Source organism: Actinomadura latina NBRC 106108, assembly GCF_001552195.1.
GTDB lineage: Bacteria > Actinomycetota > Actinomycetes > Streptosporangiales > Streptosporangiaceae > Spirillospora > Spirillospora latina.
On record NZ_BCQS01000026.1, the window covers coordinates 112983 to 168379 of the forward strand.

At 72.0% G+C, this 55397-nt stretch carries 52 protein-coding genes and 4 pseudogenes (2 of these 56 cut by a window edge); 25 read left to right on the plus strand and 31 right to left on the minus strand.

Features of this window, described 5'->3' with window-relative positions; translation table 11 throughout:
• The 5 genes from AL2_RS27570 to AL2_RS27590 form a co-directional block, all read left to right on the plus strand.
• Positions 1-287, plus strand: partial view of an SDR family oxidoreductase gene (locus AL2_RS27570; protein ID WP_067638566.1) — the 3' portion only. 487 nt of this gene lie to the left of the window's left edge; 287 of the gene's 774 nt are visible here — the last part of the coding sequence; its start codon lies off the left edge, out of view; the stop codon is at positions 285-287.
• Positions 284-1192, plus strand: a complete 909-nt coding sequence (locus tag AL2_RS27575; RefSeq protein WP_067638568.1) for an SDR family oxidoreductase — start codon at positions 284-286, stop codon at positions 1190-1192. Before AL2_RS27570 ends, AL2_RS27575 begins: the two co-directional genes overlap by 4 nt.
• Positions 1193-1408: 216 nt before the next feature.
• Positions 1409-5353, plus strand: coding sequence for an ATP-dependent RNA helicase HrpA (gene hrpA, locus AL2_RS27580; RefSeq protein WP_067638570.1), 3945 nt, complete (start codon positions 1409-1411; stop codon positions 5351-5353).
• Between the two features lie 26 nt (positions 5354-5379).
• The gene (gene pip, locus AL2_RS27585; protein ID WP_210747787.1) at positions 5380-6333 is read left to right on the plus strand and encodes a prolyl aminopeptidase; all 954 of its coding nucleotides are present in this window, start codon (positions 5380-5382) and stop codon (positions 6331-6333) included.
• A 75-nt stretch (positions 6334-6408) separates the two neighbouring features.
• Positions 6409-7941 carry a coiled-coil domain-containing protein gene (locus AL2_RS27590; RefSeq protein WP_245666983.1) on the plus strand — a complete coding sequence of 511 codons (1533 nt, stop codon included), beginning with the start codon at positions 6409-6411 and terminating at the stop codon, positions 7939-7941.
• A 39-nt stretch (positions 7942-7980) separates the two neighbouring features.
• Here the strand turns inward: AL2_RS27590 and AL2_RS27595 are convergent, their stop codons facing one another.
• The 3 genes from AL2_RS27595 to AL2_RS27605 form a co-directional block, all read right to left on the minus strand.
• Positions 7981-8196: a hypothetical protein gene (locus tag AL2_RS27595; protein WP_067638575.1), complete on the minus strand. Its 216-nt coding sequence runs from the start codon at positions 8194-8196 to the stop codon at positions 7981-7983.
• Between the two features lie 129 nt (positions 8197-8325).
• On the minus strand, positions 8326-9015 hold the full coding sequence (locus AL2_RS27600; protein WP_067638576.1) for a hypothetical protein: 690 nt from the start codon (positions 9013-9015) through the stop codon (positions 8326-8328).
• Between the two features lie 89 nt (positions 9016-9104).
• Entirely contained in the window at positions 9105-9620 is a 516-nt protein-coding gene (locus AL2_RS27605; protein ID WP_067638578.1) for a hypothetical protein, read from the minus strand.
• A 198-nt stretch (positions 9621-9818) separates the two neighbouring features.
• Here AL2_RS27605 and AL2_RS27610 point away from each other — a divergent pair.
• Positions 9819-10067, plus strand: a pseudogene (locus AL2_RS27610) (ATP-binding cassette domain-containing protein); the annotation flags it as partial.
• Between the two features lie 71 nt (positions 10068-10138).
• On the opposite strand, the gene AL2_RS27615 reads toward AL2_RS27610, so the two are convergent.
• The 7 genes from AL2_RS27615 to AL2_RS27645 form a co-directional block, all read right to left on the minus strand.
• Positions 10139-11488 (minus strand): AAA family ATPase, encoded by a 1350-nt coding sequence (locus AL2_RS27615; RefSeq protein WP_245666985.1) that lies wholly within the window; start codon positions 11486-11488, stop codon positions 10139-10141.
• Positions 11485-12957, minus strand: coding sequence for a hypothetical protein (locus tag AL2_RS27620; RefSeq protein WP_067638582.1), 1473 nt, complete (start codon positions 12955-12957; stop codon positions 11485-11487). The genes AL2_RS27615 and AL2_RS27620 overlap by 4 nt, the downstream gene beginning before the upstream one ends.
• A gap of 7 nt (positions 12958-12964) precedes the next feature.
• Positions 12965-14059, minus strand: coding sequence for a hypothetical protein (locus AL2_RS27625; RefSeq protein ID WP_067638584.1), 1095 nt, complete (start codon positions 14057-14059; stop codon positions 12965-12967).
• Entirely contained in the window at positions 14056-14883 is an 828-nt protein-coding gene (locus tag AL2_RS27630; RefSeq protein WP_067638586.1) for a hypothetical protein, read from the minus strand. The genes AL2_RS27625 and AL2_RS27630 overlap by 4 nt, the downstream gene beginning before the upstream one ends.
• Before the next feature lie 71 nt (positions 14884-14954).
• Positions 14955-15821 carry an NAD(P)-dependent oxidoreductase gene (locus tag AL2_RS27635; protein WP_067638588.1) on the minus strand — a complete coding sequence of 289 codons (867 nt, stop codon included), beginning with the start codon at positions 15819-15821 and terminating at the stop codon, positions 14955-14957.
• Between the two features lie 109 nt (positions 15822-15930).
• Complete coding sequence (locus AL2_RS27640; RefSeq protein ID WP_067638590.1) at positions 15931-16989, minus strand: phosphotransferase enzyme family protein; 1059 nt, start codon at positions 16987-16989, stop codon at positions 15931-15933.
• A gap of 105 nt (positions 16990-17094) precedes the next feature.
• Complete coding sequence (locus tag AL2_RS27645) at positions 17095-17496, minus strand: nitroreductase family deazaflavin-dependent oxidoreductase (RefSeq protein WP_067638592.1); 402 nt, start codon at positions 17494-17496, stop codon at positions 17095-17097.
• A gap of 132 nt (positions 17497-17628) precedes the next feature.
• On the opposite strand from AL2_RS27645, the gene paaI reads away from it, so the two are divergent.
• Complete coding sequence (gene paaI, locus AL2_RS27650) at positions 17629-18069, plus strand: hydroxyphenylacetyl-CoA thioesterase PaaI (protein ID WP_245666987.1); 441 nt, start codon at positions 17629-17631, stop codon at positions 18067-18069.
• A gap of 5 nt (positions 18070-18074) precedes the next feature.
• On the opposite strand, the gene AL2_RS27655 is transcribed toward paaI, so the two are convergent.
• Positions 18075-18941, minus strand: coding sequence for a Sco1979 family transcriptional regulator (locus tag AL2_RS27655; protein ID WP_067638594.1), 867 nt, complete (start codon positions 18939-18941; stop codon positions 18075-18077).
• Between the two features lie 563 nt (positions 18942-19504).
• On the opposite strand from AL2_RS27655, the gene AL2_RS27660 reads away from it, so the two are divergent.
• Positions 19505-19813: a hypothetical protein gene (locus tag AL2_RS27660; RefSeq protein ID WP_067638596.1), complete on the plus strand. Its 309-nt coding sequence runs from the start codon at positions 19505-19507 to the stop codon at positions 19811-19813.
• Between the two features lie 171 nt (positions 19814-19984).
• On the opposite strand, the gene AL2_RS27665 is transcribed toward AL2_RS27660, so the two are convergent.
• From AL2_RS27665 to AL2_RS27675, 3 genes are read right to left on the minus strand one after another with little or no spacing between them, the layout of a single operon-like run.
• Positions 19985-20764, minus strand: a complete 780-nt coding sequence (locus AL2_RS27665; RefSeq protein WP_067638598.1) for an ABC transporter permease — start codon at positions 20762-20764, stop codon at positions 19985-19987.
• Positions 20764-21393: a hypothetical protein gene (locus tag AL2_RS27670; protein ID WP_157438408.1), complete on the minus strand. Its 630-nt coding sequence runs from the start codon at positions 21391-21393 to the stop codon at positions 20764-20766. The genes AL2_RS27665 and AL2_RS27670 overlap by 1 nt, the downstream gene beginning before the upstream one ends.
• A gap of 32 nt (positions 21394-21425) precedes the next feature.
• A complete protein-coding gene (locus tag AL2_RS27675; RefSeq protein WP_210747775.1) occupies positions 21426-21794 on the minus strand; it encodes a DUF8746 domain-containing protein in 369 nt (122 codons plus the stop codon).
• On the opposite strand from AL2_RS27675, the gene AL2_RS38165 reads away from it, so the two are divergent.
• From AL2_RS38165 to AL2_RS27685, 3 genes and pseudogenes are all read left to right on the plus strand, one after another.
• A complete protein-coding gene (locus AL2_RS38165) occupies positions 21777-21935 on the plus strand; it encodes a hypothetical protein (protein WP_168444552.1) in 159 nt (52 codons plus the stop codon). The two genes, AL2_RS27675 and AL2_RS38165, sit on opposite strands and share 18 nt — an antisense overlap.
• 189 nt (positions 21936-22124) lie before the next feature.
• Positions 22125-22805 (plus strand): sensor histidine kinase, encoded by a 681-nt coding sequence (locus AL2_RS27680; RefSeq protein WP_067638603.1) that lies wholly within the window; start codon positions 22125-22127, stop codon positions 22803-22805.
• An 8-nt stretch (positions 22806-22813) separates the two neighbouring features.
• A pseudogene (locus AL2_RS27685) lies at positions 22814-23406 on the plus strand (LuxR C-terminal-related transcriptional regulator).
• Between the two features lie 135 nt (positions 23407-23541).
• Here the strand turns inward: AL2_RS27685 and AL2_RS27690 are convergent.
• The gene (locus AL2_RS27690; RefSeq protein WP_067638604.1) at positions 23542-24444 is read right to left on the minus strand and encodes a TIGR03620 family F420-dependent LLM class oxidoreductase; all 903 of its coding nucleotides are present in this window, start codon (positions 24442-24444) and stop codon (positions 23542-23544) included.
• A gap of 87 nt (positions 24445-24531) precedes the next feature.
• On the opposite strand from AL2_RS27690, the gene AL2_RS27695 reads away from it, so the two are divergent.
• Positions 24532-25242, plus strand: a complete 711-nt coding sequence (locus AL2_RS27695) for a TetR/AcrR family transcriptional regulator (RefSeq protein WP_218003716.1) — start codon at positions 24532-24534, stop codon at positions 25240-25242.
• A 125-nt stretch (positions 25243-25367) separates the two neighbouring features.
• Here AL2_RS27695 and AL2_RS39470 read toward each other — a convergent pair whose 3' ends face one another.
• The 3 genes from AL2_RS39470 to AL2_RS27710 all read right to left on the minus strand — a co-directional run bounded on the left by AL2_RS39470 (position 25368) and on the right by AL2_RS27710 (position 28547).
• Positions 25368-26021: a nucleoside triphosphate pyrophosphohydrolase gene (locus tag AL2_RS39470; RefSeq protein WP_245666989.1), complete on the minus strand. Its 654-nt coding sequence runs from the start codon at positions 26019-26021 to the stop codon at positions 25368-25370.
• Positions 26022-26233: 212 nt separating this feature from the next.
• Entirely contained in the window at positions 26234-27139 is a 906-nt protein-coding gene (locus tag AL2_RS27705; RefSeq protein ID WP_067638607.1) for a hypothetical protein, read from the minus strand.
• Between the two features lie 124 nt (positions 27140-27263).
• A complete protein-coding gene (locus AL2_RS27710; protein WP_067638609.1) occupies positions 27264-28547 on the minus strand; it encodes a citrate synthase in 1284 nt (427 codons plus the stop codon).
• 128 nt (positions 28548-28675) lie between these two features.
• Here AL2_RS27710 and AL2_RS27715 point away from each other — a divergent pair, with 128 nt between their 5' ends.
• On the plus strand, positions 28676-29338 hold the full coding sequence (locus AL2_RS27715) for a thiaminase II/PqqC family protein (protein WP_067638611.1): 663 nt from the start codon (positions 28676-28678) through the stop codon (positions 29336-29338).
• 9 nt (positions 29339-29347) lie between these two features.
• Here the strand turns inward: AL2_RS27715 and AL2_RS27720 are convergent, their stop codons facing one another.
• Together AL2_RS27720 and AL2_RS27725 are read right to left on the minus strand one after the other, a co-directional pair.
• Entirely contained in the window at positions 29348-30244 is an 897-nt protein-coding gene (locus tag AL2_RS27720) for a serine/threonine-protein kinase (protein ID WP_067638613.1), read from the minus strand.
• A 75-nt stretch (positions 30245-30319) separates the two neighbouring features.
• Positions 30320-31258 (minus strand): aldo/keto reductase, encoded by a 939-nt coding sequence (locus AL2_RS27725; protein WP_067638615.1) that lies wholly within the window; start codon positions 31256-31258, stop codon positions 30320-30322.
• A gap of 168 nt (positions 31259-31426) precedes the next feature.
• On the opposite strand from AL2_RS27725, the gene AL2_RS27730 reads away from it, so the two are divergent.
• Entirely contained in the window at positions 31427-32212 is a 786-nt protein-coding gene (locus tag AL2_RS27730) for a hypothetical protein (RefSeq protein ID WP_157438410.1), read from the plus strand.
• Between the two features lie 118 nt (positions 32213-32330).
• On the opposite strand, the gene AL2_RS27735 is transcribed toward AL2_RS27730, so the two are convergent.
• Together AL2_RS27735 and AL2_RS27745 are read right to left on the minus strand one after the other, a co-directional pair.
• Complete coding sequence (locus tag AL2_RS27735; protein WP_067638619.1) at positions 32331-33062, minus strand: hypothetical protein; 732 nt, start codon at positions 33060-33062, stop codon at positions 32331-32333.
• Between the two features lie 1701 nt (positions 33063-34763).
• Positions 34764-35720, minus strand: coding sequence for a hypothetical protein (locus AL2_RS27745; RefSeq protein WP_067638623.1), 957 nt, complete (start codon positions 35718-35720; stop codon positions 34764-34766).
• 805 nt (positions 35721-36525) lie between these two features.
• On the opposite strand from AL2_RS27745, the gene AL2_RS27750 reads away from it, so the two are divergent.
• Together AL2_RS27750 and AL2_RS27755 are read left to right on the plus strand one after the other, a co-directional pair.
• On the plus strand, positions 36526-37524 hold the full coding sequence (locus AL2_RS27750) for a class II glutamine amidotransferase (protein WP_083946966.1): 999 nt from the start codon (positions 36526-36528) through the stop codon (positions 37522-37524).
• Positions 37525-38036: 512 nt separating this feature from the next.
• Complete coding sequence (locus AL2_RS27755; protein ID WP_067638627.1) at positions 38037-38249, plus strand: helix-turn-helix domain-containing protein; 213 nt, start codon at positions 38037-38039, stop codon at positions 38247-38249.
• Positions 38250-38332: 83 nt separating this feature from the next.
• Here the strand turns inward: AL2_RS27755 and AL2_RS27760 are convergent, their stop codons facing one another.
• The gene (locus tag AL2_RS27760) at positions 38333-39736 is read right to left on the minus strand and encodes a DUF2786 domain-containing protein (RefSeq protein ID WP_067638629.1); all 1404 of its coding nucleotides are present in this window, start codon (positions 39734-39736) and stop codon (positions 38333-38335) included.
• Positions 39737-39858: 122 nt separating this feature from the next.
• Positions 39859-40125: a hypothetical protein gene (locus tag AL2_RS27765; RefSeq protein ID WP_067638631.1), complete on the minus strand. Its 267-nt coding sequence runs from the start codon at positions 40123-40125 to the stop codon at positions 39859-39861.
• Positions 40126-40498: 373 nt separating this feature from the next.
• Here AL2_RS27765 and AL2_RS27770 point away from each other — a divergent pair.
• Positions 40499-41890, plus strand: a pseudogene (locus tag AL2_RS27770) (long-chain-fatty-acid--CoA ligase); the annotation flags it as partial.
• On the opposite strand, the gene AL2_RS27775 reads toward AL2_RS27770, so the two are convergent.
• Complete coding sequence (locus tag AL2_RS27775; RefSeq protein ID WP_067638633.1) at positions 41887-42984, minus strand: winged helix DNA-binding domain-containing protein; 1098 nt, start codon at positions 42982-42984, stop codon at positions 41887-41889. The pseudogene AL2_RS27770 and the gene AL2_RS27775 sit on opposite strands and share 4 nt — an antisense overlap.
• A 537-nt stretch (positions 42985-43521) precedes the next feature.
• On the opposite strand from AL2_RS27775, the gene AL2_RS27780 reads away from it, so the two are divergent.
• Positions 43522-44034: a hypothetical protein gene (locus AL2_RS27780; RefSeq protein ID WP_157438411.1), complete on the plus strand. Its 513-nt coding sequence runs from the start codon at positions 43522-43524 to the stop codon at positions 44032-44034.
• 614 nt (positions 44035-44648) lie between these two features.
• Positions 44649-45305 (plus strand): hypothetical protein, encoded by a 657-nt coding sequence (locus AL2_RS27785; protein ID WP_067638637.1) that lies wholly within the window; start codon positions 44649-44651, stop codon positions 45303-45305.
• 95 nt (positions 45306-45400) lie between these two features.
• Here AL2_RS27785 and AL2_RS27790 read toward each other — a convergent pair.
• The 4 genes and pseudogenes from AL2_RS27790 to AL2_RS27805 form a co-directional block, all read right to left on the minus strand.
• Positions 45401-45793: pseudogene (locus AL2_RS27790) on the minus strand (thiamine pyrophosphate-dependent enzyme); the annotation flags it as partial.
• Between the two features lie 45 nt (positions 45794-45838).
• Positions 45839-46777, minus strand: a complete 939-nt coding sequence (locus tag AL2_RS27795; protein ID WP_067638641.1) for a TIGR03621 family F420-dependent LLM class oxidoreductase — start codon at positions 46775-46777, stop codon at positions 45839-45841.
• A gap of 136 nt (positions 46778-46913) precedes the next feature.
• A complete protein-coding gene (locus tag AL2_RS27800; RefSeq protein WP_067638643.1) occupies positions 46914-47462 on the minus strand; it encodes a GNAT family N-acetyltransferase in 549 nt (182 codons plus the stop codon).
• On the minus strand, positions 47462-48526 hold the full coding sequence (locus AL2_RS27805) for a phosphotransferase family protein (RefSeq protein WP_312032855.1): 1065 nt from the start codon (positions 48524-48526) through the stop codon (positions 47462-47464). The genes AL2_RS27800 and AL2_RS27805 overlap by 1 nt, the downstream gene beginning before the upstream one ends.
• 106 nt (positions 48527-48632) lie before the next feature.
• Between AL2_RS27805 and AL2_RS27810 the strand changes: the two genes are divergently transcribed.
• The 3 genes from AL2_RS27810 to AL2_RS27820 all read left to right on the plus strand — a co-directional run bounded on the left by AL2_RS27810 (position 48633) and on the right by AL2_RS27820 (position 51023).
• A complete protein-coding gene (locus tag AL2_RS27810) occupies positions 48633-49925 on the plus strand; it encodes an acyl-CoA dehydrogenase family protein (RefSeq protein ID WP_067638645.1) in 1293 nt (430 codons plus the stop codon).
• On the plus strand, positions 49918-50589 hold the full coding sequence (locus AL2_RS27815) for a TetR/AcrR family transcriptional regulator (RefSeq protein ID WP_067638647.1): 672 nt from the start codon (positions 49918-49920) through the stop codon (positions 50587-50589). The genes AL2_RS27810 and AL2_RS27815 overlap by 8 nt, the downstream gene beginning before the upstream one ends.
• A gap of 71 nt (positions 50590-50660) precedes the next feature.
• The gene (locus tag AL2_RS27820; protein ID WP_067638649.1) at positions 50661-51023 is read left to right on the plus strand and encodes a VOC family protein; all 363 of its coding nucleotides are present in this window, start codon (positions 50661-50663) and stop codon (positions 51021-51023) included.
• A 140-nt stretch (positions 51024-51163) separates the two neighbouring features.
• On the opposite strand, the gene AL2_RS27825 is transcribed toward AL2_RS27820, so the two are convergent.
• Together AL2_RS27825 and AL2_RS27830 are read right to left on the minus strand one after the other, a co-directional pair.
• A complete protein-coding gene (locus AL2_RS27825; RefSeq protein WP_067638651.1) occupies positions 51164-51976 on the minus strand; it encodes a PIG-L family deacetylase in 813 nt (270 codons plus the stop codon).
• 55 nt (positions 51977-52031) lie between these two features.
• Positions 52032-52886 carry a class II glutamine amidotransferase gene (locus AL2_RS27830; protein ID WP_067638653.1) on the minus strand — a complete coding sequence of 285 codons (855 nt, stop codon included), beginning with the start codon at positions 52884-52886 and terminating at the stop codon, positions 52032-52034.
• A 93-nt stretch (positions 52887-52979) separates the two neighbouring features.
• On the opposite strand from AL2_RS27830, the gene AL2_RS27835 reads away from it, so the two are divergent.
• The 3 genes from AL2_RS27835 to AL2_RS27845 all read left to right on the plus strand — a co-directional run.
• Positions 52980-53480 (plus strand): HAD domain-containing protein, encoded by a 501-nt coding sequence (locus tag AL2_RS27835; RefSeq protein WP_067638655.1) that lies wholly within the window; start codon positions 52980-52982, stop codon positions 53478-53480.
• 100 nt (positions 53481-53580) lie between these two features.
• Complete coding sequence (locus tag AL2_RS27840) at positions 53581-54588, plus strand: methyltransferase (protein ID WP_067638660.1); 1008 nt, start codon at positions 53581-53583, stop codon at positions 54586-54588.
• A gap of 85 nt (positions 54589-54673) precedes the next feature.
• Positions 54674-55397 carry the 5' portion of an SDR family NAD(P)-dependent oxidoreductase gene (locus AL2_RS27845; protein WP_067638662.1) on the plus strand. 38 nt of this gene lie beyond the right edge of the window, so the window shows 724 of its 762 coding nt (coding positions 1-724); its start codon is at positions 54674-54676; its stop codon lies beyond the right edge, outside the window.

Here is a 55397-nt window from a genome sequence, read left to right on the forward strand (position 1 = left end):
TGGCCGTCGAGTGGGCGCCGCACATCCGGGTCAACACGCTCATCCTCGGGATGGTCCGCACCGAACTGTCCCACCTGCACTACGGGGACGAGGACGGCATCGCGGCGGTCGCGGAGACCGTACCGATGGGCCGCCTCGCCGACCCCTACGACATCGGCGCCGCCTGCGCGTTCCTGGCGTCCGACCTGGCGTCCTACGTCACCGGCGCGTCGATGCAGGTCCACGGCGGGGGAGAACGCCCCGCCTTCCTGGACGCCGCCACCGTGAACAAGGAGGAATCGCGATGATCTGCAAGGACCGGGTGGTCGCCGTCACCGGCGCCGGGCGCGGCCTCGGCCGCGCGCACGCGCTGGAGTTCGCCCGCCAGGGCGCCCTCGTCGTCGTGAACGACCTCGGCGTCGCGCGGGACGGCACCGGCGACGCCTCCGGGGGTCCCGCGCACGACGTCGTCCAGGAGATCGAGGCGCTCGGCGGGAAGGCCGTCGCCAACACCGACGACATCGCCGCCGACGAGGGCGCCGCCGCCCTGATCGCCACCGCGATCGACACGTTCGGGCGGCTGGACGTCCTCGTCAACAACGCCGGGTTCCTGCGCGACCGCATGCTGATCAATCTGGGCGAGGACGAGTGGGACGCCGTCATGCGCGTCCACCTCAAGGGCCACTTCCTGCCGCTCAAGCACGCCGGCCGGTACTGGCGCGCGGAGAGCAAGGCGGGCCGCCCGGTGGACGCCCGTGTGATCAACACCTCGTCCGGCGCCGGGCTGCTCGGCAGCGTCGGCCAGGGCAACTACTCCGCGGCCAAGGCCGGGATCGTCGGGCTGACCCTCGTCGCGTCCGCCGAGATGGGCCGCTACGGCGTGACGGTCAACGCGATCGCGCCCGCAGCCCGCACCCGGATGACCGAGGAGGTCTTCGCGCAGACGATGGCCGCCCCCGCCGAGGGCGAGTTCGACGCCATGGCCCCCGAGAACGTCTCGCCCCTGGTCGTCTGGCTCGGCTCCGCCGGGTCCCGCGACGTGACGGGCCGGGTCTTCGAGGCCGAGGGCGGCAGGATCTGCGTGATGGACGCCTTCCGGCACGGTCCCGCAGCCGACAAGGGCGCCAAGTGGGACCCGGCCGAGGTCGGCGATGTCGTCAAGGACCTCCTGGCCAAGGCCCCCGCCCCCGAGCCCGTCTACGGGGCGGGCTGACCCCGGCGGACGGCGGACGCGGCGCGCCGTCGCCGGGTGCCCCGGCCCGGCGCTCCGCCCTGTCCGGGGTCCGGGCATGGAATGCGGCCCCGCGGCGGGGCGTTGTACGTCCGCCACCGAAAATGGATCGCCCCGGACGGGGCGTTCCGGCTACGGTGCGAAGGTTTGCGGGGTGAGCAGGGCCGCGTGCCCGGAACCCTATCCTTGGTGACGGATATGAGGACGAGTGTGGAATCGCCGCTCGCCGGCCTGCGCGCGCGCCTGCCGGAGCTGATGCTCCGTGATCAGCATCGGCTGCGCCGCCGGATCGACGGCGCCCAGAAGATGCGGGACGCCGCGCGCCGCGCGAAGGTCGCCGAGGAGATCACCGCCGATGTCGAGGCCGCCGGGCGGCGGGTCGAGCGGCGGCGCCTCGCGGTGCCCGCGATCGGGTACCCGGCCGAGCTGCCGGTGGCGCAGAAGAAGGACGACATCCTCGCCGCGGTCCGCGACCACCAGGTCGTGATCGTCGCGGGCGAGACGGGGTCCGGCAAGACCACCCAGATCCCCAAGATCTGCCTGGAGCTGGGCCGCGGTGTCCTCGGCTCGATCGGGCACACCCAGCCCCGGCGGCTGGCGGCCCGCACGGTCGCCGACCGCATCGCCGAGGAACTCGGCACCGAGCTGGGCGACACCGTCGGCTACAAGGTGCGCTTCACCGACCGGTCCAGCGACGGCACGCTCGTCAAGCTGATGACGGACGGCATCCTGCTCGCCGAGATCCAGACCGACCGGCTGCTCCGCCAGTACGACACACTGATCATCGACGAGGCGCACGAGCGCAGCCTCAACATCGACTTCCTGCTCGGCTACGTCAAGGAGATCCTGCCCCGGCGTCCCGACCTCAAGGTGATCATCACCTCGGCGACGATCGACCCGGAGCGCTTCTCCGAGCACTTCGGGAACGCGCCGATCGTGGAGGTGTCGGGGCGCACCTATCCGGTGGAGGTCCGGTACCGGCCCGTCACCGACCCGGACGACCCGTCCGCCGACCCCGACCGCGACCAGATCCAGGCGATCACCGAGGCGGTGGACGAGCTGGGCCGCGAGGGCCCCGGCGACGTGCTGGTCTTCCTCAGCGGCGAGCGCGAGATCCGCGACACCGCCGACGCGCTGACCAAGCACTTCACCCGGAGGAAGGCGGCCACCGAGGTCCTGCCGCTGTACGCGCGGCTGTCGGCCGCCGAGCAGCACCGGGTGTTCCAGGCGCATCGCGGCCGGCGGGTCGTGCTCGCGACCAACGTCGCCGAGACGTCCCTGACCGTGCCGGGCATCAAGTACGTCGTCGACCCCGGCACCGCCCGCATCTCCCGGTACAGCCACCGGCTGAAGGTGCAGCGGCTCCCGATCGAGCCGGTGTCGCAGGCGTCGGCGAACCAGCGCAAGGGGCGCTGCGGGCGCGTCTCCGAGGGCGTCTGCATCCGGCTGTACTCCGAGGAGGACTTCGAGTCCCGCCCCGAGTTCACCGACCCGGAGATCCTGCGCACCAACCTCGCGTCCGTCATCCTGCAGATGACCTCGCTCGGCCTCGGCGACATCGCCGCGTTCCCGTTCCTGGAGCCGCCGGACCGCCGCAACGTCAAGGCCGGCGTCGACCTGCTGCACGAGCTGGGCGCCATCGACCCGGCCGAGAAGGACCCGCGCAAGCGGCTCACCCCGCTCGGCCGCAGCCTCGCCCAGCTCCCCGTCGACCCGCGCCTCGCCCGCATGGTGCTGGAGGCGGACAAGAACGGCTGCGTGCGCGAGGTGCTGGTCATCGCGTCGGCGCTGTCCATCCAGGACCCGCGCGAGCGTCCCGCCGAGCACCAGCAGGCCGCCGACGAGATGCACCGCCGGTTCGCCGACCCGGCGTCGGACTTCCTGGCCTACCTGAACCTGTGGAACTACCTGCGCGAGCAGCAGCAGGAGCTGTCGGGCAGCGCCTTCCGCCGCATGTGCAAGAACGAGTTCCTGCACTTCCTGCGCGTCCGCGAGTGGCAGGACCTCCACGGTCAGCTCAAGCAGGTCGCGAAGGCGCTGGGCGTCACGCTCAACACGGCCGACGCGCCGCCCGACCGCATCCACGTCTCGCTGCTCGCCGGCCTCCTCTCCCACATCGGGCTCATCGACGCCGAGAAGAAGGAGAAGCAGCGCCGGGGCCAGGAGTACCTCGGTGCGCGGGGCGCGAAGTTCGCCGTGTTCCCGGGGTCGTCGCTGTTCAAGAAGCCGCCGCGCTGGGTGATGTCGGCGGAGCTGGTCGAGACGTCCCGGCTGTGGGGGCGGATCAACGCCAGGATCGAGCCCGACTGGATCGAGCCGCTGGCGCAGCACCTGGTCAAGCGCAACTACAGCGAGCCGCACTGGTCGAAGAAGCAGGCGGCCGTCATGGCGCGCGAGAAGGTCACCCTCTACGGGGTGCCGATCGTCGCCGACCGCCAGGTCAACTACGGCCGCATCGACCCCGCGCTGTCGCGCGAGCTGTTCATCCGGCACGCGCTCGTCGAGGGCGACTGGGAGACCCACCACCGGTTCTTCCACGACAACCGCGCCCTGCTGGACGAGGTCGAGGAGCTGGAGCACCGCGCCCGGCGCCGCGACATCCTCGTCGACGACGAGACCCTCTTCGACTTCTACGACGAGCGGATCCCCGAGGACGTCGTCTCCGGGCGGCACTTCGACTCCTGGTGGAAGAAGGCGCGGCACTCCGACCCCGACCTGCTCGGGTTCGAGAAGTCGATGCTCATCAACGAGACCGCGGGCGGGGTCAGCGAGTCCGACTACCCGGACGTGTGGAAGCAGGGGCCGCTGCGCCTGCGCCTCACCTACCAGTTCGAGCCCGGCGCCGACGCCGACGGCGTCACCGTGCACATCCCCGTCCAGGTCCTCAACCAGGTCCGGCCGGACGGGTTCGAGTGGCAGGTCCCGGGGCTGCGCGCCGAGCTGGTCACCGAGCTGATCCGGTCGCTGCCGAAGCCGCTGCGGGTCAACTTCGTCCCGGCGCCCGACTACGCCCGCAAGATCCTCGACCGGGTCGCGCCGCGCACCGAGCCGCTGCTGGACGCCCTGGAGCGAGAGCTGACCGCGATGACGAGCGTGCCCGTCGCGCGGGAGGCGTGGGACCCGTCCCGGCTGCCCGCCCACCTGCGCATCACGTTCCGCGTCGTCGACGACGGCGCGGCCGGGAGGGGCCGCGCGCTCGGCGAGGGCACCGACCTGGACGAGCTGAAACGCCGCCTCGCCGGCAAGGTTCGCGGGACGCTGTCGAAGGCGGCGTCGACCATCGAGCGATCCGGTCTCACCGAGTGGACGATCGGCGAGCTGCCCCGCACCTACGAGCAGAAGCAGAACGGCTACGACGTCAAGGCGTACCCGGCGCTCACCGACGAGGGCGGCAGCGTCGCCGTCCGCATGTACGAGACGGAGGCCGAGCAGCGCCGCGCCATGTGGCTCGGCACGCGCCGGCTGATCCTGCTGAACGCGCCGTCCCCGGTGAAGCTCATCCAGGGCCGCCTGACGAACCAGGGCAAGCTCGCGCTCAGCCACAACCCGCACGGCTCGGTCACGGCGCTGTTCGACGACTGCGTCACCGCCGCCGCCGACCGGCTCATCGCCGAGGCGGGCGGCCCCGCATGGGACGAGGACGGCTTCCGCGCCCTGTACGACCGCGTCCGCGCCGGCCTGCACGACGCGACCGCGCAGATCGTCACGCTGGTCGAGCGGATCCTGGTCGAGGCGCACGAGGTCGACCGGCGGCTGCGCGGCACGACGAGCCTGACGCTCGTCGCGGCGCTCACCGACATCCGCGGGCATCTCGGGAACCTGATCCATCCGGGGTTCGTCACCGCGACGGGCTGGGCGCGGCTGCCCGACCTGCCCCGCTACCTGCGCGCCCTGCAGGCCAGGCTCGACAAGCTCCCCGAGAACCCGGGCCGCGACCGGATGCTCGCGCACCAGGTCGACGTCCTGGCACAGGAGTACGAGCTGGCGCTGCGCCGCCTCCACCCGTCCCGCCGCGAGGACGAACCGGCCCGGCAGATCCGCTGGATGCTGGAGGAGCTGCGGGTCAGCCTCTTCGCCCAGCAGCTCGGGACGCGCTTCCCCGTGTCCGACAAGCGCATCCGCAAGGCGATGGCTCAGCTCTGACCGCCTGGTAGGACTGGATCATGTTGTTGAGGGAGTACTACCCGCCGATCGAGCCGTACGACTCCGGGCTGCTGCGCGTGGGCGACGGGAACCGGATCCACTGGGAGACCTGCGGGAACCCCGGCGGCAGGCCCGCGGTGTTCCTGCACGGCGGTCCAGGCGGCGGAGTGCTCCCCGACAACCGGCGGTTCTTCGACCCGTCCAAATACCGGATCGTGCTGTTCGACCAGCGGGGCTGCGGGCGCAGCGTTCCGCACGCCGGCGACCCGTCCGTGTCGCTGGAGCACAACGTCACCCTGCGCCTGGTGGACGACATCGAGTGCCTGCGCGAGCACCTCGGCGTCGAGCGGTGGCTGGTGTTCGGCGGAAGCTGGGGCAGCACCCTCGCGCTCGCCTACGCGCAGGCGCATCCGGACCGCGTCACCGGGCTCGTCCTCCGCGGCGTCTACCTCGTCCGCCCGCCCGACGAGGCGTGGGGGTTCACGCCGACCGGCGCGGCGCACCTCTTCCCCGCCGAATGGGCGGCGTTCCGCGACGCGATCCCGCCCGCCGAGCGGGACGACCTGATGGCCGCCTACGGGCGCCGCATCCACGACCCGGATCCGGCCGTCCACGTCCCGGCCGCCCGCGCCTGGATCGCCTGGGAGCTGTCGGCCAACACGCTCCTGCCCGTCCCGCCGCCGGATCTGGACGACGCCACCGTCCTGGCGTTCGCCCGCATCACGCACCACTACATCTCCAACGGCGCCTTCCTCGCCGAGGAGGGGCTCCTCGCGGGCGTCGACCGGATCCGCCACATCCCCGCCGTGATCGTCAACGGCCGCTACGACGTGAAGACGCCGCCCGGCCAAGCCTGGGAGCTGCACCGGGCGTGGCCCGAAGCGGAGTTCCGCATCGTCGAGGACGCCGGGCACGGCGGCTCCGAGCCGGGCACCCGGGACCGGCTCATCGAGGCCACCGACCGCTTCGCCGCTCACTGAACGACGAAGTGGGCACCCCCACATCTACCTCCCAAGTCACTGCAGCAACTTCGATCAGTGCGTATGGTTCATTCCATGCCTATCAGCGAAGAGCGCGACAATAGCGGCCCCCAGGGGACGGCCGCGGCTCCCCGGGCCGGCGCGGTCTCCGGAGGCGCGGGGGAATCCACCGAGACGGCGGTCGCCCGCATGGGAGACCCGGTCACGGTCTGGCCGTGCGCGAACTGCGGGCGCCCCGTCCCGCAGCCCGTGGGGGCCGTCCGCGCGGTCCGCTACTGCCAGGACAACGACGGCGTCTGCGCCCGCGAGGCGCGCGAGCGCCGCGACCGCGGCCGGGACGCGCCGGGCCTCACCGGCCAGGTCGCGTCCGCCTGGGAGATGGTGGAGCGGCTGGAGAAGGCCGCCGACCTGCTCGCCGAGTCGCTGACCTCCGAGCTGAGCGTCGCCGGCGTCGAGCGCCGCGTCGCCGAGGTGCGCGCCGAGGCCGCCCGCGAGCTCGCCATCGCGCAGAGCGAGCGCGACGCGTCCCAGCGCCGCGCCGAGGAGGCCTGGCAGGAGTCGTCCACGGCGCGCAAGCGCGCGGAGGCCGCCGAGCAGGAGGCCGGCCGCGCGCGGGAGGAGGCCAAGCTCGCCACCGCCAAGCGCGACGCCGCGCAGCAGGCGTGGGAGGAGGCGCACCAGATCGCGCAGCAGTCGATGACGGCGAAGCTCGCCGCCGAGAGCGAGCGCGACCGCGTCGCCGCCCGCGAGACCGAGCTGCTCGCCGCACTGGAGGCGGCGCGGGCCGAGCTGGTCGGCCTGCACGCCAGGGTCGCCGAGACCGAGGGCGCCGCCGAGTCGCAGCGCGTCGAGGCCGCCGTCGCCAAGCAGGGCGCCGAGGACCTCCGCAAGGCCATGCGCGACACCGAGGCGCAGCGGCAGCGTGCCATGCAGGCCGCGAGCAAGGCCGAGGCCGAGCGCACCGCCGCGCTGCGCGCCCAGTCCGAGGCCGAGGGGGAGGTCGTCCGCGCCCACGCGCGCGCCGAGGAGGCCGCGAAGGAGCGCGACGCCGCCCAGGCGCAGGCCGCGGCCGCGACGGCGGAGCGGGACGAGCTGCGCGGCAAGATCAACGACCAGGCCGTGCAGCTGCGCCAGCTGTCCCAGTCGGTCGCCGAGCAGCAGGCCGCCCTCACCGCCCTCGCCGAGGAGCGCGACGCCGCCCGCGCCGAGGCCGACCGGGCCCGCCGCCAGGTCGACCAGTTCACCCACAGCACGCTGTCGTCGAACGTCCCGCCGGGCGGCCGGATGCCGGGCGGCGGCACCCCCGTGCCGCCGGCGGGCCTCCCGGCCGGCGCCCCGCCCGCCGGCCCGCCGCCGGGCCTGCCCCCGATCGGCGGACCGGCCGGGCACGGCTCCGTCCCGAACGGCGTCCCGATGCCGCTCGGCGCGCCGCTCCCGAACGCGGCCCCCGCCCCGCACGGGACGCCCGGCCCCAACGGGTCGCCCCTGCCGAACGGGACGCCGGGCTCGAACACCGGCGGCCACCAGACGCCGGGCGGCGAGCCGCGGAACCACGGCCGCCCCCTCAACGGCGTGGACCGCGAAGACCCCCTGTTCGCCGGCCCCTGACGGGTCCGCTGACCGGCCCCGGGCGGATCCCGCCCGGGCTCAGCCGTACCTGACCGCCAGGAAGAACGCGAACACCGCCACCGCGGTGATCAACACCACCTGGCCGCGCTCCCGCGCCGCGGTCTGCCGCAGGGTGCTGACCCGGCGCCGGGTGAGCCGCAGGTCCGTCACGCTGCGGCGCGCCCGCTCCCAGTGGACGCCCGTGTAGATCGCCAGCGCCGCCAGCCCCAGGATGAGTAATCCGTCTCCGCTCATGAGTCGTGCCTCCGTATCCGCGGAAGCTCAGATTGAACAGCGGATCCGTCCGGGACGACAATGCCGGACGGCACATTTCCGCGACTCATGCGGATTCGGCACCGGCGGGCCGGTGCCGAATCAGCGGCGTCAGTGCCCGAACACCTCGGGGTCGATCTCGATCCAGATCTGCTCGGCGCGGCCCAGCAGCCGCCCGTCCGCCCCGTACAGCGCGGTGGCGGCGTGCATCTTGCGGCCCTCGCGGCTGCGCGCGAGCCCCAGCACGACGCACTGCTCGCCCGCCTCCGGCACGTCCATCACCTGCGCGGTCATGGTGCCGAGCACCGCCGGGCGGCCCGCCACGTCGAACGCCCACCCGCCCGGGCAGTCGAGCGCCGCCCACACCAGCTCCCGCTCGGGCACCCGCTCCGGGACCCACGGCGTCGCGACGGTGCCCTCGCCGACCGGCCCCGGCTCCAGCCGCAGCCCGTCGCCGGGCTCGCGGTCCGGCCCGCACACGAAGCAGCCCGGGAACGGGTGGTTCTCCTGCGCCCGGTACTTCTCCGCGGCCTCCACCGCCCGCTCGAACGGGACGGGCGGGATCGGCGGCACCACGATCGCGCCCGCGAGCGCCTCGGCGACCAGCAGGTCACCGTCCCACAGCCGCGCGCTGTGGCCCCGCTCGTCCTCCACCGTGACGGTCAGCCCGGTGTCCAGCGGCGGCGGCCGCCGCAGCGTCACCGTGACCGTGTCGATCAGCACCCGCCCCGCCAGGCGCCCCGCCACGTACCCTCCGTTCCCCGAGCCGTCCGGCCCGTGGAACCGTTCCTCAATGATCATTTGCGCCCCCGTACCCACACGCACCTCACCAAAACGGCATAGATCCTAATGACCCCCACCGGCACCCCGTCCCCTGGGGTGGGACGACGCTACACGGCGCGCGACGGTTGCGGGCGCCCGGGGCGGGTCGTGAAGAAGACCGAGAGGGAGCCCTGGAGCCGCGCGCGGACGGTGTCCTCGTCGACGGGGCCGTCGTCCCGGACGGGCGTGCGGTCGAGGGCGCGGGTGATGAGGACGTCGATGTTGCGGTCGGCGACGAGGACGGAGCACGTGTCGCACGCGTACCACGGATAGAGCATGTTGAGGACGGCCACGGCGGTGTCGTCGTCCGAGAGGTCCGTGGTGTCGAGCTCGACCTCGAACATGTCGGTGTCGTCGGGGTCGAGCGTGGGGTAGTAGAGCCAGCTCGGCCCGGACGCGCCGCAGAAGTCGCAGCCCGGCTCCAGCGGGAGGGCCTCGCCGACCGCCAGTTCCAGCTCGTGGTCCCACGGCTCGACCCGCCGGTTGTGGCGGTAGCCGACGCCGTCGAGCGAGCCCTCGCGGTTGTGCGTCACGTCGTGCACCTCGCCGCCGCAGCGGGCGCACATGAGGCCGATGTCCTCCATGTCCCCCTCCTGATCGCTGAGGCACCGGATCTCACATTATCCGCCCGGACGCCTCCGTCGTACCGGGGCGGTGCGTCTCGGGTACGTTGAAGATCGTCACCGACGCGCCCGTCCCCGGCGATCCCGGCCTCCGCGTCCGGCGCGCCGCCCATTCCCCCCAGCGTGCCCCCTTGCCGAGTTCTCGAACGGGGAGGTCCCGTGTCCGACGTCGTGCTGAACGCCGACAAGATCGATCTGGTCCGCGAGCGGCGGCTCCTCGACCGCGTCACGATGACCGTGCTGCGCGGCGAGCACTGGGCGCTCATCGGGCCGAACGGCGCGGGGAAGAGCACGCTGCTCGGCATCCTCGGCGCCTACACGCACCCGACGCGGGGGACGGCGGAGATCCTGGGGCACCGCCTCGGCCGGGTGGACGTCCACTCGCTGCGGCCGCTGATCGGGCAGGTGCCGCGGGCCGGCCGGTGGGCGGCGACCGCCGGATCGGCCTAGCCGCCGCTCAGCCGCCGCTCAGCCGCCGCTCAGGCGCCCGCGACCCGGTGCCCGGCCAGGTGGGCGAGGACCGACTGGTTCGCCTCCCAGCCGTCCGGGAACTTCACCGGCACGCCGAGGTGCACCGGCTCGGCGGACGGGTGCGCGTCCAGCAGTTCGGGGATGCCCGCCCGCGCGACCACGACGCACGCGTGCCGGTGCCGTGACGCCAGCACGCACAGCCGCCCCGACTCCAGGTGGAACGCGGTGGCGTCGCGCCGGCCCGACAGCGGGTGCAGGACGACCGTCACGTCGTACTCGCGGCCCTGCAGCCGGTTCGCGGTGTCGACGGTGATGCCGTCGCCGTGCGGGCCGAGCGCGGCGCGGATCGCGGTCACCTGGTCGCGGTGCGCGGCGCCGATCGCGACGCGCGCCGCGTCCACCGGGCCCGGCCCCTGCTCGGAGTGCGCGACGGGGCCGCGCTGCAGCAGCCGGACGGCGAGCGCCGCCGTCGCGCGGACCGCCTCGGCGTCGGTGCGCAGCGTGTGCCGCGCCGACAACTCGTACAGGGCCCAGCCGGTCGCCGCGGCCTCTTCGAGCGCCTGGTCGTAGGTCGTGCCCATGCCGCGCGCGCCGAACTCCAGCCGCCGGTCGCCCGGTCCCGTCCCGGCGCGGAAGCCGGTGAACGGGTAGAACGCCCGCGACACGACCGGCGCGGCCGACGCGGGCAGCCGCCACGACACCGGCAGCCGGTGGACGGGCAGGTCCGGGTTGTGCGCGAGCAGCACGGACACCGCGCTGCGCATCGGGTCCCACGTCAGGCCCGCCCACCGCTCGACCTCGACGGTGGAGAACGGGTCGAGCTGCCCGGGGTCGCCGACGAACAGGGCCCGCTCGAACCGTCCGGCGATGCGCAGGAGCATGTCCGAGCGCATCTGGTACGCCTCGTCGACGATCGCCCAGGGCCACGAGCCGTCCGGCAGTGTCGCCCACTTCGCCGCCGTCGCGATCACGACGGTGTGCTCGGCGAGGTCGCCGGCCTTCTGCGCGACCCGAACCGACGGATGCGCCAGCACGCGCTCGGACGGCACGTACCCCGACGCCGACAGCCGGCCGAGGGTGATGTCGGGGTGCTTGCCCGCGATGCGCTCGATGAGGTCGTCGACCTGCTCGTTCGTCTGCGCCACGATCATCAGCCGCTCGCCGGCCTCCGCGAGATGCGCGGCGGCGCGCACGACCAGCGTCGACTTGCCCGCGCCGGGCGGCGAGTCGACCACCACGCCCCGGTGCCCGCCGGCGAGGTCGGCGAGGACGCCGTCGACCACCCGCGCGGCGGCCTCGGACGGGTCGAGGTCGTCCGCCGCCACCGGCACCAGGTGGCGGCCCGCGTGTCCGGTCACGACCATTCCTCTTCGGCGTCCTCGTCGGTCGGCGCGTACTCGCCGGGCGGCCCGCCGTGCGTCCACGGCGTGTCCTCGCGGTCGGGGAACTTCGCCGCGCCGTACGAGCCCTCCGTCAGTGACGTGAAGCAGACCCGATCGCCGGCCTGCGGGACGGCGCCCGGCTCCGGGGTGAGCTTGCGGCCCATCCCGCCGGTCAGCTCCAGCAGCACGGACCCGTCGCCGATCTCCACGATCCTCCCCTTGAGCGCGGGCCGTGCCGCGTTGCAGACGGTCGTCCCGATGTCGAGCCGCACCGGGTCGGGCGTGCCGACCCGCAGCAGCGGGCGCAGCTTCGGCCGCTTGCCCGTCTCGTCCAGCCGGGTGGGGTCGCACTCGGTGACCGTCCCGCCGAACGCCTGGCCGTTCAGCCGGTGCTCGGCCATGACCAGCGGGTCGTCGAACGCGCGCTGCGCGTCGTAGGCGTCCTGCGCGCGTTCGAGGTCGTGCAGCCGCCGCGCCGCCCGGACGGGCGGGTCGCGGCGGGCCTGAGGATACGCCTCGCCGAACGTCTGGTGGTAATAGGTGAAGGCGTCCCGGTCGCGCTCCCAGCGGCGCGGCACGCCGGCGCCCCCGGGGAGCGCGCGGAGCAGCCCGACGGCGCGCCACATCAGGTCCCACGTCGGGGTGAGCTGGTCCGCGAGGACGCCCCGCAGCCGCTCCTCGGCGCGCGAACCGCGCCCCGCCCGGTCGTAGGCGGCGATCGCCGGGGCGAGGACCTCGTTGTCGAACGTCGGGTCGGTGGTGGGGCCGGCCGGCGGGCAGAGCACCGGGTCCTCGGCGCGGGCGGCGGCGGCGGGGCCGTCCATGCCGTCCGGCGGGTCGATCCAGCCCATCAGGGCCGCGAGGTTGCCGTCCTCCAGCGAACTCTGGCCCGTCGCCCAGTGCAGCCGCAGCGCCTCCGTCATCGCCAGCAGCAGCGACGAGCCGGGATGGTCGTACCGGTCGGCGAACCACGTCAGCCACCGGCCGAGCACCGGCACCGCCGGGTCGACCGCGTACGGGCCCTCCGTGCCGCGGAACCGCGTCGACCGCCCCATCAGCCGCAGGAACGCGACGCCGCCCCGGTTCGGGACGAGCAGCTGCGGCGCGTCCCCGTACCGGATCCGCTCCTCGCCCTCCTTGCCGGGCGGCAGCTCCTCCACCGGGCCCCGGCTCGTCTCGATGTGGTTCAGCACGAGCTTGGCGAGGTCGGCGGCGAACGCGAACCGCAGGTCGCGGTTGCGCGGTTGCGGCACGACCAGCAGCGTCGGATCGTCCGGCGCGCTGCCGACCAGGACGGCCAGCGGCGCCGCCGCCTCCCCGGCGAGCTTCAGCGGGACGAGCACCAGCGGCGCGTCCGCGAGGTGGCAGTGCCGGACGGTCGCGAGCGGCTGCGCGACCCCGGCGGCCACCGCCTGCAGCTGCGCGAGCGAGGACAGTGCGCTCATGAAGCGATCACGCCGCCCCGTGCAGGGCCTCGGCGCGCAGCCGGGCCGCCGCGCGCAGCTGCTCGGCGGTCTCGGCCAGGTCGTCGGACGGTTCCAGCGAGCCGTCCGCCAGCGCCAGCGCCGTGCCGATCGTGTCGACGCCGCCCAGATCGTCGCGGACGGACCGGCCCAGCGCCCCCGTCGCGCCGCACGCGCGCGCCTCGTCCCGGCAGAACAGCGCCATCTCGCAGCCCGACATGCACTCGGGCGCGTACCGGGCGTCCACCGCCCGCACCGACGCCGCCAGCGCCCCGCCGATCTCGAAGCTCAGGTCGGCGGGCAGCTCCGCCAGCAGCGCGTCCACGCGGGTGAGGCGGGCGAGCTGCCGTTCGAGGACGGCGAGCTGCGGCCGCACGTCCAGCGGTGTCGCCGTCGGGCGGTTGGAGAAGTTCTCCGGGCAGACCAGGAACACGTCGTGCGACACGCGCGCCGGGTCGTGCCCCAGCTCGGCCACCAGCCGGCGCAGCGCCAGCACGTACACGGCCGACTGGCGGGCCGCCGCCGCGACCTGCTCCGGCTCGGCCTGCCCGTCCACGACGGCGAACGACTTGACCTCGATGACGTGCAGCCGCCCCGCGAGCTGGAACGCGATGACGTCCGGCTCGAGGTAGGCCGGACACCCGGCGATCTCCAGCCGCAGCAGCGGATGGTCGAACAGCGTGCCCTCGCCCGACTCCAGCGCGCGGGCGAGCAGCCGCCGCGTCCGCGAGTGGCGCAGCTCCCGGCCCTCGTTGCCCGCGACCACCTCCAGGTCGTCGTAGGCGACCTCCGGCACGTCGAGGCCGAGCCGGTCGCGCAGCAGCGTCAGCAGCTCCGCGCACCCGTCGGCCTTCACCTGCGCCTCGAACACGTTCCCGCGCGTGATCGCGAACTGCGACTGCCCGAACGGCGCGGGGAACCCGAGGGCCCGCGCCACCGCGTCCTTGTCGACGCCCGCCGCGTCCATCACCCCGCGGCGGGCGCAGCCCGGATTGGACGTCAGCGCGGCGATCGTGCGGGCGTCGTGGTTGCGCGGGGGAGTGGCGCCGCGCAGCCGGTCCAGATCCGGTGCGGTGTCGGTCATGGGTCCGTTTCTCCGTTGCTGGCAGGGCGGCGCCCGGACGCGCGCACGGCGCGCAGCCGGCTGCCGAACAGCCGTTCCGCGTCGTCGAGCCGCTCCCGGGCGCGGGCCGCGGCGGCCTCGCGGCGCCGCCGGTCGGGTTCGCGGTGGACGTCCAGCTCGGCCCGGGCGGCCCCGGCGAGCGAGGCCGGATCGGCCGTACCGACCGTACCGGTGACCGCGCCGGGAATGTTGGACGCGAAACGCCACAGCAGCCGCTGGACGTCCGGGGACGGCGTCCCGCGCCCCGCGTGCTCGGCGAGCCGCACCGCAGCGGTGAGGAAGTCGGTGCGGGGGCTCAGCGGCCCCACGATCCGCTGCTCCAGCGGCCAGGTGCTCACGGTGAGCAGCCCGCGGGCGGGGGCGAGCAGGTCGGCGGTCAGCGCGGCGCAGAGGTAGTACGGCCGCGCGTACGGCGCGGTGCGGAACGAGCGCTCCTCGTCGCGGCGCAGGCTCGTCAGCCGGGTCCCCGGGATCTCGCCGGGGAAGAACGCCGAGTACACCGACCCGATCAGCTTCGGCGCGGCCGGCGCGCCGAGGAGCGTCAGCGCCTGGTGGACCTGGTCGCGGACGGGCAGCAGACCGCGTTCGGCGTCGTCGCGGGCCGCGGGCCCGGATTCGCCGAGGACGGCGTCGTCCCAGGCCTTCTCGGCCCGGCGCAGCTCGGCGCGCAGGTCGCGGGCCTCCCGCCGGCCCCCGGTCGCCATGGCCCGCCGCACGGCGGCGCGCAGCTCGGTGATGCGCGTCTCCAGCTCGTCGGGGGTCGGGACGCCGGGGGGCCGGGGCATGCGGCAGACAGTACAGGTACTTCCGGACAGTTCCAGTGTTTTCCAGTTTTGTGACCCGGAAGGGCGGCCGCTCAGGCGAGGAAGCTCGCGCGGTAGGTGGCGGCCATGTCCTCGTCGCCGTGCCCCTGCTCGATGGCGCGGCGGAGCCGCTCGCCCGCCGCGTCGTTGACGTCCACCCGGATCTTGGCGGACTCCGCCGCCTCGTGGATCAGCCGGGTGTTCGTCTCGGCGTTGCGGACGGCGAAGCTCGGCTCGAAGTCGCCCTCCACCATGGCCTTCATCTTCATCTGCAGGTACACGCTGTCGAGCGGCCCGCCGGTGAGGACCTCGCCGAGCAGCGCCGGGTCGAGCCCGAGCCCCTTGGTCAGCGCGACGGACTCGGCGACGACGGAGGTCAGCGAGATGGCGTAGCTGACCGCGGCCAGCTTCAGCCGGGTGCCCGCGCCGCCCGCGCCGTTCTCGTCCAGCCAGAGCGTCCTGGCGCCGACGGTGTCGAACACCGGGCCGAGGACGGTCCGCGCGTCCTGCGGGCCGGCGGCGAGAACCAGCAGCTTCCCCTGCTCGGCGGGCTGCTTCGTGCCCTGGACGGGCGCGTCGACGAACGTGAGGCCCCGCTCGGCGGCGTAGGCCGCGAGCCGTCCGAGGGACGCGAGGCCGACCGTGCCCATCTGCGCCCAGACCTGGCCCTTGCGGAGCGAGGGCGACGCCTCGGCCATGACGGCGAGGGCGGTCTCGCCGTCCTTCAGCATGGTGATGACCACCTCGGCGCCGTCCACGGCCTCGGCGGGGGAGCCCGCCACCGCGGCGCCGTCGGCGGCGAGGGGCTCGGCCCGTGCCGCCGTGCGGTTCCACACGGCGACCCGATGGCCGGCCCGGAGCAGGTTCCGGGCCATCGCCGCGCCCATGATCCCGGTGCCGAGCATCGCGACCTGTGTCATCTCACGCTCCCATTTTGGACTATTTGGTTCATAACCGTGCGGGGGCAAGCCTCGCACACGGCTGCGCGTCGCGCATCCCGGATACCCCTACCCAGCGGCCGGCGGAGGGTCAGCCGTAGGCGTGGCCGTCGTCCGGCGCGCCGGCGTACACGGCCGTGTACGGCGCGGCGAACGCGTCGAGGGTGCGGTCGAGCTGCGCCGACCACCACGCCACGAGCGACGCCGGGCCGCGCCCGCCCGTGCCGTCCTCGCCCAGGTACCGGTGCCGCAGCGGCGCGACGTCGCAGAGCCGCTCCCACCACTCGCGGTGCACGGCCGCCTGGATCTGCCCGGCGTCCAGCGGGTACGCCGAACGGTGCCCCCGCACGAACGCCTGCACGCGGTCGAGGTCGAGCCCGCGCTCGTCGTCGCACGCGAACAGCCGCGCCGCCGCGCGGACCACCTCGCCGGCGACCGGGCCTGTCGTCAGCCCGTCCCAGCCGAGGACGGCGGTCACGTTGCCCGCCCCGCCGTACCGCAGGTGCCCGGCGTGGAACGAGCCGTGCAGGTGCCCGACCGTGCTGACCTCAATGTCGGGCGGCTGGTGCCCGGCGAACTCGGCGAGCAGGCCGCGGCGCTCGCGCAGGCGGCGCGCGGTCAGCGCGTCGAAGTCGGTGCCGTCGCCCTCGCCCGGGACGTCGCGCAGCATCTCCTCGACGGCGGCGGCCGCATCGGCGGCGCGCGGCGTCGGCACCAGCATGGTCTGCTGGACGGGCGCGGTCAGCTCGTCCAGCGCCGCGTGCAGCCGCCCGAGCAGCTCGCCGAGCGTCTCGCAGCCGCCGAACGTCAGCTCCAGCCCGCCGCGCCCGCGGCCCCCGACCCACGGGTACAGGACGTAGCCGCGGCCGGCGGCGGTCAGCAGCGTCCGGCCGGCCCGCGCCGGCACCGGCGCGAGCACCGGCAGCCCGGCCGCGTCCAGCGCGGCGGTGACGGTGTGCTGGAAGAGCACGCGGCGCCGGTCGGGCTCGGCGTACTCGCGGAGGAAGAACGCCCCCGCGGCCGTGTCGACGCGCCAGCACCGGCGGCCGGGCCCGGCCGGCAGCGGGCTCGCCGCGCCCGGCACTCCGATGTCCCAGCGACGCAGCAGCCGCGGCGGCGGATCGGTGTCGGCGGTCTCGGGCGTGGGCACCTCGGCACCTCGGCTGCGTCGGGCGGACGGCGGTCGAATGGATGTTCTACGACGACGCTACACGCCCGGCCCGCACCGCGGAAGGGAACCCGCGCCGGCGGCGGCTCAGGCGCGCTCCAGCACCACCACGGGGATGTCGCGGCTCGTCTTCGTCTGGTACTCGTCGTAGGCGGGCCAGGTGGCGGTCATCTTCCGCCAGAGCGCCGGCTTCTCCTCGGGCGTCGCGGTGCGCGCTCGCGCGGTGAACCTGTCGCCCTTCACCTGCACCTTCACCTCCGGGTCCGACTGGAGGTTCAGATACCACAGCGGCGGCTCGTCCGCGCCGCCCTTGGACGCGACGACGAGGTAGGCGTCGCCCTCGGGCTGGTAGATGAGCGGCGTCGTGCGCTCCTTGCCGGACTTCCGCCCGGTCGTGGTGAGCAGCAGCGTCGTCGTGCCCTGCCAGTCGTGGCCCTCCGCCCCGTCGGTCTCCTGGTAGCGCTGGACGTGTTCCTTGCCGTACAGCATGGGTCCTCCTCGTTCCGGTTCCGGCCGCGGCGCGGCCACCGCTGTCAACCTCCGAACCCCCGATGACCTTCCCAGGGGCGCGGCCCTCAAGCCGGGCACCCGCCGGCGCGGCGGGGTCATTACGCTGGCCCGGTGGACGACGCGGCGGAGCTGGCGCGGCGATGCGCCGAGACGATGTACGCACGGGACAAGGTGGCGCAGGACCTCGCCATGGAGATCGCCGAGGTCGCGCCCGGACGGGCGAGGCTCCGCATGGCGGTCGCCGAGACCATGGTGAACGGGTTCGGCATCGCGCACGGCGGCTACGTGTTCCTGCTCGCCGACTCCGCGTTCGCGTACGCGTGCAACACCCATGACGCCGTGACGGTCGCCGCGTCCGCCGACGTGGTGTTCGTGGCGAGCGCGCGCGGCGGGGACGTCCTGGAGGCGGTCGCGGCCGAACGCGTCCGCTACGGCCGCAGCGGCATCTACGACGTGACCGTGCGCCGCGTCCCGGACGGGGACGTCATCGCGGAGTTCCGGGGCGGAAGCCGCAGCCGGGACCAGCGGGTCATCGGCGGCGACGCGCTCTGACCGGGTCAGAGTTCCTGCAGGATGCCGTGCAGGTACCGGGCGGTGTCGTCGGGACGCGCCGCCGTGATGCACAGGTTGTTCATCGCGCGCATGTAGGTGTCGACGTCCGTCGGCTTGTCGAGGTACAGCGCGCTGGTGAGCTGCTCCAGGTAGACGACGTCGGACAGGCCCGGCTCGGCGAAGCGCAGGATCGTGAACGGGCCGCCCGCCGCCGCGTGCCCGCCCGCGCCGAACGGCACGATCTGCAGCGTCACATGGGCCAGCTCCGACATCTCGATCAGGTGCTGGAGCTGGGCCCGCATCACCTGCCGGCCGCCGAGCGGGCGGCGGACGACGGCCTCGTCCAGGACGGCCCACAGCGTCGGCGCCCCGGGAGAGGTGAACCGCTCCTGCCGCGTCGTGCGGATCTGGACGCGCCGCTCGACCTCCTCCTCCGAGGCTTCGGAGTAGCCGAGCCGGACGACGGCGCGCGCGTAGTCCTCGGTCTGCATCAGCCCCGGGACGAACTGCAGTTCGTAGGTGCGCAGCAGTGAGGCGGCCTCTTCCAGCCCCAGGTACACCTCGAACCAGCTCGGCAGGATGTCGCCGTACTGGTGCCACCAGCCGGGGTCGTTGGCCTCCTGGGCGAGCCGCAGCAGCGGCGCGCGCTCGGCGGAATCCGTCACGCCGTAGAGGGTGAGCAGGTCGGCGACGTCGCGTTCCTTGAAGCCGACCCGGCCGAGCTCCATCCGGCTGATCTTCGAATGGGAGCCGCGGATCTCGTAGCCCGCCTGCTCGGTGGAAATCCCGCGGGCCTCGCGCAGCCGGCGCAGTTGCGCGCCGAGCAGAATGCGCAGGACGGTGGGGCCGCCGCGCCGCGGATAACCGATCACACCTCCGGCCGGATCGCCTTCGGCCGTAGGCGTGGGGACAGCTGAATCCTGGGGCAAGGGGTCACCAGCCAGTCGACGGAGTCTGCGCGGAGGTGGCACGGCACCGCCCTATGTTAGTGGATGCGGACGCGTTTTCGGGAGATATGAAAAACGCGTACCCGATCGGAGTCGCCGGCGCCCGCGGGACGCGCCCGCAGGCGGTGCGGTCCCGTGACCAGTGCTGTCGGTGGCGGTATGGCTGCGGACCGTGGCGCCGGCGCGTCCGCCGAGCCGGTTCGGGTATCATTTCACAGTCGGCCGCGCCGCCGCCGGCGCGCCAATTGACAGCCCTTCTCGGCAATGCGCGCGGCCAATCCTGACAAGCCATTCCGCGATGGGTCGTACGACGCGTGAAGGTCGCCCGTCACGCATTTTGGTGAGTTTTCGGGTGCCGCCGCGGGCGTGACGAAGCTCTCGTCCCGGGCGGGCAAGATCTCGGGCGGCCGGAGCGTTCACCCTGTCAGAGGGCGGCCGCAGCCGCCGCTCTGCCGAGAGACGACCACCACCGCATCTAGGGGAGAGCCATGAACGCGACCCGTGAGCGACCGGAGATCCGGTTCCTGACCTCGGGCGATGTCTCGGCGCACGAGCGCGCCGCCGCGGAGCGGGCCGTCCGCGGGGCACTGTCCGACGCCCGCGGCGTCACGTCCGTCCAGGTCACGCTGAGCGTCGTCAACGACCCGTCGCTGCCGCGCCCGGCGCTGGCCCAGGCCGTCGTCGATCTGGACGGCCGCCGCGTCCGCGCTCAAGCCGCCGCGCCCCGCATCGACGAGTCCATTGACATGCTCCGCGAGCGCCTGGCCCTCCGGGCGACCTCGCTCCAGGCGGGCTGAACCCGGTCATCACCGCCGCCGCCCGGCCCTCCGTGAGGCGCCGGGGTGCGGCGAGCGCGAGACAACGGCGGAGCCCCGCACCGGGGCCCCGCCGTCCGTGTCCATGACGCCTGGCGACCGCCGGCCGCGGCCGTCAGGCGTCACGCCCGCCACCGGCGTCCTTCCGGGCGGTCAGGCGTCCCGCCGGGCCAGCAGGAACGCGGCGGCGCCGAGCGGGACGAGCGCGTACGCCACCAGCACGGCCGCCGCCGCACCGGGGGACAGGAGATCGCCGAACACGGAGTTCTCCGCGCTGATTCCCGCCATCTGCCTGGGAAGGCCCGCGAGCATCACCGAACCGGCGCGCTCGTTCCACGGCTCCGGCAGGTGGTGCACGAGCAGCGGCAGGACGTGCCACACGAAGACGACCGACACGATCGACCCCGCCGCGGAGCGCAGCAGCACGCCGAGCGACAGGCCGAGCAGTGCGAAGACCGGCACCACCGTCCCGGCGAGGACGAACCCCGGAAGATCGTGCGCGATGGACGCCTGCTGGTCGGGGAAGGGGCGGCCGCCGACGGCGAGCCGTGTCCCGAGGAACGAGCCGACCGTCACCGCCTCGCCCACGACCAGCGCGGCCGCCCCGATCACCGTGGCCTTGGCCAGGAGCAGCGTCCGGCGCGCGGGGACCGCGATGAGGCTCATGCGGATCATGCCCGTCCGGTACTCGGACGTGACCGACACCACCCCGAGGATCGCCAGGCACGGCGACGCGGCCCAGCCGCCCAACTCCTGCAGCGGGCGCAGCAGGAGATCCTGCCGGCGTTCCGCCGGCAGCCCGTCCCAGACGTGCGCCATCCGCAACGCCAGCAGAAGGACGAACCAGGTGAACGCGGCCGCCACCGACAGCACGATGTAGGTCGAGCGGACCGAACGCAGCTTCCACCACTCCGCCGCGAGCGCGTCGCCCATCACGCGTCCCTGCGCGCGAACGCGTACGCGCCGGCTCCCAGCGCGACCGCCGCGTACGCCGCCAGGAGCCCCGCCGCGACCGGCGGCGGCAGTGCGCCGTGGCCGCCGGACGAGCCCGGCGGCCCGGCGATCTGGTTCGCCAGGGCGCCGGGCAGCGCCGACCAGATCCGCTCGTCCCACGGGGCCGGCAGCAGCCGGGCGAGCGGCGGGAGCACGAAGAGCACGGCCATGCCGGACGTGATCGTCGCCGCGGTCGAGCGCAGCACGGCGCCCAGGGTGGCCGCCGCCACCCCCGCCTTGGCCATGAGCAGCGTGCCCCGGCGCGGCATCGCGGCCAGCGTCGTGCGGATCATCCCGGTCGAGTACTCGGACGTCAGCGTCAACGCCCCTAGCACGACCGCGCACACAGGGAGCGAGACGGCGAGCGGCTGCTCCCCGGGGGCCGTCTCGGCCGTCGCCCTCTGCGCGTCCGTCAGGCCGTCCCAGTAACGGGCCACGTACCACGACCACAGGACGCAGAGCAGCATGAAACCGGCGACCGCGCCCAGGACGGCGCCCGTCGACCGGACGCTCCGCAGCTTGTACCACTCCGCCGCGACCACGCCGCCCAAGCCCGCCACTCCGCTCACCCCGCTCTCCCCGCTCTCCCCGCTCACTCCGCTCACTCGGCCACCGCGCCGAACTCGGCGCTGCCGGCGGTCAGTTCCATGTACGCCTCCTCCAGGGACGCGCTGTGCGCCGTCACCTCATGCAGGGGGATCCCGTGGGCGGCGGCCGCGTCGCCGATGGCCGCGACGTCCAGCCCGGTCACGGTGAGAACGCCGCCCGGCATGGACTCGACAGCCGCCCCCGCGGCGGCGAGCACCGCGGTCAGGTCCGCCGCCCGCGGCGAGCGGACCCGCACTCCGCGCCCGAACCGGTCCGCCAGCTCGCCCACCGAGGTGTCCGCGATCAGCCGCCCGCGCCCGATGACGACCAGCCGGTCGGCAGTCAGCTCCATCTCGCTCATCAGGTGGCTGGAGATCAGCACCGTCCGCCCCTCGGCGGCGAGGGACCGCATCTCGCCGCCGCGGCCGGCCTCCCCCTGGCGGCGCGGCGGCTGTGGCCGGTGCCCGTCTTCGCCGTCGTCCTGACCGCCTCGACCGCCTCCTTCGCGCTCGGCCTGCCCTGAGACTCCTACGCCGCCGCCGCGTTCGCCCTCTACCCGGTCGCGCTCACCCGGCGCCGCCGCCGCTGGATCCCCACCCCGCTCATCGGCGCCGTCAGCGGGTTCTTCGTCCTCGGCGGCGCCATCGTCGGGCCGTCCGGCCGGCACGCGGAACAGGTCGGGAGGCTGCTGCTGGGCCTCGCCGTCCTCGGCGTGTCCTGGACGTTCGGGCGGGTCGTCCGCGAACGCCGCGCGCAGGCCGCGCGGTCCGCCCGCAGGCTCGCCGACCAGGCCGTCTCGGACGAGCGGCTCCGCATCGCCCGCGAACTGCACGACGTCGTCGCGCACAGCATGAGCCTGATCGCGGTCAAGGCCGGCGTCGCCGTCCACGTCGCCTCGGCCCGACCGGACGAGGCCCTCGACGCCCTCCGCGTCATCGAGACCACCAGCCGCAGTTCCCTCGCCGAGATGCGGCACCTCCTCGGCGTCCTGCGCACCGACACCGACCTCGGCCCGGCCCCCGGCCTCGCCGACCTCACCGCCCTCGCGGACCGCGCCGCCATGGCCGGCGTCCACGTCGACTTGGAGACGGACGCCCCGAGCCTCCCGGAAGGCGTCGCCCTCTCCGTCTACCGCATCGTCCAGGAGGCGGTCACCAACGTCGTCAAGCACGCCGCGCCCGCCCGCTGCCGCGTCCGCGTCCGGGCCGACGAACTCCGCGTGCGCATCGACGTCACCGACGACGGCCCCGGCGTCCGCGTCCTGCCGGGCGGCGACGGGCACGGGCTCGTCGGCATGCGCGAACGCGTCATGATGTACGGCGGCGACTTCACCGCAGGACCCCGTTCGACCGGCGGTTTCGCCGTATCGGCCGACTTCCCGTACGAACCCTAGGAACCCCGTTGGAACTGCGCGTCCTCGTCGCCGACGACCAGGCCCTGCTGCGCGGCAGCTTCCGCGTCCTCATCGACACCGCGCCCGGCCTCCGCACCGTCGGCGAGGCCGGCACGGGCGCCGAGGCCGTCTCCCTCGCCGCGGAGGAACGCCCCGATGTCGTCCTCATGGACGTCCGCATGCCCGAGATGGACGGCTCGACCTGGACTCCTACGTGTACTCGGCGCTGCGCGCCGGCGCGAGCGGATTCCTGCTGAAGGACACCCCGCCCGCCGGCCTGCTGTCCGCCATCAGGGCCGTCGCGGCCGGCGACTCGCTCCTCGCCCCCACGGTGACCCGCCGCCTGATCGCCGAGTTCGTGCGCCGCCCGGCCCCCGTCCAGCCGCCGCCCGCCGCCCTGGACGCCCTGACCGATCGAGAACGCGAGGTCCTCACCCTGATCGCCCGCGGCCTCTCCAACGCCGAACTGGCCGAGCACCTGCACCTCAGCCCCGCCACGGTGAAGACCCACATAGGCCACCTGCTCTCCAAACTCCAGGCCCGCGACAGAGCCCAACTGGTGATAGCGGCCTACGAAACCCGCCTGATCCACCCAATCTGACCCACCGCGCCCCCAGGCGGCAGCGTCCTCACGCTGGCGCCATCCCAGGCCATCGCCGTCTCCCCAGCAACCGAACCGTCACACCCCCGCCCCGTTGGGGCACAGACGGGCGGGCCGTTGGCGTGCTGGAAGCGGTCAGGGGAGTACGGGAGCGAGTCTTTCGAGAAGGTCGGCCGACGACGCCAGGTCGGGGGTGAAGACCGCGATGGCCACGTGGTCGGCACCGGCGTCCAAATGGTCCTGCACCTTCTTGCCGATCGCGGCCTCGTCACCCCAGTTGAAGCAGGCGTTGACGACCTCGTCCGAACCGCCGCCGGCCAGCGCCTCGTCCGGGTACCCCAATTCCTTCAGCGAGCGGACATAGGGCGAACCGGGGAGCGTGAGCAACTGCGACTGCCTCGCGGCAGCGCGTGCCTTCTCCGGATCGGTCTCAAGGATCGCGGTCTGCATGACGACCAGCAGTTTGTCCGGACCCAGGCGCTCTCTGGCCAGCCTGGTGTGCTCGACGGGCATCGCGGCGGGCAGCGCGCCGTCCGCACGGTCGCGCGCCAGGCGCTGCATCTTCGGGCCGAGCGCCGCCAGCAGCCGCGGGAACGGCACCTCGGGGACCGGTGCGGCGCCGATGGCCGCGTCCATTCCGTCCAGGTATTCGCGCATTCGGTTCAGCGGGCTCGTCCACTTCTGCCCGCTCTGCTCTACGCTCGCGGGCATGCTGACGCCCACGCCGACAGCGAGCCGGCCGGGATGGGCGTCCGCGAGGACCGATGCCGCCCCCTGCATGGTGGCGGGATGCCGCGCCCACAGGTTCGCGACGGCCGACCCGAGGACGACCCGCTCCGTCGCCGCGAGCATCACGCCCAGTTGCGCGAAGACCTCGCGGCCTCCGATGGCCTCGTTCGTCCAGATCGCCCCGTACCCCGCCTGCTCCACACGGTGGGCCGCGCGCCGCCAATCGTCCGCGGGCGCGATCGGCGTCAGGAGCGCGGTACCGACCCTGCCCAGCCTTCCTCGCATCTCCTCCACCGCTGCGACCGTCATCGGTCCTCCTATAATCGGAACGGACAACCCGCTTATGACCGTACCGGAACGGCCGCCCCGTTTGTCAACATGCGAAGGAGACCACCGTTGAGCAGCCCGCCCCGGCGCGCGGACGCGCGCAGGAACCGCGAGCGCATCCTCCAGGCCGCGTTCGAGGCTTTCGCCGCCGACGGCCGCCTGGTCCCGCTCGACGACATCGCCCGCCGCGCCGGTGTGGGCGCCGGCACGGTGTACCGCAATTTCCCCACCAAGGAGGCGCTGTTCGGAGCGGTCGTCACCGCCCGCATCGAACGGATCGTGGACGAGGCGGAGGCCCTCAAGGACGCGGCGGACCCGGCCGACGCCTTCTACGGTTTCGTCATGTGGGTCGTCGAACGGGCCATGTTCAACCATGCCGTATGCGACGCCCTGGCTGCCGATATGAAGGGTTTCGACACATGCGGGATGGACGATCGGTTCACCGCGGGCCTCGACGTCCTGCTGCGGCGGGCGCAGACCGCCGGCGCCGTGCGTCCCGACGTGAACGTGCAGGATGTCCGCGCCCTCATGGCAGGCGCCATGCACATGGAGCGCTGGCCCCGCCCGGACGGCCGTCCCGGCTCCATGACGTCCCTCGTCTGCGATGCACTGCGTCCCGCAACGGAACGTAACGAAACTACGAACCCTTGTAACGAAACACGCTGCGAGGTCTGCGAGACCCCGATCACCCCGGCGCCGACCGGCCGTCCCGCCCGCTTCTGCAGCGCGTCATGCCGCCAGAAGGCCCATCGCCGCAAGTCGGCCCCGAAGACGGGGTGAGCCAAGCCCGGTCGAGCCCCCAAGCAAAGCCCCTCTTCCCCAAGGAGCACCCCCGTCCCGCCCTGACAGAGTTCCCCTCCAGGAACACGCCCGGGCGCCCGAGGTTGGACGTGTGACGGCGTGGGTCATTCCTGGAGGCGGAGGATGAGGCGCTTACTGAAGGCGCCTCGCTCTTCGGCCTTGGCGGAACGTCGATGCTCCAGTTCTGCGGGGCTCATGCCGTGGGTCGCCGCGAGCGCGTGGACGACTTCCAGGAGATCGGCGAGTTCGTCCGGGTCGCCGCTCGCGATGTACTCCCCGGCCTCCTCGACGAGCTTGGCGCGCAACCGTCCAACGTGCTCGGCCGAATCGGCGACGCGAGTCTCCGGCCGCCCGCCGGCCGCCTGGATGATCTCGGGTATCCGGTCCCGGACCAGCTTCTCGGTGTGCCTGCCACCCTCCTTGGTGGGATGGACGGTGGCGCCGTGCCGCCGGTCCAGGGACTGGACCCATTGGACGGCGACTGCGGCTGTCTGCACCAGTTCGCCCCGAAGGGCAGCGGGCTCCGATTCGGCGAGGGCTTCGAAGAACTCCTCGGTCAGGATGTGCCGCCAGGTGAGTTCGCCCCGCCGCCATGCTGCGGCGCATTCCTTCTTCGCCTCCTCGGCGTCCTCGACGAATTCGGGTCCGCTCCCGTCAGGGAACTCCTGAACTCCCCACGTGCGGTCTTGGGCTTCGCGTTCGGCTCTGACATCCGCGAGCACTCTCGTCATCGACCCCGGTGCTTCAACATCCTCCATGCCGCACGACGTTAGCGATCCGTCGGGCAACCGCGCCGCCACCGCGGCCGCTGCCGGTCGTTAAGGGAGTGCTGCAGGTGTCGCCGGCTGGGCCATGTTCGTGGTCGGTCTGCGGCACCGGCTCCTTCTTCGGGAAGGCCCGGGTCGCAGCTGGACCTGTCGCAGACGCTCGTGCTGGAGGGGCCGTTGATCACGGTCGATGAGCGCCGACCCTAGGTCGGTGAGGCGATGCGGTCGGGTTCGCAGGTGAGCAGTTCGTGCAGGACGGGTGGAAGCTCGTCCCACAGCCATTCGTTCAGGGTGCCCGGGAAGGCTGCCGGGGCTCGGATGCCCAGGCGGTGGGGGGCGACTTCGGTCAGCCGTACCGCGATGGGCCCGTCGTCCCACATGGGGTCTCGGTTGCCCCAGAACGTGGAGAAGTCCGCGCTCGTCAGCATCACCTCGCCCGGCAACGTGTGGTCGCCGGGGTGCCGGGCGAGGGGAAGCAGGCGTTGCGCGGTCGTGCGGAGTATGTTGAGCGCGGCCAGGTCGTGCGGGCATGCCACGTCCGTGATCTCCAGTTCGGGGAGTCCGAAGCGGCGCAGCCCGCGGGTCTTGAGCGCGACGCAGTTGCAGCCGTCGATCTCGTCCTCGTCCGCCTTGCAGCGACCCGAGTTGCGATAGGGCGGCAGGACGGTCCCGAGCCAGTCGTCGGCGAGGACGAAGTCGTCCGGACGACGGAGATGCGTCACGGACAGCGCCCGGCCGGTGGCGAGATCCACGGGAATTCCGCAGAGTGATTCCGCGATCGCCTTGGCCGTGGCGCGGGCGAGGTGCGGCCCGGACGGCAGGTCACCGACCGGCAGGACGCAGGTGACGCCGATGTGCCGCGTGGCCCGGCGGGCCCTCTCCGCGTCGTCCTCGTCGGTGCCGGACACCTGGCTCAGGTCCCAGGGCGAGTCCCCGACAGGGTGGCAGGCCAGGACGAGGTGCGGGGTGCCGATGCGGCCCGCGACGGCCGAGGCCATCGGGCCTGGGAGCCGCTGCCGGATCGCCGCCGTGAGGTCGCCGGGATCCCTGCTGGTCGCGACGACGAAGCCGGCGGTCGTCTCTTCGGGAACCGTGATGGTGACGCGCATTTGCAGCCTCCTCGGGGAGTGGACCGGCGTTCGCAGTCCAAGCTTCGAGGAGGCCGCCGAGCGCTTTCAGTAGAACGTGATTCTGTGGATAAGGCCCTGCCACCAGTGGCATGACCGAGCGCAGTCAGCGGGAAGACGCGTCCACGTAGTGGCGCTCGCCCGGGCCCACGTAGACCTGGCGGGGACGTCCGATCTTCGTAGTCGGGTCGTTCATCAACTCGCGCCACTGGGCGATCCAGCCGGGAAGCCGGCCGAGGGCGAACAGCACGGTGAAGGCGTTGGTGGGGAAGCCCATCGCCTTGTAGATGACGCCCGTGTAGAAGTCGACGTTGGGGTAGAGCTTGCGTTCGATGAAGTAATCGTCGCTCAGCGCGACTTCTTCGAGATGCATCGCCAGGTCCAGCAGCGGGTCGGACTTGCCGAGGGCGTCCAGGACCTTGCCCGTCGCCTTCTTCACGACCGCGGCGCGCGGGTCGTAGTTGCGGTAGACGCGGTGCCCGAAGCCCATCAGCTTGACGCCGGGCTCCTTGTTCTTGACCCGCGCCACGAACGAGTCGATGTTGTCGCCGTTCTGGTGGATGCGCTCAAGCATCTCCAGGACGGCCTGGTTGGCGCCGCCGTGCAGCGGACCGAACAGGGCGTCCACACCTGCGGACACGGAAGAGAACAGGTTCGCCTGGCTGGACCCCACGAGCCGCACGGTGGAGGTCGAACAGTTCTGTTCGTGGTCGGCATGCAGCACGAACAGCATGTCCAGGACACGTGCGATCTCGGGGTCGATCTCGTAGGGCTGCGTGGGCAGGCCGAACATCATGCGGAGGAAGTTCTCCACGTACCCGAGGGAGTTGTCCGGGTACAGGAGCGGCTGGCCGTTGGAGGTCTTGTAGGCGTAGGCCGCGATGGTGGGGAGCTTCGCGATGAGCCGGATGCTCGACTGGTCGACCTGCTCGGGGTCGAACGGATCGAGGCTGTCCTGGTAGAAGGTCGACAGGGCGCTGACCGCGGACGACAGGACGGCCATGGGGTGGGCTCGGCGCGGGAAAGCGGAGAAGAACGCCCGGAACTTCTCGTCCAGGAGCGTGTGGTTGCGCACGTTGTCGGTGAACGCGCCCAGCTGGTCGGACGTCGGCAGCTCGCCGTAGATCAGCAGGTAGGCGACCTCAAGGAAGGACGACTTCTCCGCCAGTTCCTCGATGGGGTAGCCCCTGTAGCGGAGGATGCCCGCCTCGCCGTCGATGTAGGTGATGGCAGACGTCGTGGACGCGGTGTTGGTGAAGCCCGGATCGAGCGTGACATGCCCCGTCTCCTTGAGGAGGCTGCCCACGCCCAGCCCTGACGGTCCCTCTGTGGCTTCTGTGACCTCCAGAGGCATCCGGCCGCCTGTGTGGTCGAGCTCGAAATCCGACATACTCGCTCACTCCCAACTGTGTCCACACCTGCGTAGACGTTCCGCTCTTCATCGTATCCACGTGATCACCCGCGCCGATCCGGCACGTCCCGTTGACGGACGACCGCCTCAGGTGCTCCGTTGGAGTCATGACCGATAACGGGGCCGCCGAACTCCTCGCACGCATCCGCGAGGACATCGCCGCCGCGAAGACCGCGAACCGCTTTGTCGACATGCTCGAAACAGGGGACGTTCCTCGGGAGCGCCTGGTCTGGCTGGCCGGCGAGGAGTACCGGATCGTCGGCAGCGATCGGCGCAGTTTCGCCCTGCTGGCGGCCAGGTTTCCCGATACGCCATCGGGTGAGCTCTTCTTGGGGCTTGCGCAGGGCGAGGGGCAGGCTCTGGCCCTCCTCGGAGACTTCGCGGCCGCGCTCGGGCAGAGTGAGAAGAATCTCATGGCATATGACCCCAAACCCTTTGCACAGGCGTATCCGGCCTATCTGGCGCAGAGGGCGGCATTCGGGACGGCTGCCGAGGTCGCCCTGGCCATGCTGGCCAACCTGGAGGAGTGGGGTGCGTACTGTGCCCGTACTGCGCGGGCTCTCCGGACGCAGTACGGCTTCCCTGACGGGGCCGTCGGGTTCTTCGACTTCTTCGCCGAGTCACCGCCCGGCTTCGAGGAACGAGCCTTGGACGTCATCGCGTCTGGGCTGGCGTCCGGTGAAGACCCGGTCGAGGCCACCCGCGCGGCCCACCTGCTCCATGCTTACGAGACGGCCTTCTGGAACGTGCTCGCAGAGGGCCTGCCGTGATGGGCCGTCCTAATGTTCCCGGAGGGTCGGCAACTCGGCCGTGATCTCCACCAGCGTTCGTTCCTGGACGCCGATGAGCTGCTCGATGTCCACGGGCGGCCACTCCTCCCCGTAGTGGGCGTCCAGCAGCGTGGTCAAGGCGACGAGGATCTGCTCCGGTGTGGGACGTTCCCCAGGGTCCTTGACCAGACAGCGGGTCACGAGCCCGCGCATGGGGTCGGGCAACCGGGTGAGGTCCGGTTCGCCGTACACGATCCGGCTGCGGACTTTGTGGCCGGTGCCGAAGGGTGCGGCCCCCGTCGCGGTGAACACAAGGGTCGCGCCAAGGGAGAACACGTCGCTCTCCGCGTGGACGGGCTCGCCGAGGGCCTGCTCCGGCGACATGTAGGCGGGCGTTCCCAGGATCTCCGTACGAGACAGCGGGAGCGCGTCGAGAGGTCTCGCGATCCCGAAGTCGATGACCCTTGGCCCGTCCGAGGCGAGCAGGACGTTCGACGGTTTCAGGTCCTGGTGCACGATGCCCGCACGGTGGATGGCGATCAGGGCCTCCGCGAGCCCGGCCCCCAGCCGGCAGGCCGCCCGTTCGCGAAGCGGCCCCTTCTCCTGGACGACCTTGGCGAGGCTGACACCGCGGATGTACTGCGTCGCAAGCCACGGCCGGTCCGCGTCGGGGGCGGCGTCGACGACGGGCGCCGTATAGAAGCCGCTGACCGAGCGCGCCGACGTCACCTCACGGCGGAACCTCGCCCGCCACCTGGGATCGTCCAGAAGTTCCGGACGGATGACCTTCACGGCGACGAGGCGCCTGCTGGGCGACGCTCCGAGGAACACCTCGCCCATCCCACCTGCACCGAGCCGGGCGACCACACGGTAGGGGCCGATCATCTCTGGGAGTTCTGACTGCATGGCAGGGAGATCCGATCATGGTGGGACGTGCTCAATCGTGCCATGAGGCGGATACTCGTCGGCGAATGCGCGGGCTCAGGTCCAGGGCAGCGCGCTCCGCTCGGACCAGTATGGCTCCGCTGGAGTGCTCAGGTCCGCCAGGACCCGTAGCTGACGCTCGTCAAGGACCACGTTCGACGCTGAGAGGTTCGACGCCAGTTGTGCCGGGCTGACCGCGCCGATGAGGACGATGTCCGCCCACGGTCGGCTCAGGGCTGCGGCCAGTGCCACGGCATCCGGCCGCACATGGTTATCGGACGCCACGCTCTGCAAGGCCGCAGGAGGCTGCACGGCGAGCCTCCCATTGGCCAGCACCTCCTTGAGCAGGACGCGCAGCCCTGCGTCATGTGCTTCGCGGAGGGCTTCCTCGGCTGACGTCTCCAGGACGTTCCATGTCGATTGGACGGTCCCGAACAGCCTCTGCCCGGCGACGTGCAACGCCATTGCCCGGCGGATCGTGTCCGCCTGCTTCGGGCCCGAGGTGGAGAAGCCCACGCGGACTCTGTCGGCGCTCAGTTCCGCGAGGGCCTCCTGTAGGCGGAGATCCTGGAACAGCGGGCTCTCCTCGGTCAGCGAGTGAACCTGGTATACGGAAAGATGCCCGTCCAGCAGTTTGCGGCTCTCCCTGTACTGAGCGCGATACCGATCAAGACTGTGCTCCTTGACCTCGTGAACCGCAGCGTCGGTCTTCCATTCGCCGACGTAGGAGTAACCCCATTTACTGGATACGGTCACGTCATCAGGGTTGCGTTCGCTGAGCCAGCCTCCGAGGAACTCCTCCGCCCTGCCGTAGGAGCGTGCCGCGTCCACCCATCGGATGCCCGCCGCATAGGCCGCGTCGAGGACGCTCCAGGTAGCGTCCCGCATCAGTTCCACGCTTCGGTCAGTCGGCAGTTCATCACCCCGGCCGACGTTGATGTAGGCGGGCCGCCCCAAAGCCGCCAGTCCGATCCCCAAGCGATCCGTAGCGTTCATGCCCTCCAGCCTTGCACGCCGTACCCGGCACTCAACCCTGGGGCAATTGTCCAAATGGTCTGCTTTCTGGTCGCGGATTATCCACAGAATTGCGTTCTGTCAATGCTGAGAAGCTGCGTCCACGACGCTGTGTCCGTCAACGTCAATCGCGTCACGAAGGGCACGGCCATGCCTGCAGAGATCAACCGCACCAAGTACGGTGCTCACCAGTTCGCCGAGCACCTTGGGCTCACCCCATGGCAGTTGCGCGTGGGGCTGGAGCACGGGATCCTTCCCGGCCCCGACCTGGACGGGGAGCGGTGGTCCGCCGACCTGGTCGAGGAGTCCCTGGAGGCGGGCAAGAAGGTCATCGCCAGATTCGGTGACGAGCCGCCGATGGGCTCCGCACGCGCGGCCGCCAGACTGGCCGCCCGGGTGAGCCTCGACGTGGAACGGCGCGACATCGAGGTCCTGGTCGCCCAAGGCGCCCTCAACGTCGTCAGCAGCTTCCGCGGGCACCCCGTCTACCTCTTGCGCGACCTGGACCGGCTCGACCCCAGAACCGTGCAGACGGTGGTCTCCGTCCGGAAGGGCCCGCTCACCGACACCGTTGACGCGGGCGGTGCGGCCACCATCCTCGGCTGGCCTCGCCGGACGTTCGTCCGGATCGCCGGGGAGCGCCAACTCGCGACGGACCGGCTCGGCCGCTACGCCCTGCCCGACATCCAGACGCTCAGAACGGACGACGACCTGGCACAAGAGATCGCAGAGGAGAAACGTCGCGTGACCTTGGCCAGGACGCGCCGGGCCGAGGCGCACGTCGAGGACGTCGTCCGAGGCTGGGTTCTGCGCTGCTCGGCCTACGTGGACGGCGACGCCGACCAGCCGCCGGACATCGGTCCCCTCAGCCGGGCGCTCCGAAGCCTCGGCGCGGCCAGGGCCGAGATCGAAAGGCAGGAATGCCCCGCGTCCTGACTGGGGCCTACCGGCGTGGCCGTCAACCCGGCATCGCCCGATACCTCCCTTGGCCGGCGCCCAGGCCGTCTTCGGGTTCGGGAGTTCTCCCCGGCGTGAGTGCAGGTGCTGTCTGTGGTCAGAGGCGGCGGGGTGATGAGCGGCGTCTGGACGAAGGCTTCTTGGTCTCTCTGTGCCGTGCCAGGGCGGCGAGGAGGCGGTCACGGGCCTCGACGCGGGAGAGCGCCGGGACGCGGTCGGGCAGGCTCAGGGTGAGCGCTGGAGGAGTGTTGACCAGACCGTTGTCGTCGATCGTCGCCTGAGCCCCTGACCAGGGGCCGAGGAGGATCGCGGATACTCCGCCCGGGTGCTGCGCGAGGAGTGCCCGAATCCTGTCGGTCTCCTGCGAGCAGTCGGCCACCAGCAGGAGCCGGCGTGCCTGCGTCACGCCGGTGTTCTGGCGGATGGCGAGCTCGGTCTCGAGGTAAGCGAGCGCGGCGTCGAGATTGCCGGGGATGAAGAGCCCGGCCGTGTTGTCGTCGAGCAGTTCGTCCTCGGCCAGGCCGAACAGGACCGTGGCGTCGGGGCGCGGAATAACGACCAGGGAGTCGTCGGCGTGCTCGTCGAGGGCGGTCAGGGCGAGCACGCGCGCGGTGGAGACGGCACCCGGGCCCGACAAGCCCGTGGCCGGGACGGCGAACGGGTCCAGGACGGGACGGTAACCGAAGCCGGGCGACGGTGCTTCCTCCTCTTCGGGCACGGGAAGAGCGGGCATGCCCGCGGTGGCGACGGCGTAGAGCCGGTGCCGGAAGGGGTAGCAGATCGCCGCCGCGGCGGGGATGAGCAGACTCAGCAGCAGGACCGGCTGCAACGACGGGGGACGTGACTCCGTCTCCTCGGCCTGCTCTCGCGGGCGAGTCGGTTGCGGTGACGACGGCGAGGGGCGAGGCGTGCGCAGCTTCCGAGCGGGAGACGGAAGTTCGGTGCTCGAGGGATCCGGCAGGGCCACCCGCGGGATGGGTCTGTCGGGCGGGACGGGCGAGGGCCGCCGGTGTTCGATCTTGGGCTTCCAGGTGTGCCGGTGCGGCCAGCGGGGGAGTTCCCGGCCGCGCCCCGACCTTCTGCGAGACCTCTCGTACATCGAGCGCCATGCCTCCTTGCACTTGTGCGCGGTGTACCAGTCGCCGATGCTCACAGCGTGGCGGCAGATCGGCGACGGGGACCTGCGCGGCCCCGGTTCCTGCTGAGCGGCGGCGTCGGATGACGCCGCCGCGGCGCCGATGGAGATGGCGCCGGCCATAGCGGTACAGCCCAGGATTCCGCAGGTGCAGCGGAGCCAGCCGCCGAGCAGGAGGGCCAGCCTGGGATGTGCCAGAAAACGGTTCATCTTCGCCCCGGGGGATCGCGTCGGTCACCGTGTGAATGCCGATCGTAGTCAATTCGGCTACGCAGCGTTGAACATTGCTCACACTCGACGGAACGATCCTTGCCGCCCGCCTCCATCACCGTCATGGCCGAAACGCGCGGAACGCCCTAGATCGAACCGAAATGTAAGCGACCCGGCCGGTGCGGGAACGGTGGTCCGGAACGCAAGGCGGGAACATGCGATCCGCCTGCTGAGGACGTGTTTTCCTTTGAACGCCTCGACTGCAGGCTCGCAGGCAGACCTTGTGAGGGTTACAAGCATGGGCGCCCGTTCCAGAGGCGGCCGCGCGGCAGGCCCAGGTGACCCCACGGTGTCAATAGTCTCACTCGGCGTTACCGGCATGTCAGGGACCATGTGAAGTGCTGGACAGCAGACCGTTTCCAACGCTCGACCGTCAGTCCGGACCCGTTTGCTCAGGGCGACGTCCCTGACGCGGGGATCATCAGATCCAGATGGGCGTGGCCCTCCGCCCGCTACCTGCCGACGCAAGACAGCCTGGCGGTGATGCGAGAGTGCCCGCTGCCGGCAGGCATCTGCGGGCCGCGGGCGTGTGCTGGGCGTGAATTGGGTTTGCTTTGGCGTGGTGCAAGGCGGTTGGAGGGCTGAGATGGGGGCTTGCCGGGTGGTGCGGCGAGTGATCGCTCCGCACTGGTTCTCGTCCAGCTCCGACGAGCCACATGCGTCACGCGCCGCACACGCGCCACCCGCTGTCCGCGACATGTGAGAGATTCCCGCGTCGTTGACACCCGCCTTGCTCGCCGAGCCCGTGAGCACGCGGGACTGTCCTGAAGATCGTGTGGACGGGGGGACCCGGAAGGCTGGGGGTGCACCCGAAGACCGTCCACCGCTGCTGACGTGGCTCAGCGCAATCGAGGCGGCCCCGCGTCTCCGACCGGGACGGATCACTTGTGGCGAGGACGACGGCGAGCGCGCTGGTGGCCGGCCGCAGACTTTCGGGCGGTGCCGGTTGTGCGTGCGGGGTCTGAGCAACCGTCATCCAGTTGGACGGCCACCGCACGATGTGCTGGGCACGGCCGGTGGCCGCCCATGGGAGTTGGCTGGCGGGGTGGGGTCAGAGGGCGGGCACGGGCAGGGAGTGGCTGCCGTCTGTTGTCTTGGAAGACGGTGCAGGTTCTCTCGGGTCTGTTAGGCGGCTAGCTGGGGGTCTGCGGGGGCCTTGAGGACGTCGTACATGCCCAGGGGGAGCGTGCCGCCCCAGAGCCAGTCGTTGACCGTGCCGTCGAAGTCGGCGGGCGGGCTGATGGTGAGGAGGCGGGAGCTCAGCGGGGAGAGGGTGACCTGGAAAGGGGCCGGTGGGGTGAGGTGGACGCGGCGGGAGGTGCCCCAGAAGTCGTTGAAGTCGCGATGGGAGAGGTCCAGGGCGGCGGAGACCGTGCGGGTCCGGGCGGCCGGGCCGGTGGCGAGCCAGGACCAGTGGTCGGTCAGGAGGCGGCGGGCCGCGGTCCGCAGGACGTTCAGGGCGGCCAGGTCGTGCGGGCAGGCCACATCGGTGATCTGGAGTTCGGGCAGGCCGAAGCGGCGGAGGCCGCGGGTGCGCAGGCGGACGCAGGCGCAGCCGTTGATGCCCTCCGGGTCGAGTTCGGGGTCGGCGGCCGTGCACCGGCCATTGGCGCGGAATGGGGGCAGGACGTCGCCCAGCCACCGATCGGCCAGGACGAAGCGAGTTCGCTCGGTGATAGCCGGAGTCAGGACGTGGCCGGTAACGAGGTCGGCGATGATGCCCCCGGTGGCCTTGGCGATGGCGTAGGCGGCGGCACGGGCGACCTGGACGCCGCGAGGCTGGTCGGTGATCGGCCCGAAGGCGGTGACGACGGCGAACTCCATCGCGCCGTTGAAGATGCGTGCCGCCTGCCGGTCTTCGGGGCCGGCCGCCCGGACGCCGCCCGGGTTCCAGCGCAGAGTCGTGAGGTCTTCCCGTGTGACTCGCAGTTGTGGCGAGTCGAGCCGTCCGGTGATGTGAGCGTGGTACGGGCCCGATGCGGTCCGGTGCAGAAGGCCGCCGAGGTCCTGCGGGATGTTTTCGGCGGCCACGGCGAACCGCGAGGTCGTGGTGGACGGGACGGAGAACGTGATGGTGGCCATGGGGCCGCTCCTTCCGGACGGGACGTGGCCAGCATGCGCGGCCGTCCATGACGGACGCAGTAGAACGGGATTCTGGGGATAACTCTCAGGCGGGACGCGCCTCACCCGGCATACGGCCGAAGCGCTCTCGGAAGACGCGCGTGAAGTGGGCCTGGCTGGTGAACCCATGACAATGGGTGATCTCGGCGACCGTCGTGTGGGCCGATGCCGGTCGGTGAGTGCGTTCCTAGGGCTCGTTAGGCGACGCCCCATATCGGCTCACCGCTCTCGTAGACGGACGAGTGTGCGCCCCTGTCCGAGGGCCGTAGATGGAAGTCGCCAGCGCCGCGGTCCATGGGCGTTCGAGATAGCCCCACGTGCTGGAGATGGTGCACGCGAAGGCTTCGTGTGAGGGAGAGCTTGTTCGCCAGGCCGGCGCTGGGAACTCGCGGGACGTCCGTTCAGGGGTCGTCCTTACGTTGATGCCGAGCGGCGTGAACCCACGATCTCGATAAAGGCATGAAGTAGCGGTCATCGTCGGTGGCGACCTTCGACGGGTACACCTCGGCAAGGCGTCCGGCTTCTGCGCGTTCTGGAACGGCATCAGGTTCTTCCAGAACGCCGTGGTCACGCCCTCGGGCATGGCATCCTCCATCGTGGCACCGATCCGTTGACCAGCAGTGAACCGGGTGGTGGCGAGGCTGGCTTCTCCTTGTGGGACGTCCGGGCTTGCCTGTCGGGACACCGCGATTCGCCGGACGTGCGCCCGCGACGTTCGGTTAAATTGCCGTAACTCGCAGTTAAAGAATGTCGGAGAGGTGACCAGATGTGCCGACTTTTCGGTATGAGCACGGGCGGATCGCGGGTCAGGGCGGCGCACTGGCTGCTGGACGCGCCCCGGAGCCTTCGCGCGCAGAGTCACCAGATGCAGCACGGCGCGGGCCTCGGCTGGTTCTCGCTCGGTGGCGAACCCGTCCGTGACCGGGCGCCCTTGGCCGCCTTCGAGAATGCCGACTTCGACCTGCACGCCCGGAACGTCCCGTCCGACACGTTCGTGGCGCACGTTCGGGACGCGTCCGTGGGCGGGCTGACGGTGCACAACTGCCACCCCTTCGTGATGAGCGACCGGTTGTTCGCCCACAACGGCGTGGTGAAGGGGCTGGACACGCTCCGGACATGGCTGACGGAGGTCGAGCGCGCCCACGTCTCGGGGGAGACCGACTCGGAGTTGGTGTTCGCCTACCTGACCGCGGAGATCCGGCGCCGTGGCGACACGACTGCCGGGATCGTCGAGGCGGTCCGCCGTATAGGTGCGGATCTCCCCGTGTTCGCGCTCAACGTGCTCGTCGCCGAGGCCGGACGGCTCTGGGCACTGCGCTATCCGGAGAGCAACGAACTCTGGGTCCTGTCGCCGGAGCGTGGCGGTGCGGCCGAGCCCGGCGCCGCCCGCCCCGAGCCCGCCGTGGTCATCGCGAGCGAGCCGATGGACGACCACCCCGGCTGGCGGCTCCTTGACCCTGGCGAACTCCTGATCGTGGACGGGCTCGCGGAGGCTTCGGTGTTTCCGTTCGAGCCTCTGCGGTATCCGCTGCGCCGCTCCGACCTCTCCGTCCGCGAAGCCGCCTCCCAGACGACCACGGCTGTTCCCGCTGGCCCTGTTTCCGTCGACCTTGTCACCGGCCGCGCTGTTTCCGGCGCCCCCGCTCCCGCCGGCGTTGTCCCCGTTGCCCCTGCTCCGGGCCACGCTGTTTCTGTGGGCTCCGTTTCCGCTGGCCCTGTTCCGGCCGATTCCGGGCCTGGTGGCTCCTTCGCCCACCGTGCCTAGCCGCGCCGTCCTCGTTCGAAGGTCCTTGCTGGTCTCAAGCCGACGAGGCACGGTCTTACGGTCGTCGCTCGGGCTGCCCCAGATGATTCCGGCGAGGCTGGGTCGTGGTCTCGGAGTTCACCGTGGTTGCTGTCTTTGCAGGTCACGGTCCTGTAGGGGCGGCGGGGTGAGCTTCGAGGCCGGTGTGGTGGAGTTGGTTCACGTGGCCGCAATCCCGGGGGTCAGGGGCTGCGGTAGCGGGACGCGGTGGTACGGAGGGCTGGATTCGGTTCCGGTCCGCAGGCCGGTGCGGACGATGACCGTGCGGAACGGGCGACCGCCAGGGCCGCAGAGCCCGTCTGTCTAGTTCCGACACGCCGTTCACCACGGAAAAGACCAGCTTCGGCCGAATTCGCGGTGATTCGCGCGGCATCGACGGCGTAATCAGGGGGAATGTGTACGTTGGGGAGATCAACACTGCTGTGAGCTGCGGGGACGGACCCCGCCGCCCAGCCTTGGAACAGGAGGTCCCCGTGGCACGCACACTGTCGAGGGGCACCCGGGTCACCGGTGCCGAACGCACGCAGCTCGCCGCCGAACTCGCTCCGCGCTACGCGGCGGGTGAGAGCATCCGCGACCTGGCCGCCGAGACGGGCCGGTCGTACGGGTTCATCTACAACGTCCTGAAGGAGGCGGGGGTGCCGCTGCGCGGCCGGGGCGGCAACACCCGGCGCAAGAAGGACTGACCAGCTCCCGCGACCAGCCAAGACCAGGAAGAAGCGAGCACATGACCGGACGTCCCCCTCGCCCCCCGGGGGGACCCCGTGCGCTACGGACGGCGAAACGCCCCGGTGACCTCGGAGCGCCCGTTCAGGCTGGCGAGATCGGCGGCCGCCCGCCCGGCCACCCAGCCCTCATAATTGGAGACCGAACCAGCCCGTCCCTTGGCGAGGTTGGGGAACATCGTGTCGACGGCCTGTTCGACGGCCCGGTCGCGCGCCGCCAGCACGGGAAGAAGATCCTTCCCGCCGGCGTCCGCGGCCGCCCTGTCCGCCGCCTCACCCGCGGCCTCGCGGAGCCGTTCCCCGATGCGGGCGGCGTAGGCGTTGAGAAACGCGTGGCGGAACGACCGCGTTCGTGACCGTCCTCGCTCGTCCCGCCTCGGACCCGCGTGCACCATGGCGGACGTCGCCTGGACGAGCAGCGATGTGAACAGCATCTCCACCGCGGCCAGATCGGCCGGGAATCCGAAGACCGTGCAGAAGCCCAGCTCCCGATGCCACACCGCCCTGCAGCGGTTCGCGTCGGCCACGACCGTCAGCAGGACGGCCTTCGGCGCGTCGTAGGGATTGTCCACCGCGATGCGCCGTCCGGCAGGTCCTCCCGTATCGCCGGTCTCCGCGGCCAGCAGCGCATGGTCGATGCTGTGCCGCGCCATCAACGCCTGGGCGCGCGCGCTCAGCGCCTCGGCCTCCTCGGGAAATTCGGTCGACTCCGCCTTGGCGAGCAGCGCACGGACCTTGCCCAGCATCCGCTGATCCACTTCCCGTGCCCGCCGCCCCCGCGCCCCCGCATCCGTCCCGGAACCGCTCGCCCCCGCACCATTGGACGCACTTTCACTGCTGGATGTGTCGGTGCCGTTGGACGTGGTCGTGTCAGTGGTTCCTGGGACGCTCGATGCGTCGGTCTTCGGCGTGTTCGAGCGAGGGGGCGGGGTCAGGTGGGGGAGTTCCGGGAGGGTCTCCAGGAGGTGGATCAATTCGAGAGCCGTCGCGACGTAGACCGCGGGTTCCACGCCTTCGCGTTCGCGCCATTCGCGCGCGTGGGAGTCGTCGTCCGTCCACCAGGCGGTGGCTTCGAGGGAGGCGAGTTGCTCGTGCCATCGGCCGTCCACGGCGGTGGAGGGGTAGGCGCGCATCTCGTCCGCGATCGCGTCCGTGGCCAGCCGCGCGTGCCGGACGCTGTACCGGCGGGACGCGAGACGGGGCACGTCGGCGGGTTGCCACCCGCGGTCCCAGGCCGTGGTGACGGCCCGCCGCAGCCGCGCGGTGAGGCACCGGTCGGCGGACGGCGTCCAGTGCGGTGCGCTGGGACGGTCCGCCAGGCCGGCGACGAGGCGGGCGAAGGCCGCGCCGTCGCCAAGGGACAGCGACCGCACCGCCTCGGCGGTCAGTGCGGCGACGTCCGCGGCGGGCTCCGGTGGTCTGGCATCGCGTCGCCACGACTTCCGCACCGCCACTCCTCCTGTCCGGCAACACAGGGCACGATGCATCCTGCCATCCGAGGCGGGCTCCCCGGCGGCGGCGACATGCGAAGGCCCCGGCCGTCATGACCGGGGCCGTCCAAGGCGAGGGGTCAGCGGCTGCCGTCGCCCCGCATCTCGTCCACCACGACGCTCTGGTAGGCGCGGGACGTGTCGGGGACGTAGCTGAGCCGCGCGAGGGCCTTGCCAGCGTGATCCCTGATCTCGAAGTGGTAGCCCGCCCCGGCCTCGCCGACGTGGGCCACGGCCTGGTCGTGCCGCAGCCGGCACATCGTGTCGACCTTCTCCAGCGCCACCTTGAGGCTCCCCGCGTCGCTGATGAGCCGCGCCGGCTCACTCGTCTCCCAGATCTCGAACATTGGTCGCGTCCTGTCGGCGGTCGGTCGGAAGGAACGGGCGGGGCATTCCAGACGTCGGCCACAGCTTGCGCCCAAATGATGGATCTTTCAACCATCGCAGGTATCGGATTGATCACTATTCGAAGTTGTCCACGCTCATAGCGTCATGTCCGCATGCGGCGGCGAATTGGTGCTTCCGCGGGCCGAGCGGAGATCGATATGGTCGGCCGCACAGAACCGAACGAGATTCGGAAGGGGTCGGGGTGGAGTACCGGGTCGTGTCCATCGTCCGTGACCACGCCCGAGACCGGGGGACGGCGCCCGCCGTCACCGGCGACGGGCGGACCGTGAGCTACGCCGAACTCGACGAGCGCTCCAGCCGGGCGGGCGGGCCTTTCAGGCGGCGGGGCTCGGGCCCGGCTCGCGGGTCGCCTACGTCGGCAAGAACGCGCCCGAGTTCTTCGACGTCCTGTTCGGCGCCGCGAAGATCGGCGCCGTGACCGCCCCGGTGAACTGGCGGCTGACCCCGGCCGAGATCGCCGCGGTCGTCGCCGACGCGGGCGCGCCGGTGACCGTGCTGGACGCCGAGTTCGCGGACCTCGCCGGCGGGCTTCCCGGCCGCGTCGTCCGCACCGGCGACGAGTACAAGAGGTGGCTCGCCGAGCACCCCGCGGACGACCCCGGCTTCGTCGGAGAGCCGGACGACATCGTCGTGCAGCTCTACACGTCCGGCACGACCGGGGTGCCGAAGGGCGTCCAGCTCAGCAACGCCAACTTCGAGGTGGGGGAGCGGATGGCCCGGCGCTGGGGGCTGGACGGCTCCTCGGTGAGCCTCGTCCCGATGCCGCTGTTCCACATCGGCGGCTCAGGCTGGGCGCTCGCCGGGATGTACGCGGGGTGCAGGCAGGTGCTCGTCCGCGACATCGATCCCGTCGCGCTGGTCGACACGTTCGAGCGCGAGCGGATCACGAACGCGTTCATCGTCCCGGCCGTCCTGCAGTTCATGTGCCAGGTGCCGGGCGCGGCGGGACGCGACTACTCGACGCTGCGCGCGATCACCTACGGCGCGTCGCCGATCACCTCGGAGGTGCTGCGCCGCGCGCTGGACACCTTCAAGGCGCCGCTCTTCCAGCTCTACGGGATGACGGAGACGACCGGCGCCATCGTCCAGCTCGAGCCGGAGGACCACGACCCCGAAGGGCCGCGCGCTCACCTGATGCGCTCGGCCGGACGCCCCTACGACTGGGTCGAGGTGAAGATCGTCGAACCGGGCGGGGGTGCCGAGCGCGCGCCGGGTGAGGTCGGCGAGGTGCTGACGCGCTCCCCCCAGAACACGCCGGGGTACTGGAACCGCCCGGAGGAGACGGACCGGCTCCTCGCCGGGGACGGCTGGCTCCGCACGGGCGATGCCGGATATGTCGACGGCGAGGGCTACCTGTTCCTCACCGACCGGATCAAGGACATGATCGTCACCGGTGCGGAGAACGTGTATCCGATCGAGGTCGAGGAGGTCCTCGCCGCCCATCCCGCCATCGCGGACGTGGCGGTCATCGGCGTACCGGACGAGCGCTGGGGCGAGACGGTCAAGGCCGTCGTCGTGCTCGCGCCGGACACCGCCGTGACAGAGGAAGAGGTCCTCTCCTACGCGCGTGAGCGGCTGGCGGGTTTCAAACGCCCCCGGTCGGTCGACTTCGTGGACGCGCTGCCCCGCAACCCCAGCGGCAAGATCCTCAAGAAGGACCTCCGCGCCCCTTACTGGGAGGGGCTCGGCCGGACGATCGCCTAAGCGGGCTCGACGCGGACAACGGTCTCCTTGGCGTCCGGTTCCAGGAACCGCAGGAGCGCCTCCCCTTCGGTGGTCAGCTCGTTGACGGCCGCCTGGGGGAGGGGTTCGAACGGACGCATCCGCAAGGTGGCGACCTTGCGCTTGTACTCGGTCTCCCAGATGCCGCGGGCGAAGCCGTCCCAGAGGAAGACGGCGCGGACGCGCAGGTTCTTGGTGGTGAGCTGGGGCCGGTGGGCGTCGGCGATGATCCGCCGGCGGTCGGCGTGCGCCAGGACGAGGCTGTCGAACTCGGGCAGGAAGCGCGCCGGTACCGGGACGTCCGAGCCGGGACGCGGGGCGTCCGGCAGGTCGAACAGCTCCCGGCCCTTGTCGTCGGTGAAGACGCGCAGGCCGGGGCGCAGGCGTTCCAGGGCCGCACCGGCGGAGGAGAGCCCGGACCATGTCTGGGCGTCCGCCGCGGAGGCCGGGCCATAGGCCGCCAGGTACCGGAGCACCAGTTCGTCGACGGCGTCGGCGGCCCCTGGCTCGTTGCGAAGCCAGGTGCCGGCCGGCGTGAACTGCGACGTGCGAGGGAAGCCCCACTTGTCCTGCGTGGGCACCATGACCAGCGGCACGCACAGGCGGACGGCGTAGCCGAGGGCGCGGTCGTTGACGTCGGGGAACTCCTCCTGGAGGAGCGCACGCACCTCGTTGAACGTCCTGGGCTCCGCTGCGAGCAGTGAGCGCGCTGCCGGGACGACCTGTGCGAGGTCCAGTCCCTTGGCGCGGTCGCCCAGGACGCGCAGGGCCCCGTCCAGCATCGGCTGCATCGTCGTGCGGAACGCCGTGTAATCGGCCGCGGTCATCAGGTGCAGCGTGGCCCGCATCATCGTGGCGCGGACGATCGACCGGTCGTGCAGCGCGGCGTGCAGGTCGGACGCCTGGAAACCGTCGAGCCGTGTCCACAACCCCAGGAACGGCGGCCTGGGCTCCTGCGCCTGGATGCCGAGCAGCCGCCGTACCGCGTCGGGGACGGGGAGCGCCTCGCGGGCGAGCAGCATCTGCCGTGCCAGCGTGGCGCGGTTGAGGGCCCGGAGGCTCAGCGTCTCGGTCATCCGTCCAGGATGCCGGTGGCCACCGACAATGCCCAGCGTCCCCAGCTCTGTGTCAGGGATCACGAGGGCGATCACGAGGGCGACGGTCCTGGCACTGTTGGCCACGGAACGCACGGCCGGGCAAGAGATCGTTTTCGGCGGGACCGGAGGGGAGGTTCGGGCCGCGCCCCGGCGCCTGCCACCTGTTCGCCGGAGAGGAGACGGCCTCGGTCCCGTGCGCGGCCGTGTTCTGCGCCACAGAACCGGACGAGCCGGGAATCGGCTGCGTGGCCGGGGAGGCACGCACCGTGCAGGCCGCCCAGGAGCGACTGGTCGGCGGCCGGGACCGGCCGTGCGCATCTGCGCTGGTCAGCCCGTTCTGGAGTCTCGGCGAGGGCGGGATGGAGCGCCCCGGGAACGATCGACGGGCGCAGGCGTTACGGGGTGATAATTCTTGAAATGCACGTGCATCAGCTCTTGCACCTGCACGCCATCCCTAGCAGGATGATCCACGGACCCCCGCACGTGAACTCCCCGGAGATCGCGATGAACGCACACTTGAGTGACAGTGACCGACAGGCGCTGCGCCTGGCCCAGGATCTCCGCGAGGAGATGCGGGCGGCACTTCCGCAGCTGCCGGCCCCTTCGGTCTCCCCGTTCGTCGACCAGTCCGGGATGCCCAGCGTCCTGCTGAAGATGGACGCCGACACCGCCCACGCGCTCATGGCCCTGCTGGCCGAGCGCCGTGCGGGGCAGGGCGGCCATCCCGGCCCCGAGCCGCGCCGGGCCGATGGCTCCCACGTCCCGCCGCCCGTGGCCCAGGCCGTTCCGGCGGCGCAGGGCCCGATCGTGGCGGCCGGCCCGTACGGCGAGCCCGCCTACGCGGGCCCCGAGTACCCGGCACCCGGTTATCCGGCGCCCGGTTACCCCTCGCCCGAGTACGCGGGCCCCGAGTACCCGGCGCCCGGTTACGCGGACGCCCCGTACGTCCCGCAGCAGCCGGGCGCTCCGGTCTTCACCGGCGGCACCGGGCCGACGCCCCTCGTGCCGACGGTCTACCCGACGCACTGACGAGGCTTTACCTTCCCTAGGGCGGCAGCTGGAATGTCCGTTGGGGTCCAGGTGTTCTTTACGCTGTCGTGGTAATGCTGTGGACCTCCGGTCAGGCGATCCGCGGCCCTCTGCCCGGCCTCGGGCCGGCACCCGAGAGAACGATCTACCTGGGCAAAGGTAAAGAAAACCCGAGTTTGGCGAAAGCGCGGTAATGCCGGATATAGTCAAGCTCAGGTTCGGGTCAACGAACCCTTGACCTGGCCAATCGCATAGCCGTCGCCTCCCGCCCGCCAGGCGGGATCCCTGCCGAATCGCGGTCGCATCCATGCACCGGCCGCGCACCGGGTCGGGCCACTGAGCCCCCGGTCGGCATCTCTTCCGCTTCATTGAAGCCCGTGTCTCACGCACGTCCGAGAGCGTTCGTGCGCGACTGAGCGCGGGCGCGGTCCGCCATGCCCGTGGACCGTTCCAAGCGGGCCCTTCCCCGCGGCGGCAAATCCCGAGTCCCGAGTCTCGGAGTCGCTCACCCCTGCCCGGAAACGGCACATCGCCGACCGGCGCGGGACAGCCCGGCGCGAAACATCAGCGCCGTCGGCGGAGCGGCAGCCCTGTACCCCGAACGAAGGAAATCCATGCAGCAGCGAGCGATCAACGTCGTCCTGACCGGCGTCACCGGTACCGCCCTCGCGGGCATGCTGGTGGCCGGCGTCGCAGCCGCCAGTGATGACTCCGCTCCGGAAAAGCAGTTCCTGTCGCAGCAGGCCGTGGCCTCGCAGGAGCACAAGGCCTCCCCTGACCGCGCGCTGAAGGACGGCGCCAAGATCGGCAAGAGTGCGGCGAAGGCCGACTCCAAGGCCGGCAAGGCCGACACCAAGCGCGAGAAGAGGGGCCCGAAGACCCTCCTCAGCGGCAAGACCACCGCGTCCTACTTCTGGGACGACGGGTCCGGCGTGAACGGCGACACCGGCGCCCCGGCCGGCGGCAAGCCGATGCAGAAGGGGCTGTTCGCCAGCCCGAGCTGGCCCATGCACACCAAGGTCAAGGTCAGCTACGACGGCCGCAGCGTCACCGGCTTCGTCGGCGACCGCGGTCCCGGCGAGCCCTCGCACCGGGGCGTCATGCTCGACCTCGACACCTACACCTTCCGCTACCTGCTGGACGGCGGGAAGCCGAAGAGCAAGTACAACGCCGGTACAGGCGAAGGCCACCTGAAGAACGTCAAGTGGGAGGTCCTCTCCTGGGGCGGCGGCGCCGGCAAGAAGGGCGCGCCCCGGCCCTTCGGGTCCTGACCCGGATCATCACAGACCCGGCACAGGGCTGCCGGTGCATGGAGAACGGGGATTCCCCGGGATCGCGAGATCACCGGGGAATCCCCGTTTTCGGCTCATCCGCCGCTCCCCGCGCCGTGCCCGGCGATCGGGGCCTCGATGAGGAGGGGTGCGGCCAGGTCCCCGACCCCGGCGACCGCGTCCCGCAGCTCGGCCGCCGAACCGGCGCGCAGCGCCTCGATGCCGAACGCCCGCGCGGCGCTCCGCCAGTCGATCGCCGGCGGAGCGAGGTCCATGCCGACGTAGCGGCCGTGCTCGGCGGACGGTCCGCCACCCTCGTCGAGGGTGTCCTTGAGCGTCCGGTACTCCCCGTTGTTCATGACGACGAACGCGACGGGGACCTCGTACCGGGCCGCGCTACAGAGGCCCTGCACGCCGAACATCGCGCATCCGTCGCCGAGCACCGCGACGACCGGGCGGTCCGGGACCGCCATCCGGGTGCCGACCGCTGCGCAGGTCGCATGCTCGCCGCATGTCCTCCGTACCGGCGGCGTCTAGGCGGCCAGCAGCGGAATGACGGGAGCGAACTCCTCCATGCAGGCGTCCGGGACCTGGTAGTAGGTGAATCCGTAGCGGTCGCGGCGGTCGAGCATCTGCTCGGCGATGTGCTCGGGCGGGCCGACGAACTGGGACGGCATGTCCAGGACGAGATCGGCCGACGCCGCCCCCCAGCCGCGCGTCACCGCGACCTGGGCGGCGACGCCGCGCGGGTGGGGGCCGAACGTGGGCGTCACCATCATGCTCAGCTCGATGTCCCGTTCCCCTGCGGCTTCCCGTACCCAGTCCACTTTGCGGGCGATGGTGTCCGGCAGCCGCTCGGTCACCTCGCCGGAGATCGTCCCTTCGGGAAGGGCGCGGGGGAGGATGCCCACGGTGTCGGCGAGCCGCCCGGCGATGCCGAGCATGCGCCTGCTGCCGGCGCCGACGGCGAGGGGCGGGCGCCGGCCGGGACGCGGGAACACCGTGAGCCCGTCGATCCGGTAGTGCTCCCCGGCGAACGAGGTTTTCTCGCCGTCCAGGAGGCTCCGCAGGATGCGCAGCGACTCCTCCAGGCGGCCGACCCGCGTCCCCGCCGCGTCGAAGGGCATCCCGGCGGCCTCGTACTCCTCGCGCAGCCAGCCCGCGCCGATGCCCAGCTCGAACCGCCCGCCCGACAGGTGGTCGAGGGTGGCGGCCTCGTTGGCGAGCAGCACCGGGTGCCGGTAGTCGTTGGCGAGGACCATCGTGCCCAGCCGCAGCGCGCCGGTGGCGGACGCGGCGGACGCCAGCGCCACCATCGGGGCGAGCTGGTCGCCGAACGGCTCGGCGACGAAGTGGTCCCGCAATGTCAGGACGTCATATCCGAGTTCTTCGGCGCGGCGCGCGGTACCGGCCAGGTCGGCGCCCGACCGGATCGACTCGCCCACGACACCGAAGCGGAAGTTCCTTGGCATGGCCCGATCCTGCCCGCGTACCGGGCGGGTCCGCTGGCAGGAATCCGACGTGAGCGTCGACCGGCGGAACGAGGCGAGCGGCTCGGTCGCCGTCCGTGCGGCGTAAGGGCGTCACCGACTGCCCCGTTCGCACCGGTCATTCTCCAGGCTGCGTCCCGCCGCCCGGTTTTTCAACCTCTGCGGGCTCCACCTGCTGAAACAGCAGCTGTCCCGGCCAGTCGCCGACCGTGAACTCCGCGGCGGGCTCGAACCCGTTGCGCCGGTAGTACTCGACGAGCCGCCGGTCGTCGCCGCGGTAGCAGTCGACGCGCAGGAGATCGACGTCTTTCGCCCGTGCCTCGTCCTTCGCCTTGGCGATGAGCGCGCTGCCCACACCGTGCCCGGCGGACGCGCGGTCGGTCACCAGCAGGGTGATGTAGAGCTCCGGCTCGTCGATCGGGTCGACGTAGCGCGGCGGGCGGGAGGAGACCGCCATGGCCCCGGCGGGACGGCCGTCCACCTCGGCCACCCAGATCTCGTCGTCGCGGGCGATGCCGTTGATCCGCTCCACCCTGCGCGGATCGTCCGACCACGGCTCGCTGCCCCACTGCCCCGTCCGGCCCTCCGCCGCGAGCCACGCGACGGCGCCGTCCAGCATCGCCAGCAGCAGCGGCGCGTCGCCGGGGCCGCCCCTGCGGATCTCCATCACGACTCGATGAAGCCGTGGGCGCGCTGGAACAGGCCCAGCGTGATCGTGTGCAGCAGGTCGCCGGTCTCCTTCGGGGCCTTCCCGGCGAACGCGCGGGCGTGCGTGCCCTCCAGGACGATGCCGAGCTTGAAGCAGGCGAGCACCGCGTACCAGGTGATGGACGACAGGTCGCGGCCCGCGACGGCGTCCGCGCGCTCGGCGTAGGCGGTGACGAGTTCGTCCGCCGCCGGGAGGCCGCCCGCGGTGCCCAGCGGACCGGCCAGCGCGGCGCTCTGGTCCTCGCGGTCCGGCCAGGTGGCCAGCAGCCAGCCGAGGTCCAGCAGCGGGTCGCCGATCGTGCACATCTCCCAGTCGACGATCGCGGCGACCTCGGGGCCGTCGAAGGAGTACATGAGGTTGGCCAGGTGGTAGTCGCCGTGCAGGATTCCCGCCCGCCACACCTTGGGACGGTTGTCCTCCAGCCAGCGGGCGACGTCGTCCAGGCCCGGGATGTCGGGGCCCGGATAGCCGTCCAGTGAGCTGTAGGAGTCCAGTTCGGACATCCAGCGGCCCACCTGCCGCTCCAGGAACCCCTCGGGCTTGCCGAAGTCACCCAGGCCGACGGCCTCGTGGTCGACCGCGCCCAGCGCCGACAGCGCGCGGGCCGCGTTCAGGCCCATCTCCCGCCGGACGGACGCGTCGCCCGCGTGCGTCCCAGGGAGCGCGACCGTGGCGTTGAAGCCGTCGACCGGTGTCATCAGGTAGAAGACCGCGCCGGCCAGCACCGTCTCGTCCGGGCAGGCCGCGATGAGGCGCGGCGCCGGGACGTCGGTGCCGTCGAGGGCCGCCAGCACGCGGGCCTCGCGGCGCAGGACGTCGTTCGTCCTCGCGCGCAGGTGGCCCGGCCCGCGCCGCAGCACGTACTCGCGGCCGCCCCGGCGGAACCGGATCAGCGTGTTCTGCGTGCCGCCGGCGAGGAGCACGACGTCCTCGAATGGGCCGGGCGGCAGGCCCTCGCCGTCCATCCACCCGGCGAGGACGCCGAAGTCCACGAGGGCGCGGTCGATCTGCTCAGGCTGCACGGCGGGTCCCTTTCCGGCACAAGGTCAACCGGAGAGTAACAGTCATGCACTTGCATTACTTACTGAGGTAGGCCGATTATCGGGGAAACGACGCAGGAGGCTCGCCATGGCTTGGGACTTCGAGACCGACCTCGACTACCAGGAACTCCTCGACTGGGCGGACGCCTTCGTCCGGGACGAGGTCGAGCCGCTCGACCTCGTGCTCGGCGACCCGTACGACAAGACCGATCCCCGCTACAAGCGGCTCGTCCGCCCCCTGCAGGACCGGGTGCGCGACAAGGGCCTCTGGGCGTGCCACCTCGGCCCCGAACTCGGCGGCCAGGGATACGGCCAGGTGAAACTGGCCCTGCTGAACGAGATCCTCGGACGATCCAGGTGGGCGCCGTCGGTGTTCGGCTGCCAGGCGCCCGACTCCGGCAACGCGGAGATCATCGCCCACTTCGGCACGCCCGGGCAGAAGGAGCGCTACCTGCGGCCGCTGCTGGACGGCGAGATCTCCTCGTCCTACTCGATGACCGAGCCGCACGGGGGAGCGGACCCCACGCTGTTCACCACGCGGGCCGTCCGCGACGGGGACGGCTGGGTCATCAACGGCGAGAAGTGGTTCTCCTCGAACGCCCGCCACGCGACGTTCCTGATCGTGATGGCCGTGACGAACCCTGATGTGTCGGCATACCAGGGCATGTCGATGTTCATCGTGCCGGCCGACGCGCCGGGCCTGACCACCGTCCGGAACGTCGGCGTCGGCGGTGAGCGCGAGGGCTCGCACGGCTACCTGCGCTACGAGGACGTCCGCGTCCCGGCCGAGAACCTCCTCGGCGACGAGGGCGGCGCGTTCGCCATCGCGCAGACCCGGCTCGGCGGCGGCCGCATCCACCACGCCATGCGGACGATCGCGCAGGTCCGCAAGGCGTTCGACATGATGCTGGAGCGGGCCGTCTCCCGGCAGACCCGGTTCGGGCCGCTCGCCAAGATGCAGATGACCCGCGAGAAGATCGCCGACAGCTGGATCGAGATCGAGCAGTTCCGGCTGCTCGTCCTGCGCACCGCCTGGCTGATCGACAAGCACAAGGACTACAAGAAGGTCCGCAAGGACATCGCCGCGGTCAAGGCCGCGATGCCGAAGGTCTACCACGATGTCGCGCAGCGGGCGATGCACCTGCACGGCGCTCTCGGGGTGTCGAACGAGATGCCGTTCGCGGGCATGCTCCTCGCCGCCGAGGCGCTCGGCATCGCCGACGGCCCCACCGAAGTCCACAAGATCACCCTGGCCAGGCAGCTGCTGCGCGACGTCGAGCCCGTCGAGGGCCTGTGGCCGTCCGGCCACCTGCCCACCCGCCGGGAGGCGGCCCGCGAGCGCTTCGCCGAGGCGCTGGAGCTCGCGATCGGCGATGAGTGACACCCGCGAACGCCTGCTGGACGCCGCCGAGGCCCTCTACGCCGCGCGCGGCGTGGACACCGTCAGCCTCCGGGAGATCCTCCAGGAGGCCGGCGCCCGCAACGCCACGGCCGTCCAGTACCACTTCGGGGACCGCGCGGGGATCCTCCGTGCGATCTTCGCGCGGCACGCCCCCGACGTGGAGGCCCGCCGGCACGCCCTGCTCGACGCCTACGAGGACGGCGAGCAGGGCGTCCGGCCGCTGGCGGAGGCCCTCGTCCGGCCGCTCGCCGCGCGCCTCGCCGACGCGTCGGGCCGCGCCTACCTGCAGATATGGGCGGACGTCGTGAACCGCCCGAACCCCCTCGTGCCGGTCGCCGTGCTGGACGACCCGTCGGAGGCGGCCTCCGGGGGAGCGGCGCCCGAGGCGCGCCCCGACAGCCTCTGCCGCTGGCGCGCCCTCGTCGAACCTCTGCTGGAGGAGGACGCGGCACGCCTGCACCGCCGCTTCACGGCCATCCTGTACGCGTCGATCGAGCTGGCCCGCCGCGCCCGCTCCGGCCCCCGCACCGACGACCGCCTGTTCACCAGCTACCTGATCGACGTCGTCGCCGCGATCCTCGGCGCCCCGGTCTCGCCCGAGACCCGCCGTCTCGCCGCCGAACGCGACGCCGCCCGCCGCTGAGGTCACATTCGTCCAAGACGCGCGGATCCGCCCGCCGCACACTGGGCATGTCAGACCCCAGGGAGGACGATATGACGAGCGAGATCCGCCGGACCTTCTACCCGCTGATCAAGGCCGCCGACCCGGCGCGGACGATGGCGTGGCTGGAGGAGGCGTTCGGCTTCACCGAGATCGCGGCCCACAAGGACGACACCGGGAAGATCGTCCACGCCGAGATGCGCTTCGACACCGGGCTCATCATGCTGGGCGCCGCCGAGACCCCCGCGGCGGCGGTCTACGTGGCGGTCGACGATCCCGACGCCCACCACGACCGGGCGAAGGCCGCCGGCGCCGAGATCTTCCGGCCGCTCACCGACCAGGACTACGGCTCCCGCGACTACGCGGCCCGCGACCCCGACGGCAACGAGTGGTACTTCGGCACCTACCGCCCCTGACCCGCCCCGCCGCCCGGCGCCGACCCCCGCCGCCGCGCTCGGCGCCGACGAGGCGGCGCTGGCGCTGCGCCTGGAGCGGGCCGGGTTCGGATACCTGCTGCGGGAGGACGTCCTCGGCCGCTATCGGGCGCGGCGGCGCGCTACCTGAGGCCGGCGAAGAGGTCGTCCTCCTGGTCGGGCGCCTCGATGCGGCAGAAGTGCCGGACGAACGACTCGAACGAGAACGCCGCCCGCTGCATCTCCTCCGGCATCCGCAGCAGGAAGATGTTCTCACCCTGGCTGGCGTGCGCCTCCAGGGCCTTGCGCTTGGCGTCCACGTGCGCGGACACCTCCACCATGCTGGTGATCAGCTCGTCGGGGGTGCCGAAGTCGTCCGGCGGGTCGAAGTCGATCTCCACGCCCGCTTCCCGGACGGCGTCGAACATCTGCTTGATACCCGAGCGGGGAATGGCGGTGTAGTACAGCTTGTCGGGCACGCCGCTCTTCTCGGCGGCGGCCAGCGCGATGCGGTGGGCCTGGATGTGGTCCGGATGCCCGTAGCCGCCGTTCTCGTCATAGGTGACGACGACCTGCGGGCGGTAGCGCTCCATCAGCTCGGCCAGCCGCCCGGCTGACTCGTCGAGGGGGACGTTCGCGAAGGCGCGCGGGTCGTCGTTGGCCGACCAGCCGTCCATGCCGGAGTCGCGGTAGCCGAGCAGCTCCAGATGGCCGATGCCGAGCAGGCCGGCCGACTCGCGCAGCTCGCCGAGGCGGCGCCGCGCGACCTCCTCGGCGTCGTGCCCGGGCTCGCCGGGTTTCACGCCGCCGGAGTCGTCGCCCTGCTCGCCGTTGGTGCAGGTGACCAGCACCGTCCGGATGCCCTCGGCGGCGCTGCGGGCGAGCAGCCCGCCGGTTCCGAGCACCTCGTCGTCCGGGTGGGCGTGGACGGCCATCAGCGTGAGTTCGTGCGTCATCCGGTTCCTCCAGGGGGTTCCGGTCGTCCACCCTACGTCCCGGAACCGGAGTCGATCAGGTCTGGGACGTGGACTCCGCAGCGGAGAGGCCGGCGTGCGTCAGCGGCCGCGCCGGCGGGTCGAAGGGGAAGTGCGAGGACGTCTTCGAGCCGTCCACGATGAGCAGCTCGCCGGGTGCGAGGAGCCGCCAGCCCGGGTCGTCGTCCATGCGTTCGCTGGCCACCACGTGCGCGCGGCACGGCTCCCGATGCGACGCCACCTGCACGCGGCCGGGCTCGCGGTCGGACGCCAGGTCCCGGGCGTCGCCGGGGTCGCCCAGCTCCGGCTGGTTCACCCAGAGCTCGTGGGTCTCCGGATAGCGCAGCGCCCACAGCCGGCCCGACTCGGCCAGCAGGACGTTGAGGGCGAAGACCGGCAGTTCGGCGGCGATGCGCCGGATGGCCGCGATCAGCCCGGTGGTGGTGTCGCCGTGCCGCCGGATCTCCGCCGTGACGTAGGCGAAGACGAGCTCGGAGTCGGTCTGTCCCTGCATCAGCGCCCGGTCGACGTCGGTGAGCCACGAATCGAGGACGTCGAGGCCGTGCACCACGCCGTTGTGGGCGAACAGCCGGTCGTCCATGACGAACGGGTGCGAGTTGTGCACGTCGACCTCGCCCGTCGACGCGTAGCGGACGTGGGAGACGTACGTGTGCGACACGACGTTGCGCGCCTCGGCGTTGAAGTCGGCGTCCTGGAACGCGGCGATGGGCGCGCGGTCGCGGACGGGCTCCTCGCCCAGCGAGAACCAGCCGAGGCCCGTCCCGTCCGGCATGCGGCGGCTCTGCAGGCTCAGGCTGGCCGGCGCGTCCACCAGCCAGAACGTGGCGCGGACGCGCGGCCCGCCGGTCGTCATACCGAACAGTCGGCACATGACCGGAGGATGCCCGGCAGAACGCCCGATAAGACTCGGCCGCCAAGAAATGACCTTCGACGGCGGGACCCTTGATGACGTACCGTCCGGTGTATGGGGTCGCCTGTGGTGCTGCTGGACGTAGACGGAGTTCTCAATCCTTTTGAAAGGCCCCATCGCGGTTTCAAACGCCACGAGTGCTCGCCGAACGGCACGGTGTTCAAGCTCTGGCTCAATCGGGCGCACGGGCCGTCGCTCCTCGAACTCGCCGAGTCCACCGGCGCCGAGCTGGCCTGGGCGAGCTACTGGTGCGACCACGCCAACGAGTGGATCGCGCCCAGGGTCGGGCTGCCGGAACTGCCGTTCGTCCCGATCCCGCGGTTCCCGGGCAGCGAGGAGGGCCGCACCCTCGGCGCCTGGAAGGCCCGGCACGTGGCCGCGTGGGCGGAGGGCCGCCCGTTCGTCTGGTTCGAGGACGAGCCCGACGCCACCGAGTGCATCGCCGGCGAGCCGAACGTCGCCGACCACCTCCTCGTGGAGATCGACCCGCTGACCGGCCTGACCGACGATCACCTCGACATCGCCGCGACCTGGCTCCGCGCCCGCACCCGCTGACCGCGCCCGCTGACCGCGCCCGGCCGGAAGGTTCCATTCGTCCAAGACCGCGGACGGCGCGGCTCCGTAGCGTCAGGAGCGACGGAGAGGGGAGCCGACGATGTCGAGATCACCGCTGCTGGACCTGGCGTTCGGATACATGCCGGCGCAGATGATCCATGTGGCCGCCGAGACGGGGCTGGCCGACGCCCTGGCGGGCGGCCCGAGGTCGAGCGAGGAGCTGGCGGAGGCGACCGGCACGCATGCGCCGTCCCTGCACCGGCTCCTGCGCGGCCTGGTCACCTTGGGCGCCGTGGAGCAGAAGGAGCGGGACCTGTTCGCGCTGACCGACGAAGGGCAGCGCCTGCGCGCGGACGCGCCCGACTCCATCCGAGCGCTGATCAGGCTGTTCTGCGGCCCGGACGTGTGGCGGACGTGGGGCGACATGACCGAGACACTGCGCACGGGGGAGTACGCGTGGAAACGCGTGACCGGCAGGACGTCGTTCGAGTACTTCGAGTCCGACCCGGAGCTGTCGGCGACGTTCAACGAGGCGATGGCCGAGCACACCCGCGCGGTCGCGCCGGGGATCCTCAAGGCCCACGACTTCTCCCGCTACGGGACGGTCGCGGACCTCGGCGGCGGCGACGGCACGCTGCTCGCCGCGATCCTGCGCGCGCACCCGGGCCCGCGCGGTCTGCTGTTCGACCTGCCCGCCGGCCTCGCCGCCGCGCCCGGCACGCTGGACGACGTGGCCGGCCGGGCCGAGATCGTCCCGGGTGACTTCTTCGAGTCCGTTCCCGGCGGCGCCGACGCCTACGTCCTCAAGAGCGTCCTGCACGACTGGAGCGACGAGAAGGCCGCCGCCATCCTGCGGAACGTCCGTGCGGCGATGCGTTCGGACGCACGCCTGCTGATCCTGGAGCAGGTGATGCCGGAGATGGTCACCCCGGAAACGGCGGGCATCGTCCGCAACGACCTGAACATGCTCGTCTCGACGGGCGGGCGCGAACGCACCGAGGCCGGGTTCCGGGACCTGCTGGACGCGACCGGGTTCACCGGCGTCTCGTTCACCGGACCCCTGCCGCCCTCGGCGTACCACCTCATCGAGGCGGGACCGGCGAGCTAGCGCACCGGCAGGGGCCGCTTACGCCGGAGACCCGCGAACATGCAGGATGGGACCGTCGTAAGCGACCCCTGACGAAGGAGTGCCCATGAGTTCTCTCGCCGGCCGCACGGCCCTGGTCACCGGAGGCGGCCGCGGGATCGGCCGCGCCGTCGCGCTCGCCTTGGCCGCCGACGGGGCGCGCGTGGGGATCGCCTACCGGCGGGACCACGAAGCCGCCCGCAAGACCGTCGCCGACATCGAGGCCGCGGGCGTGGAGGGCCGCGCGTTCCGTGCCTCGGTCGACAGCGTGGACGAGTGCCGCGGCCTGGCCGCGCAGGTGGCGGAGGAACTCGGCGCCCTGGACATCCTCGTGCACAGCGCGGGGATCGCCAGCCGCGGCGACAGCGTCGCCGACACCGACCCCGCGGAGCTGGAGCGGGTCGTCCGCGTGCACGCGCTCGGGCCGCACCACCTCAGCCAGGCGCTGCTGCCGCTGCTGCGCCGCGCCGGACGCAGCGACGTCGTGTTCGTGTCCAGCGTGATCACCGACCTCATGCCGCCGTTCGGCGGCCCCTACGCGATGGGCAAGGCGGCCATGGAGGCGCTGGCGCAGGTCCTCGCCAAGGAGGAGCGCGGCAACGGCATGCACGTCAACGTGGTCGCGCCCGGCCTCGTCGACACCGACATGGGGCGCCGCCTCGTCCGCGCGACGGCCGGCGTCGAGGACATCCGGCAGCAGGACGCCGCGTCCCCCTACGGGCACGTGTGCTCGCCCGAGGAGGTCGCCGACGTGGTCCGGTTCCTCGTCTCGGACGGCGCGTCCTACCTCA

Bases quoted from the DNA above. Each gene is read 5' to 3' on its own strand.
- AL2_RS27690 (WP_067638604.1), bottom strand. From the start codon at position 24,444: ATGACGGTCGCAGCGGTGGAGGAGATGCGAGGAAGGCTGGGCAGGGTC.
- AL2_RS27715 (WP_067638611.1), top strand. From the start codon at position 28,676: ATGACCGATAACGGGGCCGCCGAACTCCTCGCACGCATCCGCGAGGAC.
- AL2_RS27710 (WP_067638609.1), bottom strand. From the start codon at position 28,547: ATGTCGGATTTCGAGCTCGACCACACAGGCGGCCGGATGCCTCTGGAG.
- AL2_RS27645 (WP_067638592.1), bottom strand. From the start codon at position 17,496: ATGCTGTACGGCAAGGAACACGTCCAGCGCTACCAGGAGACCGACGGG.
- AL2_RS27750 (WP_083946966.1), top strand. From the start codon at position 36,526: ATGTGCCGACTTTTCGGTATGAGCACGGGCGGATCGCGGGTCAGGGCG.
- AL2_RS27665 (WP_067638598.1), bottom strand. From the start codon at position 20,764: ATGGGCGACGCGCTCGCGGCGGAGTGGTGGAAGCTGCGTTCGGTCCGC.
- AL2_RS27840 (WP_067638660.1), top strand. From the start codon at position 53,581: ATGTCGAGATCACCGCTGCTGGACCTGGCGTTCGGATACATGCCGGCG.
- AL2_RS27625 (WP_067638584.1), bottom strand. From the start codon at position 14,059: ATGACCGACACCGCACCGGATCTGGACCGGCTGCGCGGCGCCACTCCC.
- AL2_RS27785 (WP_067638637.1), top strand. From the start codon at position 44,649: ATGCAGCAGCGAGCGATCAACGTCGTCCTGACCGGCGTCACCGGTACC.
- AL2_RS27595 (WP_067638575.1), bottom strand. From the start codon at position 8,196: ATGAGCGGAGACGGATTACTCATCCTGGGGCTGGCGGCGCTGGCGATC.
- AL2_RS27810 (WP_067638645.1), top strand. From the start codon at position 48,633: ATGGCTTGGGACTTCGAGACCGACCTCGACTACCAGGAACTCCTCGAC.
- AL2_RS27745 (WP_067638623.1), bottom strand. From the start codon at position 35,720: ATGGCCACCATCACGTTCTCCGTCCCGTCCACCACGACCTCGCGGTTC.
- AL2_RS27795 (WP_067638641.1), bottom strand. From the start codon at position 46,777: ATGCCAAGGAACTTCCGCTTCGGTGTCGTGGGCGAGTCGATCCGGTCG.
- AL2_RS27765 (WP_067638631.1), bottom strand. From the start codon at position 40,125: ATGTTCGAGATCTGGGAGACGAGTGAGCCGGCGCGGCTCATCAGCGAC.
- AL2_RS39470 (WP_245666989.1), bottom strand. From the start codon at position 26,021: ATGGAGGATGTTGAAGCACCGGGGTCGATGACGAGAGTGCTCGCGGAT.
- AL2_RS27835 (WP_067638655.1), top strand. From the start codon at position 52,980: ATGGGGTCGCCTGTGGTGCTGCTGGACGTAGACGGAGTTCTCAATCCT.
- AL2_RS27635 (WP_067638588.1), bottom strand. From the start codon at position 15,821: ATGACACAGGTCGCGATGCTCGGCACCGGGATCATGGGCGCGGCGATG.
- AL2_RS27775 (WP_067638633.1), bottom strand. From the start codon at position 42,984: ATGACCGAGACGCTGAGCCTCCGGGCCCTCAACCGCGCCACGCTGGCA.
- AL2_RS27605 (WP_067638578.1), bottom strand. From the start codon at position 9,620: ATGGAGGACATCGGCCTCATGTGCGCCCGCTGCGGCGGCGAGGTGCAC.
- hrpA (WP_067638570.1), top strand. From the start codon at position 1,409: ATGAGGACGAGTGTGGAATCGCCGCTCGCCGGCCTGCGCGCGCGCCTG.
- AL2_RS27825 (WP_067638651.1), bottom strand. From the start codon at position 51,976: ATGACGCACGAACTCACGCTGATGGCCGTCCACGCCCACCCGGACGAC.
- AL2_RS27575 (WP_067638568.1), top strand. From the start codon at position 284: ATGATCTGCAAGGACCGGGTGGTCGCCGTCACCGGCGCCGGGCGCGGC.
- AL2_RS27660 (WP_067638596.1), top strand. From the start codon at position 19,505: ATGAACGCGACCCGTGAGCGACCGGAGATCCGGTTCCTGACCTCGGGC.
- AL2_RS27730 (WP_157438410.1), top strand. From the start codon at position 31,427: ATGCCTGCAGAGATCAACCGCACCAAGTACGGTGCTCACCAGTTCGCC.
- AL2_RS27725 (WP_067638615.1), bottom strand. From the start codon at position 31,258: ATGAACGCTACGGATCGCTTGGGGATCGGACTGGCGGCTTTGGGGCGG.
- AL2_RS27630 (WP_067638586.1), bottom strand. From the start codon at position 14,883: ATGCCCCGGCCCCCCGGCGTCCCGACCCCCGACGAGCTGGAGACGCGC.
- AL2_RS27600 (WP_067638576.1), bottom strand. From the start codon at position 9,015: ATGATCATTGAGGAACGGTTCCACGGGCCGGACGGCTCGGGGAACGGA.
- AL2_RS27815 (WP_067638647.1), top strand. From the start codon at position 49,918: ATGAGTGACACCCGCGAACGCCTGCTGGACGCCGCCGAGGCCCTCTAC.
- AL2_RS27590 (WP_245666983.1), top strand. From the start codon at position 6,409: ATGCCTATCAGCGAAGAGCGCGACAATAGCGGCCCCCAGGGGACGGCC.
- AL2_RS27820 (WP_067638649.1), top strand. From the start codon at position 50,661: ATGACGAGCGAGATCCGCCGGACCTTCTACCCGCTGATCAAGGCCGCC.
- AL2_RS27705 (WP_067638607.1), bottom strand. From the start codon at position 27,139: ATGCGCGTCACCATCACGGTTCCCGAAGAGACGACCGCCGGCTTCGTC.
- AL2_RS27720 (WP_067638613.1), bottom strand. From the start codon at position 30,244: ATGCAGTCAGAACTCCCAGAGATGATCGGCCCCTACCGTGTGGTCGCC.
- AL2_RS27800 (WP_067638643.1), bottom strand. From the start codon at position 47,462: ATGGAGATCCGCAGGGGCGGCCCCGGCGACGCGCCGCTGCTGCTGGCG.
- AL2_RS27830 (WP_067638653.1), bottom strand. From the start codon at position 52,886: ATGTGCCGACTGTTCGGTATGACGACCGGCGGGCCGCGCGTCCGCGCC.
- AL2_RS27620 (WP_067638582.1), bottom strand. From the start codon at position 12,957: ATGAGCGCACTGTCCTCGCTCGCGCAGCTGCAGGCGGTGGCCGCCGGG.